The organism is Photobacterium sp. DNB22_13_2 (genome assembly GCF_052873915.1).
Genome location: NZ_JBNNXU010000022.1, coordinates 55,419 through 96,567, shown reverse-complemented (window position 1 = coordinate 96,567; position 41,149 = coordinate 55,419). Strand labels below are relative to the sequence as shown.

The window sequence follows — 41,149 nt, the reverse complement described above, 5'->3', positions numbered from 1 at the left end:
TCCCCCTGCAAGACTTGAACTTGCGACATACGGATTAACAGTCCGCCGTTCTACCAACTGAACTAAGGGGGAATTATATATCGTTGCTTGCACCATGTTCTTCAAAAGAGAAGAGATGGTGCCTCGAGGCGGAATCGAACCACCGACACGAGGATTTTCAATCCTCTGCTCTACCGACTGAGCTATCGAGGCAACGGAGCGCTATTAAACGGTTTTTCGTTCTTTTCGTCAACTATTTTTTTAGAAAATTTTCATTGTCGCGCTCGGTTGCCTGCTTTTCGTCCGGAAACGCCGATTATGGCTATTTCCTTGTCATAGCATCAGATTTTTCCTTGGTTAAATTCTTTTTGGAATGCGGTGACTTTTTCCAAATACCTTCTGGCCTCGGCATTGCGGTGCTTGTTGGTCAGTGCCCAGTAGACTTGATTTGGTTGCAAACTGTTCAAATCGTTCATCGCCCGTTTGCGGTCACTGCCGTGGAAAGTATTGAGCACCCCTCCGGTACCGCCGTTGTAAGCTGAGATCATACTGTAATGGAGCGACAGCGGATCACGGACGTCTTTCAAATACCGGGTACGCAAGATGTAGAAGTAGGCAGTACCGGTATCAATATTTCTTGCAGGATCAAACAGGTACTCAGGTGTCGGTATGCCTGGCTTGTTTTTCACTAGCTTGAAGACATCGGCCCCGGCGGTTTTTGGTACCACCTGCATCAGGCCGTAGGCATTGGCGTGGCTGACCGCATAGGGGTTGAAGCTGCTTTCGGTTTTGATAATGGCATAGATCAGATCTTCGGCAATGCCGTAACGGCGGGAAGCATCACGAACAATACTGGCATACTTGTAACCACGCTGGTTGGCGTGATCGGCCACCATCGGGATTTCAACATAATAGACTTGGTGGAAGCGCTCCGAGCGCTTTTTCATTTTACCGTCGATCAAATAATCGGCGAAACGGTTGGCACGCCATGACCATTCGATGGGCTTACCTTCATTGTCGAGCACTTGACCATAGAGGAACGGCTTGCCGCTCAACTCGATAGCTGAATCGGAATACAGATCGACGCCGCCCGGATTGTCTGGTGTCAGCAAAGTGGTGGTAATGGCTTCCTTGAGGTGCTTGGTCGGTTCGGTTTTTGCGACGGTTTCGACGATAACCATGCCGCGTTCAAAATCAACATGAGCGCGGCTACGGTAACCATCAGTGTACTTAACGTATTGACGCTTGCTGGCGACCAGTGAGTCGTTATCTCCCCAATAGCGTTTTACCTGACCGTTGAAGGAGTTCATTAGCCGATCGAGCGCGGCAGTATCTTGAGTGAACTGACCTGGCAGCGGGGCGAGGTTGTTGGCAAAACGGTTGGTAGTGGAGTAGTCGACATCGTAGAGTTTTTCAATAAACTCTCGGCTACAGCCGCTCAGTAGGAGCAGGGACAAAAACAGCGCGCGTAATCTCATAGTTCCCGGAATAAGAAAAAGGCACCTTACAAAAGATGCCTGAATTAATGACTTATATGTTTCCCTAGAGCTAAACGACCAAGCATGGGGGAAGCATTAGCGGTATTATTCGCTCGGCGGCGTGTAGCCGTCGATAATGACATCTTGGCCTTCAAACAAGAAGTTCACCATTTCGGTTTCCAGCAGCTTGCGGTGCTCCGGATCCATCATGTTCAATTTTTTCTCGTTGATCAGCATAGTCTGCTTGCCTTGCCACTCGGCCCACGCTTCCTTCGAGATGTTGTCGAAAATACGCTTGCCCAGTTCACCCGGATAAAGTTGGAAATCAAGGCCTTCCGCGTCTTTTTTCAGGCGGGCACAAAATACTGTACGGCTCATCGGGGAGCTCCTTCGTTATAACGTTGATTCGTTTACTTGGGTATATTTATACCATGCTTAATATGCTCACGTAACTTTAAGGTGCATGTTACTTGAAGTCACTTGCTATAAAAACTCTATCTATTTAGCTCGTAGCGCAGGCTCTCGAGGATCTGCTGTACCGGTGCCGCCAGCCCTATCTCTGCGGGTTGGTTGAGGTTATACCATTGGCCATTACCGGCTTCGCTGATGCTGTTGGGTTGCGCGGAAAGGCTTAATTTTATCGGCACGATATCTAAATGATAGTGACTAAATGTATGGCGGAATGCGTTCAGCTGCTCTTGATCGCTGATGATCTCTAATTGACCTATTCGCTGCTCGATCACCGGCGTTAGGTCGGCGTGATCCTGTTGCGGGAAGCACCACAGGCCGCCCCAGATCCCTGCGGGTGGGCGCTTTTCCAGCCAGACATATTCGCCATACTGGAAAATGGCAAACCAGGCTTGCTTTTCCGGTAGGATTTTTTTGGGTTTCTTGCCCGGAAAATCGGTTTGTCTACTCTGTGCTTTGGCCTCACAGCGCTCGGCGACGGGGCACAATTCGCATTTAGGCTTGCTGCGGGTACAGATCATCGCCCCCATATCCATCATGGCTTGGTTATAGCGTTCCACACCTTGGTCTGGAGTATTGGCCTCGGCGATTTCCCATAGCTGGTTTTCTACCGGCTTTTTCCCTGGCCACCCTTCAACGGCATAGCATCGGGCTAGCGTGCGTTTTACGTTGCCATCCAAGATAGGGTGATGTTGTTTGAGAGATAGTGACAGCACAGCCCCAGCGGTTGAGCGGCCTATCCCTGGTAGGGCAATCACTTGTTCGATATCGGTTGGGAAAACGCCGTTATGGTGGTCAACGATGTGTTTGGCTGCTTTGTGCAGGTTTCTCGCCCGGGCGTAGTAGCCTAGGCCTGTCCACAGGTGCAACACTTCGTCTTGTTCGGCGGCTGCAAGAGCGGTGACCGTAGGGAAGCGTTCGATGAAACGCTCAAAGTACGGGATCACCGTGGCGACTTGGGTTTGCTGTAGCATGATTTCCGACAGCCAGACCTTGTAGGGGGTCTTTTGCTGTTGCCATGGCAGGGTTTTCCGGCCAAATTTGTCATACCACGCTAAAATGGCATCAGAGAAGGTATTGGTCACAGTTTCAAGCTCACATTACTGACAGCCGTCTTCGTCTGTCTTATTTTTGGCCCTGATTGCACCACAAAGTCCGGGTCGTCGCAATCGATAGACTTGCACTTGCGCTGTAACTTTGGATAATGCCGTTCCGTTTCTTTTTTGTTTGGATAGTAAGCATGAGCGAAGTTTCAAAAAAGTCAGGTGAAGTTACCCTGAACGAATTTACCGAAGACGGCAAACTGGTACGTAAGGTACGTAGCTTTGTTCGTCGCGAAGGTCGCTTGACCAAGGGCCAAGAAGCGGCCATGGACAATAACTGGGCGGCTATGGGTATCGACTTCGCTCAGCAGATGCTGGACTGGAAAGAAGTATTTAATAACGATAACCCAGTTACACTGGAAATCGGCTTTGGTATGGGTGCCTCTCTGGTTGAGATGGCCAAGAATTCCCCAGAGAAAAACTTCATCGGTATTGAAGTTCACAGCCCAGGTGTAGGTGCTTGCTTGATGGGCGCAGAAGAAGCGGGTCTGACTAACTTACGTGTAATGTGTCACGACGGCGTAGAAGTGTTCGAGCACATGATTGCAGATGGTAGCCTTGATTGCGTGCAGCTGTTCTTCCCTGACCCATGGCATAAGGCGCGTCATCACAAACGTCGTATCGTTCAGCCTGAGTTCGCAGAAATGTTGCGTAAAAAGTTGAAAATCGGTGGTATCTTCCACATGGCGACAGACTGGGAAAACTACGCTGAGCATATGGTTGAAGTGATGGACGCTGCGCCGGGTTACCGTAATACGGCAACAGACGGTGCTTACATCCCGCGTCCTGAAGATCGTCCGCTGACAAAATTTGAAGCTCGTGGCCACCGATTGGGTCACGGCGTATGGGACATGAAATACGCGCGCACTGAGTAAGTCTCAAGCGCATTTGGGCAAGGTATTGCCAAGCACCGCAGGGTGCATCAGTTGTTCGAAAAAAGCCAACCTCGTGTTGGCTTTTTTATCCTTGGAGAAAAGTAATGAAACCAACAGAGCAGTTGCTAAACGAGATTTTAGATGAAGTCAGACCGCTGATCGGAAAAGGAAAAGTGGCTGATTATATCCCGGCATTGGCGGAAGTTCCGGCCAGTAAATTGGGGATTGCTGTGTGTTATAACGACGGTGAAGTTATTCAGGCTGGTGATAGCAAGGAAGACTTCTCGATCCAGTCGATCTCCAAGGCGCTGAGCCTGACACTGGCGATGACCTTGTACCAGCCGGAGGAAATCTGGCAGCGGGTCGGCAAGGAGCCATCAGGCCATGCATTCAACTCGATGATCCAGCTCGAACTGGAAAACGGCATACCACGTAACCCGTTTATCAATGCCGGGGCACTGGTAGTCTCTGATCTGCTGCACAGCCGTTTGTCGGCCCCTCAATACCGGATGCTGGAGTTGGTACGCGGCCTGGCCCAAAACCCGCATATTTGCTACGACAAGGTCGTGGCCGCTTCGGAGATGCAGCACAGTGATCGTAATGCCTCGATAGCTTATCTGATGCGTTCATTTGGTAACTTTGAGAATGAGGTGATGCCGGTGCTGACTAATTACTTCAGCTATTGTGCCCTGAAAATGAGCTGCGTTGATTTAGCCAAAACTTTCAGTTACTTGGCAAATAAAGGGCTTCCTTTGGGCGCAAAAAAAACAATTATCACCCAAACTCAGTGTAAGCAAATGAATGCACTGCTGGCGACCTGCGGGTTGTACGACGGTGCCGGAGAATTTGCATATCGGGTAGGTATGCCGGGCAAATCAGGAGTCGGTGGCGGGATCATTGCTATCGTTCCCGGTGAAATGGCCATCGCGGTATGGTCGCCAGAGCTGGATCCTTCGGGTAACTCTCTGGCCGGTACAGCTGCCCTCGAATTGCTGGCTGAGCGGATCGGCCGTTCAATTTTTTAACGGGGTCGTTTAGGGCTGCAGATCCTAACCTACTCCGATTACGGGGAAAGGCTTATGCTGTTGCGTGTTTGTGGGTACAAGTTAGCGGTTGTCGGGTTTGCCTTATCATTGGGCGTTCAAGCCAATGAAGCGCCTGTGTGTCAGTTGGAGTGGCACAACAGCCTGAGTATGCAAGACGGGGCGCTCAATCTCGAATTTGAAGGGGAAAACTTTCAGATAAAACCCAGTGGTCAACTTTACTTCGGGGTCCACAAGGTCAAGCTCAGTGATGATCAGTCGATGTTGCTCGCTGACTATCACCGCCTTATGCTGGATGACTTGCCTTATACTTTGTCCCATTCACAGTTGATCGATCAAAAGCTGTGCGATCAGGTGGCAATGCGCCAAGCGAAGGAAAGCGAAATTCAATCTCAAATTCCTGCCCTTAAACGTTGGCAGAGCGTCACTCTAAATTGATGCCTTTCACCCTTCTTCCAAAGTCGTCGAACAAAAGAGCATAAACGCGTGTAGCTCCGGCCTAGAATACCAGCTAGAGCTACTCGCGGTATTTTTACGTTCTTTTGTACTATCTGCACTGAGCCTTAATCTTGCTCGTCTTCGTCTACAAACGCCGCCAGCAGATCGTTGAGGAACAGTTTACCGTGCTCAGTGATCTGCCACTGCTCGCCTTTGTCTTCCAGGTAGCTTTGCTTAAGTGCCCAGTTGATCGGCTCCTCAATGCTTGATAACGGCAAGCCGGTACGATCGACATAATCTTGTTTCGGGCAGGCTTCTAGCAGGCGGAAGCGGTTCATAAAGAACTCGAACGGACGCTCACTGGCAGCAACCTGGTTTTCCTGATCAAGATATGGCTTGGTCGGGTTGAGGTAGCCTCGAGGGTGTTTGACCTTCACTGTACGGGTGATAGTGCCGTCGGCAAAGCTCAGCTTGCCATGGGCACCGCAACCGATCCCCAGATAGTCGCCGAAGCGCCAGTAGTTGAGGTTATGGCGGCACTGGCGGCCTGCTTTGCTGTAGCCCGAGATTTCGTACTGGACATAGCCAGCATCAGCCAGCAGCTGGTGGCCTTGCTCGAAGATATCCCATAAATCATCGTCATCTGGCAGTACCGGCGGCTTGGAGTAGAATAGGGTATTAGGCTCGATAGTCAGCTGATACCAAGACAAGTGCGGTGGCTGCAAGGCTATCGCCTGTTTCAGATCTGACAGGGCATCATCGATGCTTTGATCCGGCAGGCCGTGCATCAGGTCAATATTGAAGCTGTCGAGTCCGGCCTCTTTGGCCAGTCCTGCGGCAGTAATGGCTTCTTTGCTACCGTGGATCCGGCCTAGGCGTTTGAGTTTTTCATCCTGGAAACTCTGGATGCCAATTGAGATACGGTTGACTCCCACGGCACGGTAGGCGTTGAAGCGTCCGGCCTCGACGGTGCCCGGATTGGCTTCCATGGTAATTTCGATATCCTTGCTAAACGGGATCCGTTGTTTGACGGCCTCAAGCAAGCGGCCGATTTCCGGTGCGGAGATCAGGCTTGGGGTACCACCACCGATGAAAATGGAATGCAGCTCCCGGGCTTGGCGATTGAGACCATATTTGGCCAAGTCGGTATCGAGATCCTCGATAAGGGCATCGATGTAATCAAGCTCAGGAATATCGGCTTTCAGCGCATGGGAGTTGAAGTCGCAATAAGGGCACTTCTGGACACACCATGGGATATGGATATACAGGCTCAGTGGTGGTGGTACTAGCATGGTTTATGCTTCCTTCAGGGCAGCAAATAGCTTGGTGAGGGCTTTGCCGCGGTGTGATAGTTGTTTCTTGCGAGCGGGTTCAAGCTCTGCTGAAGAGCAGTGGTCTTCAGGTACCCAGAAAATGGGATCATAGCCAAAGCCATTCTCACCATGGGCTTCGGTCAGGATTTGGCCTTCCCAGCTGCCGTGGCAGACGAGTGGGGTGGGATCATTCTCGTGACGCATCATGACCAGTACGCAATGGAAACGGGCGGTACGCTGCTCTGGCGCAACCCCTTCCATTTTTGTTAGCAGCTTTTGCAGGTTTTCTTCGTCAGAGGCATCAGCACCGGCAAAGCGGGCAGAATAGATCCCCGGCGCTCCCTTGAGGTAGTCGACTTCAAGGCCTGAGTCATCGGCAATCGCTGGCAAACCGGTTTCCTTGGCTGCATGGCGAGCTTTGATGATAGCGTTTTCGATAAAGGTGGTACCTGTCTCGGCCACAGAAGAGACGTTGTAATCGCTTTGGGCAACCACGTCGAAGCCGAAATCTGCCAACAGGCTAGCCATTTCTTTCACTTTGCCCTGATTACCAGTAGCTAGTACTAATTTGCTCATCACAGTTCCTCACAATAAAGAGGGCGCTATCTTATCTCACTACCCGGAAATTAAAAGGGGAGCGCTAGGCTCCCCGTGTAGATGCCGGTACTGGAGTTGGGTCAGTCGACATAAAAAGTCTGGTCAAACTTGATGTTGCCTCGGGTGCCGTTGTGGGACATGTCGATGGAGAAATTGAAACGCTCTTCATTGGCGTGTTTGATTTCGGCAATGTAATAAATCGCCTCGCCTTCTCTGATCTCCCGGAAAGATAGGTTCTTTACGCTGCCGAGTAAGTTTTTAGCCTGACCATTAAGTACCGCAGTTACTGCTGGTTTCCCCGGCTTGCCTGTATCAAGCACAGTGACATTGATCACCGCGGAATAGCGGCTGCGCTGGATTTTGTAAGTACTGGCAACGTCTGGGGTGAGAAACGTTGATGGGAAACTGGAGTAGTGGACCTCCAAACTACCGACTTGTTCGAATTGCTCGGCATGGGCCGGGAGGCTAGCACCCAGGCTGGTAAGTAACAGGGCAAATAGGCTGAAAAGACGAGTCATTTTATTATCCTTCTATACGCACTGGGTCGGGGATTATCCCTGCACCGATAGTGGGTATTGCTTAATTCCATTATAGTCGGGTGTAACAGTCTGATGAAAAACAGCCCGGCGTCTTGGGGGACGCCGGGCTGGGAGTGGTTACCGATTACAGCAGAGCTTTGATGGGCTCGGGGATAACCTTGGGGACCGTGATACGCACTTGCTTGTGACGTCCTAGCTCCCCTTTTTCTATGTCAATTTGCCCCTTGGCGACCTTGAACTGCTTGGACAGGTACTTAGTCAGATGGGCATTGGCCTTGCCATCAACTGGCGGGGCGGTGATCGCCACTTTGATTTCATCACCATGTAGGCCAACCATTTGGTCACGGCTGGCCTTTGGCTGAATATAGAGCCTTAAGATCAGATCGTCACCATCAAGGTAAACGGCCTGTTGGCTCATAGCTGGAACCAGATCGGACCGACAACGTCACCGATCAGGAAGTTGGCAAACTGCAGACCAAGGAACAGAACCAATACACTCAGGTCTAGGCCACCCATTGCTGGGATAATACGGCGGATAGGGGCTGTCAATGGCTCGGTAAGTTGGTGCATTACATATTCAACAGGGCTGCGACCCTGGCTGACCCAGCTTAGGATAGCGCGTAGCAGCAGTACCCAGAACAGCAGGCCACCAGCGGCTTTCACTAATGATAGGGCGCCAATCCAGAAGTACTCAGGGGTAAAGATAAAGCCACCGCCCAGCACCAACTGTAGGAGGATGAACTTACCCATACTCAGGATGTAGGCAAACAGCAGGGTGGCGACATCCAGTGAGCCAATTGACGGAATAATGCGGCGCAGCGGACCGACGACCGGCTGGGTTGCCTTGATGATAAACTGCGAAAACGGATTGTAAAAATCGGCACGCGCCCACTGGAGCCAGATGCGCAGCAGCACGACCATAATGTAGAGATCAAATAGGGTACTGACAAGAAAACCAATTGAGTTCATATACTAACCTTAAAATAATTTTTCCATTTCTTCAGCGCGGGAAACGGCAGCACGCATTGCTTTTGCTACGGTATCACTAAGTTGGCACTCGTTGAAAGTGCGGATTGCCTCGGCGGTTGTGCCACCTTTCGAGGTCACCTGAGCACGTAAGGTCGCTAGGTCGGTATCCGGGTTAGCGACGACCATTTCTGCCGCGCCAAGCGCCGACTGCTGTACCAACATACGGGCTTGCTCAGGGGTGAAACCTTGCTTGATGGCTTCGTCCTGCATCGCTTCCATAAACAGGAAGAAGTAAGCTGGAGCACTGCCGGCAGCGGCAATAATACCGTTAATTCCCGACTCTTGCTCTACCCAGCATACTTCGCCGACAGCCTGCATTAAGTGTTCGGCAAATTGACGGTCATTGGGGTTGAGACTGCTAGAGGCGAAGAGGCCGCTCATGCCTTTGCCAATCAGTGATGGGGTATTGGGCATTACCCGCACTAGGCTCAGCTTGGTTGCCAGCATCTGGTTGAGGCGCTCAGCACTCACCCCGGCGGCAATTGATATCACTAGCTTGCCGGAAAAATCGAGGATCTGCAGCGGTTGGCACACCTCTTCCATCAGCTGGGGCTTAACGGCCAATACAATGACATCGGCATCGGAAGCGGCGCTGAGGTTATTGTCGGTGGTGTGGATCCCGTAATCACGGGCCAACGGCTCGCGGCGGGCTGAGCTTGGTGCGGTCGCGGTGATTTTGTCCGGCGCGTAGCCGCTGGCAACGAGGCCGGCGATGATAGAACGGGCCATGTTACCGGCACCAATGAAGGCAATCGCGCGTTGTTCCATGTTACATCCTTTGTGTTTTCAAGGCCGGGAGGGACGATGACGTCCTTCCTAGACGTTATAATTGTGTGGCTATTATATACCCAAGTTATTCTCGCTGAACTACGAATAATCACGGGCACCAAAAATAGCTGTGCCAATGCGGACGATGGTACTACCGGCGGCAACGGCGGCATCAAGATCGCCACTCATTCCCATCGACAGGGTGTCAAGCTGCGGGTGTTTGGCCTTGAGCTTGTCCATTGTCTCAGCCAGGCTGGAAAATGCGGCTAGCTGGCTGTCATAATCATCGGCTTTTTGCGGAATCGACATTAGGCCACGTAACACCAGGTTCGGCATGGCGGCGATTTCATCTGCCAGCGCCGCGACGTCATCAAAAGCCAGTCCCGACTTGGAGTCTTCACCGCTGGTGTTGACCTGAAGCAGGATATTGAGTGGCGGCATCTCTGCCGGGCGCTGTTCGCTGAGGCGGCGGGCGATCTTGGCACGGTCAACCGAATGGACCCAGTCGAAGTGCTCGGCAATCGGACGGGTCTTGTTGGACTGGATCGGGCCAATGAAGTGCCAGCTCAATGACGAAGCGAGACCTTGCTGGGCAAAGTACTGGACCTTCTCTACGCCTTCCTGAACATAGTTTTCGCCAAATGTCGCATGGCCAGCGGCAATCGCTTCCTCTATCGCGGCAATAGGTTTGGTTTTGCTAACTGCAAGCAGTTGCACTGATTCGGCATCTCTACCGCATTTTTCTGCTGCCAGGCCGATCTGGGTGATGACCTGTTCAATGTTTTGCTTGATACTATTCATAATTGATTCTGTGGGGAAAATTTATGGATATCACCGAACTACTGGACTTTAGTGTAAAGCATAACGCCTCTGATCTGCACCTTTCTGCTGGTGTTCCGCCGATGATCCGGGTTGACGGCGATGTGCGCAAGCTGAGTTTACCGGCTTTGGAGCATGCGGAAGTACATCGTTTGGTATTCGATATAATGAATGATGCCCAGCGCAGGGAGTTTGAAGAGCGGCTAGAAGTCGATTTCTCGTTTGAATTACCCGATGTTGGTCGCTTCCGTGTTAATGCATTCAAGCAAGCGAGGGGCAGTGCAGCGGTATTTAGAACGATACCGGTCAAGATCCCGACCCTGGAGTCACTGGGTGTGCCTGACGTGTTTTACCAGATCGCCCAACTCCCACGTGGATTGGTGCTGGTGACCGGGGCCACAGGTTCGGGTAAGTCGACCACTATTGCCGCGTTAGTGGATTACATTAACGAGAATTCAAACTGCCATATCCTAACCATTGAAGATCCGGTGGAATTCATCCACACCGGTAAACGTTGCCTGATCAACCAGCGTGAAGTACATCGCGATACCCACAGTTTCCATAATGCCCTGCGCTCCTCGCTACGTGAAGATCCCGATGTGATTGTGGTTGGTGAGCTCCGTGACCGCGAGACTATCAGCTTAGCCCTGACGGCGGCAGAAACCGGGCATTTGGTGCTGGGGACTTTGCATACCAGTTCGGCGGCAAAGACGGTTGATAGGATCATCGATGTATTCCCGGGCAATGATAAGGCAATGGTACGCTCCATGTTGTCGGAGTCGCTACGTGCGGTGGTATCACAGAACCTGCTCAAATGTACCAGTGGCGGGCGTATTGCCGCCCATGAGGTGATGATGGCGACACCGGCGATTCGCAACTTGATCCGGGAAGATAAGGTGGCGCAGATGTTCTCGATGATCCAGACCGGATCGGCTATGGGAATGAAGACTATGGATCAAAGTGTCAAGATGCTGGTTGCCCAGGGGCTGGTGGATGCCGAAGAAGGACGCCGGGTTGTTGATTCTGGCTTTTCGTCGTTTTAGTGGGGATAGATAGAATGACATTACAGCACGCACTTAACGAGATGATCAGCCGCAAGGCCTCGGATCTCTATATTACTGTCGATTCTCCTTGTTTACTCCGCATTGATGGCAATCTCCATCCCCTTGGCGATATGCTCGACCTTAAAGCCATCGAGCAAATGTTTGGCGAGGCGATGGACCGTGAGCAAGAGGCTGAATACCGTGCCAGTAAAGAGGCTAACTTTGCCTTGGTGAGGGGGGAGAATCGCTTCCGGGTTAGCGCTTTCTGGCAGCGGGAATTACCGGGGATGGTGATCCGCCGTATTGAAACGGAAATCCCGGAGTTTCACTCACTCAACCTACCTATGGATATGCAGAAGATGGCGCTGGCCAAGCGTGGCTTGGTATTGGTTGTTGGCGCGACTGGATCGGGCAAGTCAACGTCGATGGCAGCCATGACCGGCTATCGCAACAGCAACCGCAGTGGTCATATCCTGACGGTAGAAGATCCGATTGAATTCGTACACAAGCACAATAAGTGCATCATCACCCAGCGTGAAGTGGGGCTGGATACCGAAAGTTACGAAGTGGCCTTGAAAAACTCCCTGCGCCAGGCGCCGGATATGATCCTGATTGGTGAAATCCGTACTCCCGAAACCATGGAATATGCGATGAACTTTGCCGAGACCGGACATCTGTGTATGGCGACCCTACACGCCAACAATGCCAATCAGGCACTAGAGCGGATCTTGCATTTAGTGCCGAAAGAGCGGCGCGAGCAGTTCCTGTTCGATCTGTCTTTGAATCTTAAATGTATCTTGGCCCAGCAGTTGATCCCCGATGCGCATGGGATCGGTAGACATGGTGCTTTTGAGTTGTTGATCAATACCCCGAGGATCGCAGACTTGATCCGTCGCGGCGAGCTCCATGAGATCAAAGACACCATGGCCAAATCGAATGAATCGGGGATGATGACCTTCGATCAGTCGCTCTATGACCTTTACAGCACTGGCAAGATCACTGAGCAGGATGCCTTGCACCATGCCGATTCAGCCAACGACCTGCGCTTGATGATTAAAGTGGGAAGCAAGAGTCAGCGAAGTACGAATGCATTGTCTGGGGTCACCGTCGATATGGGCTGATCTTATTGATCGTAGCAATTAGTCTGTAGGTAACCAAAAGCATTGGGGGTGTTATGATCCTAATGCTTTTTTTGTTGATCGTATTTTATAAGCTATTGAAGTTAATGTTTTTTCGTTATGGTCAGGATCACGATGTACAGGTATCTGAGCTTTCGGATTCAAATAGCCCAAAAGCTGTACAGCCTGATCATCCCTTGAGCTTTCTGGGGTCAGTCAAATCCATTTTTCAAGATCTTGGTAAGCGATCGCTTTTTGGTGAAAAGAGAAGGGAAAGCTGTACGAATAAGGTGATAGGATCCGAGAACCAAAGACCTAGAATCAATAAAAAAGGGAAGATAATGGGTCTGAAAGGGGGAATGCGGTGAGAAGATAATCCCTAGGTTCTAGACGCTAGAACCCAGGATCTTATGGCTATCCGTACTGCTGCTCGAACCAGCTTTCGAGGATCACAACAGCTGATTGGGAGTCGATATTGCCTTTGCTGAGGTTGCGGTAGCCGCCGCGATCGAATAGATCGGAGCGGGCTTCAGCGGTGCTCAGGCGCTCGTCATGCAATTCAACCTGGCAACCGAATCGACCGTGCAGGCGGTTGGCAAACTTTTTGGCCCTTGGTGTGATGGCTTCCAACTCACCGCCTCGCATATCTAGCGGAAGGCCGACAACAACCAAGTCCGGTTGCCATTCTTTGATGATTTTTTCAATGTCGTCCCAATTAGGGATCCCATCTTTAGCCTTCAGAGCCCCTAGTGGGCTAGCGGTGCCTGTCAGCTCCTGGCCGATGGCGACACCAATGCTTTTCGTACCGTAATCAAAAGCGAGTACGCTGCGAGAATGACTCATGCATGTCCTTGTTCTGTGGATAGGTTAGTGGCATTGATACCCAACTGGGCAATGGCCTTGTTCCAACGTTCATTGATGGGGGTATTGAACACCACATCGGTATTGGCTTCCGTTGTCAGCCAGACATTTTCTATAAGCTCTTTTTCAAGCTGCCCTGAATCCCATCCTGCATAACCCAGAGCAACCAGAAAATTGTCTGGCGACTCACTGGTCCCGAGTAGTGAGAGGATGTCTTTGGAAGTGGTGATGGAAACATCATCGGTGACATCAATGCTTGAACTCAAACGACCAACCCGATTATGCAAAACAAAGCCGCGATCGGAGGATACTGGACCCCCGTTAAATACGGGCTGTTCAAGGCTGGCTGGATCCTTGACTGGCAATTCACGTTCAATCTCTATTTGATCAAGCATGTTGCCCACCGAAATTTCAATCGGCAGGTTGATGACGATACCCATTGCGCCTTCGTCGTTGTGCTCGCAAATGTAGACAACACTTCCTTTGAAATTTGGATCTTGCATGCTTGGCATGGCTAGCAGAAAGTGGTTAGTCAAGTTCATGGAAAGATACCTACTACCGAACGTATTACTTACAGTATGCCGACTAATTAACAGAATTGGTATTAAAGGGAGAGGAATTTAAATTTAATGCAGCCCACTCAATGCAGCCCTTGTCTTAATTGAGTGGGGCTGCGTTGAGTCGCCAATTACGCGTTGATGCGTCGCTCGATGGCATCCATCAGCTTGCCAGTGATAGAGATATCAAAAGCTGCTTCGATTTCACGGATACAAGTTGGGCTGGTGACGTTGATTTCTGTTAGCTTGTCGCCAATCACATCAAGGCCTACGAAGATCAAGCCTTTCTCCTTCAGTACCGGGGCGACGGTTTCAGCGATTTTGCGATCGGTCTCGCTGATAGGGCGCGCTTCACCACGACCGCCTGCGGCCAGATTGCCACGTGTTTCGCCTTTGGCCGGAATGCGAGCCAAACAGTATGGCATCGGTTCGCCATCGACCACCAAGATACGTTTGTCACCGTTGCTGATATCAGGTACGAAGGTCTGAGCCATGCAGTAATTTTGGCCCATATTGGTTAAGGTTTCGATGATCACCGAGACATTCGGATCGCCTTTCATTACGCGGAAGATAGACGAGCCACCCATCCCATCAAGTGGCTTGAGGATCACATCCCCGTGCTCCTGGTGGAAAGCTTTGATTTTGTCGGCACGGCGAGTAACGATGGTGGTTGGCGTCAGCTCAGGGAACCAGGCGGTAAACAGCTTTTCGTTACAGTCACGCAGGCTCTGTGGCTTATTGACGATCAGGGCGCCTTCATCTTCTGCACGCTCCAGAATGTAGGTCGCGTAAATGTATTCGGTGTCGAATGGCGGATCCTTACGCATCAATACCGCGTCAAGATCTGACAGCGCGATTTCTTGTTCACTGTGGAATTCAAACCAGCCGTTTGGATCTTCCTTCAGGCTAACGACACGGGTGCGGGCAATGGCTTTTCCTTGCTCCAGTGACAGGTCGTTCATTTCCATATAGTGGATTTCCCAGCCACGGCGCTGGGCTTCCAACATCATGGCAAAGCTGGAATCTTTTTTAATGTTGATAGACTCGATTGGGTCCATCACGATACCCAGTTTGATCATTGCTGTATTCCTCTTGGTTAGCCCAGATCGCCGAAGCGAACTTGTAATGCGGTGATCGCGGTCATTGCTGTCGTTTCGGTACGCAGCACACGCGGGCCTAACAATACTTCATCAAAGGTGTATTGCTCGGTCATTGAAATTTCGTCTGCGGATAAACCGCCTTCAGGACCGATAAGTAGTTTCACTTTGGTCACTGGCTCTGGCAGGGTGTTAATCGAGTAACTTGCACGAGGGTGCAGGTTCAGCTTCAAGCCGTCGTATTCTTCGGCACACCATTCTTCTAGCTTCATGATCGGGCGGATTTCCGGCACGGTGTTACGACCACATTGCTCGCACGCGCTGATGGCGATTTTTTGCCACTGCTGGAGTTTTTTCTCGAAACGTTCGGCGTTCAGTTTTACTCCGCAACGCTCTGAAATCAGTGGGGTGATGGTATTAACGCCCAGCTCGACGGATTTCTGGATGGTAAATTCCATTTTGTCACCACGAGAAACAACCTGGCCAAGATGAATATCCAGTGGTGATTCGACACTGTTTTCAACGCGCGCCTGGATTTCCACTTCCACACTCTTCTTGCTGGCATTGGTGATCACTGCCGGAAACTCAGCATTGCTGCCGTCAAACAGAAGGACTTCTTGGCCGGCTTGCATACGCATGACACGGCCTACGTGGTTGGCAGCGTCTTCGCTTAGCATAATGGTTCCAGAGCTTGGCAATAACTCCGGGTGGTAAATTCGTGGGATTCTCATGGCTATCTTGTAACCTGTTGGTTGTAGTCTGGCTGCATTATATCAACTCTGCTGCTGATTGCAGGCGCTTGGTCATCGAATGCAGGCTATAGGATAAAGAGATGGACGCGGTAAGGGAGAAAAACAAGGGTAAAAAGGAAATTAAACGAATCCTGGTGGAGTATTTATGTGTCGCACTTTTATGCTTTGGTTGTTGTGAGTTTGGCCTGTTTTTGTACCATATGTGCTTAGTTGCTTTATAAAAACAAGGAATGTTGCAATGGAAAAGAAGTTGATAGCCGTAGTGGTTACCGGCTTGCTGGTGCTTGTTGGGTGTGGCGGCGGAGGTGAAAAAGCGCAGGAGCGTTCTAACGTTAATGGTGATCCTGCCCTCGATAGTTTGCAGGCTTACCAGTCCAATAGCCTTTTCGCGTCAGCAGCTCTTGACTGCGTTCCCTTATACAAACAGCAGCGGTCTTGCCTAGTCAGTGATATTGCACCGCTAGGCTATGGCATTGAGGGTGATGTTACGGTCGATGACATTGCCGCCCGGCTGGTAGTATCGCATGCGTGGATGGGGAGTAACTTCATCGCGGCCCTGCGCGAGATGCCGCAGGATCTACTGAACTTATTCGGCTCTGTTAATGCTGTCGTGTTGAGCTATGAAATTCGCCCCTCTTTCTATCATTCCGGAACGGCCAGCATGTATATCGACCCGCGTTACCTCTGGCAGACAGAAACGCAGTGGCAGGATATCTATCAGCAGGATGACTTTCGTGATGCTTATCAATCACAGTTCAAATTTGTTGCCGCCAACCGTTATCTCGATCCCTATGGCCAATATGTGTTGACCAGCAATACTTATGATAGGGACGTTAATTACTTTCGGGATATAGATAAGATCACCAGAGGGTTATACCGCTTGCTGGCCCATGAATTGGCTCATGCCAATGACTATTTACCGCAGGATACATTGGCAGATTTGGATACCAACTTGACGGTTTGGCAGAATATTCAACGACGGATCCCGGTGAACAGTGATCTTAACCGGGAGCAGCCTCTAAGCTCGATTATGCTGCATGATTTGGCTCAGGCTTCTTTTCGCGGCGAAACTCCTACGCAGGCACAGACTCAGCTTGAAGCCGAAACCTTAGGGGCCGAGTTCGAGTTTGATGGCGCGGCTGATTATTATGCCTACTCCAGTCAGGCTGAAGATGTCGCGATGCTGTTTGAAGCTTATATGATGCACCAGCAATACCAGGCGATTTCGGATGTCGCCTTTCTTGTTGAGCCTGCAATGACAGACCCCTATTGTGATGATTACAAGATAGGCTGGGGGCAGCGTGACCGCTTGGCAGACAGTCATGTAAAATCGAGAGCGAAGCAAATCGCAGAGCGTATCTTGATGCGCGATCTCAGAGCGGAATTTAGCCGTATTGATGAGGCTGCTGAATTGCTGCCTTACGGCACTGGGTGGTGCGAGGCCCAGTCCCGATTTGTGTCGGGCAAGCCGATGGTGAAGAGCACGCAGCAGGCGCTGAGCACTGTCTTCTTCCGTGATGATTTCACCCGTGAGTAATCACCTCTTGTCTATTGAACCTGCTGCTGTAAGGCCAGTGTATGACCGCACTGGCGGCAGCGGTAATGGGCTTGCCCGCGCTGGACTTTATTGTGGCGGCGGACTGTCATTTGGTACTCATTGCACTGGCAGCGGTAACGAAAGGTCTGGCCCTGTACCGAACTGACATCAAAACTGTGGGTGGTGCGAGGGGTAACACCGAACACTTCTTGCATGATGATCTGCCACTCCTTGCCGTGTGGGCGGACCTTGCCAAACAGTTTGAATACCACTAAGTGGGCAACTTCGTGGGGTACGACTTCATTTAAAAAAGCATCTGGGTTTTCTTCGAGCAATACCGGATTGAAGCGAACTTCCCACCCTTGCAGCCGGGCACTACCGGCAATCTTACCGCGTTGGCTAAAGCGTACCTCTGGCATGGTTAAACGCTTGTTGAGGCGCTGGTTGGCTTGGGTGATACATTGCTTTACGCGTTCGGTAACTTGGTTTTGCAGGAGAGTCATGGCAACTTCAGGGCTTGCTGGTGGAAGGGGAGAGTATAAGAGGTCAGCGGGCCAGAGGCTAGAGGCACAAGGCCCTCGGAAAAGCGGGACCAAGGAAAACAATAGGTTTGATATGGCTCGGAGTTAATCCTTCTGAATAGCCAATAGCCAATAGCCAATAGCCAATAGCCAATAGCCAATAGCCAGATGCTAAAAAAGGAAGCCGAAGCTTCCCTTTTACAATCAGACTGTCGCTTACGCCGCTTACTTGATGTTAGCGAAGTCGCGTAGGATGTCTGCTTTGTCAGTTTTTTCCCATGGAAACTCTTCACGACCGAAGTGACCGTATGCCGCTGTTTTTTGATACATAGGCTTAAGTAGGTCAAGCATTTCGATCAGGCCGTATGGGCGCAGGTCGAAGTGCTGGCGTACGGCTTCAACGATGATGTCGTGAGACACTTTCTCGGTGCCGAATGTTTCGATCATGATAGATGTTGGATCTGCAACACCAATAGCGTAAGACAGCTGGATTTCACAACGGTCAGCCATGCCTGCAGCAATGATGTTCTTCGCTACATAACGTGCTGCGTATGCTGCCGAGCGGTCAACTTTCGATGGATCTTTACCAGAGAATGCACCACCACCGTGACGAGCTGCGCCGCCGTAGGTATCTACGATGATCTTACGACCCGTTAGACCACAGTCACCCATAGGGCCACCGATTACGAAACGGCCGGTTGGGTTGATGAAGTACTTGGTGTCTTTGTTTAGCCACTCTGAAGGTAGAACTGGCTTGATGATTTCTTCCATTACTGCTTCTTGCAGTACTGGTAGCTCAATGCTGTCGCAGTGCTGAGTCGAAAGTACGACTGCATCGATACCAACGATTTTTCCTTGGTCGTAGGCAAACGTTACCTGGCTTTTCGCATCAGGGCGAAGCCAAGGTAGGGCACCATTTTTTCGAACTTTTGCTTGGCGCTCTACTAGGCGGTGGGCGTAAGTCACAGGTGCAGGCATCAGTACTTCAGTTTCGTTTGTCGCGTAACCGAACATGATACCTTGGTCACCAGCGCCTAGCTCGCGTGGGTCTTCACGGTCAACACCTTGGTTGATGTCCGGAGACTGCTTACCAATGGCACTTAGGATGGCACAAGAGTTGGCATCGAAACCCATTTCTGAGTTTACATAACCGATTTCACGTACAGTTTCACGAGTGATTTCTTCGATATCAACCCATGCTGAAGTAGTGATTTCACCACCAACCATCACCATACCGGTTTTTACGTAAGTCTCACACGCAACACGTGCTTTCGGATCTTGCTCCAAGATCGCATCCAATACTGCATCTGAAATCTGATCTGCAATTTTGTCTGGATGGCCTTCTGATACTGATTCAGAAGTAAACAGGTGCTTCGCCATGAGCGCTCCCATAAAAATATGTTAATTGAAAAAACTCGAGCTCTATATGCTTATGATATCAATCACGCAGTTGCGTACGGATATACGTTTGTATGTATAGAGCTACCTCCGTCTAGACGGCCATAATACCTTTTGCTGGTTAAAAATCAACTTGCAACGAGTAGGGATATTTTTGTTAAAAGAAAGCAAACGTTTCCCCTGTAACGCTTTTATTACAGTCAGTTGCCTAGAATGCGGATGTGATACGGCTACCATGACCTTGATATAGAACTTATTTTTCTCAGGAAATCGTTTGCAGTCATAGCCCAGTCTTTGCGACAATACCCGCCCGCCGAACTGCGGTTAACCTGAATCATTAATGGTAAGGGTAGCCGAATACTCAACGTCTACGAATTTCTGGAGCAGACATGTCTTCTCGTAAAGATCTTGCTAATGCAATCCGTGCCCTAAGCATGGACGGTGTTCAACAAGCTAACTCTGGCCACCCTGGTGCACCTATGGGTATGGCTGATATCGCTGAAGTACTGTGGCGTGGCCACATGAACCACAACCCACAAAACCCTGAGTGGGCTGATCGCGACCGTTTTATCTTGTCAAACGGCCATGGTTCAATGCTGATTTATTCTCTGCTTCACCTGACTGGTTACGATCTGTCTATCGACGATCTGAAAAATTTCCGCCAGCTGCATTCAAAAACACCGGGTCACCCTGAGTACGGTTATGCTCCGGGTATTGAAACGACCACGGGTCCTCTTGGCCAAGGCATCACCAATGGTGTGGGTATGGCAATGGCAGAAAAAGCCCTTGCTGCTCAGTTCAACCGTGACGGCCACGACATCGTTGACCACAACACTTACGTGTTCATGGGCGACGGTTGTTTGATGGAAGGTATCTCTCACGAAGCGTGTTCTCTTGCTGGCACATTGGGCCTAGGCAAGCTGGTTGCTTTCTGGGATGACAACGGCATCTCAATCGACGGTGAAGTTGAAGGTTGGTTCTCTGACGATACACCTAAGCGTTTCGAAGCATACGGCTGGCATGTGATCCCAGCTGTTGACGGCCACGACGCTGACGCGATCAACGCTGCGATTGAAGCGGCAAAAGCGGACCCACGTCCGACTCTTATCTGTACCAAGACGATTATCGGCTTCGGTTCACCGAACAAAGCGGGTACGCATGACTGTCACGGTGCACCGCTTGGCGCAGAAGAAATTGCCGCGACGAAAGCTGCACTTGGCTGGGAGCATGGTCCATTTGAGATCCCTGCAAACATTGCCGCTGAGTGGGATGCTAAAGAAGCAGGCGCAGCGAAAGAAGCGGCTTGGAACGACAAGTTCGCCGCTTATGAAGCGGCTCACCCTGAGCTTGCTGCAGAGTACAAGCGCCGTGTGAATGGCGATCTACCTGCACAGTGGGAAGAGAAAGCGAACGCAATCATCGCTGATCTGCAAGCTAACCCTGCCAACATCGCATCACGTAAAGCCTCTCAAAACGCGCTTGAAGCGTTTGGTCAGATGCTACCTGAGTTCATGGGCGGCTCTGCTGACCTTGCGCCTTCTAACCTGACTATGTGGTCTGGTTCTAAGTCGCTAGAAGCAAATGACTTCTCTGGTAACTACATTCACTACGGTGTACGTGAATTCGGCATGACCGCAATCATGAACGGTATTGCACTACACGGTGGTTTCGTACCATACGGTGCAACTTTCCTAATGTTCATGGAGTACGCGCGTAACGCAATGCGTATGGCGGCACTGATGAAAGTGCAGAACATTCAGGTTTACACGCACGACTCTATCGGTCTGGGTGAAGATGGTCCGACTCACCAGCCGGTTGAGCAAATTGCCTCTCTACGCCTGACGCCGAACATGAGCACATGGCGTCCATGTGATCAGGTTGAATCTGCAGTAGCTTGGAAACTGGCTATCGAGCGTAAAGACGGTCCAACATCGCTGATCTTCTCGCGTCAGAACCTGGCACAGCAAGAGCGTACAGATGTACAGGTTGCTGACATCGCCAAGGGTGGTTACATCCTGAAAGATTGTGAAGGCAAGCCGGAGCTTATCCTTATCGCAACCGGTTCTGAAGTTGAGCTAGCGGTTGAAGCTGCAGCCCAGCTGACAGCTGAAGGTAAGAACGTACGCGTAGTGTCGATGCCATCTACAGACTTGTTCGACAAGCAAGATGCGGCTTACCGTGAAGCAGTATTGCCATCTGACGTAACGGCACGTGTTGCTGTTGAAGCGGGTATTGCTGACTTCTGGTACAAGTATGTTGGCTTTGGTGGCAAGATCATCGGTATGACGACATTCGGTGAATCTGCACCTGCAGGTGAGCTATTCAAGATGTTCGGCTTCACTACCGAGAACGTGGTTAACACGGCGAAAGAAGTGTTGGCATAAGCTTGATTAGAATTAAGTCGCTGAGTGCTGTTCATGTAGCGATTTATTTTGAAGGCTAAAAAAAAGACCCCGAACAGGGGTCTTTTTTTATATGAAATGAGATCTTTGTCACGCTGAGGGTTATTGGTAATGACCAGCTGAATTGCAAGGTTTTGATACTAAGCTTCTGAAATTAAAGATTATGAATGGTATGGGTGACTCTGCTCACATTTATGGTGATTATCAGAGATGCTTGTTATACACTAACGCGGCTTATTAATTTTGTAGCACGGATATGACACTAAAAGTCGCAATTAATGGATTTGGCCGTATTGGTCGCAGTGTGCTTCGGGCACTGTACGAAAGCGGTAAAGATCATCACATCAAAGTCGTGGCGGTCAACGAACTGGCTGAGCCTGAAGGTATGGCTCATTTGCTCCAGTATGACACTAGCCATGGACGCTTTTTTAAGCCTGTCAGTCATGACCAGGAGCACCTTTTTATTGCTCATGGGAACGGCGAGAAAGACAGTATCCGTATTCTTCACCAAAACGAAATCCACTTGCTGCCCTGGAAGGATCTAGACGTCGACATTGTCTTGGATTGCACCGGTATCTTTGGCAGTCGCGCCGACGGCGAAGCCCATATCAAAGCGGGCGCCAAAAAAGTGTTGTTTTCCCATCCTGCTGCAAATGATATCGACAATACCATTATCTATGGTGTGAACCACGACTCGCTCAAGCCTGAGCACAATATTGTCTCCAATGGCTCTTGCACCACCAACTGTATTGTCCCTGTTATTAAAGTGTTGGATGACGCCTTCGGCATTGAATCCGGTACTATTACTACTATCCACTCGGCGATGAATGACCAGCAGGTCATCGATGCTTACCACAGCGATTTACGCCGTACTCGAGCTGCCAGCCAGTCAATTATTCCTGTTGATACTAAACTTCATCTGGGTATTGGTCGTATCTTTCCGAAATTTTCTGACAAATTTGAAGCGATCTCTGTGCGCGTACCGACAATTAACGTTACCGCAATGGATTTGAGTGTCACTGTAAAAACAAATGTGAAAGTTAATGACGTAAATCAATCACTGGCCGAGGCATCTCGTTGTACATTAGATGGCATAGTGGATTACACCGAAGTGCCGCTTGTCTCGGTAGACTTCAATCACGATCCCCATAGCGCGATTGTCGACGGTACTCAGACCCGAGTAAGTAACCAGCATCTGATTAAACTGTTGGTCTGGTGTGATAATGAATGGGGATTTGCCAATCGGATGCTAGACACCGCCTTGGCAATGAACGCGACCGAAACCACCCAAGTGGTTATTGAGGAAAGTTCAGCGGTTTGCGATAAGCAATAAAGAATTATTAGGGCCTAGCAGTGACGCTGGGCCGACAAAAACTTTGATTTTAAATTAATTAATGTTGAGAGGACAAACCATGTCTGTAATCAAGATGACTGATCTGGAACTTGCGGGTAAACGCGTATTCATCCGTGCTGACCTAAACGTTCCTGTGAAAGACGGTAAAGTAACTTCTGATGCGCGTATCCTTGCATCGCTTCCAACTATCAAGCAGTGCCTAGAAGCTGGCGCTAAAGTAATGGTTACTTCTCACCTGGGTCGTCCAACTGAAGGCGAGTACGCGGAAGAGTTCTCTCTACAGCCTGTTGTTAACTACCTAAACGACGCACTTGACTGCGACGTTAAACTAGCAAAAGACTACCTGAACGGCCTTGAGCTGAACGCAGGTGAGCTAGTTGTTCTTGAAAATGTTCGCTTTAACAAAGGCGAGAAGAAGAACGAAGAAGCACTTTCTAAGCAGTACGCTGCTCTTTGTGACATCTTCGTAATGGACGCATTCGGTACTGCTCACCGTGCGCAAGCATCTACACACGGTGTAGGTACTCACGCGCCAGTAGCATGTGCAGGTCCTCTTCTAGCGGCTGAGCTAGAAGCACTAGGCAAAGCAATGGACAATCCAGAGCGTCCGCTAGTGGCTATCGTTGGTGGTTCTAAAGTTTCTACTAAGCTAACTGTACTTGAGTCGCTATCTAAAATTGCTGACCAACTTGTTGTTGGTGGTGGTATCGCGAACACATTCATCGCAGCTGAAGGCCATAACGTAGGTAAGTCTCTATACGAAGCTGACCTAGTTGAAACTGCTCAGAAACTAATGAAAGAATGTGCTATCCCAGTAGCAACTGACGTTGCATGTGCAAAAGCATTCGACGAAAACGCCGAAGCTGAAATCAAGCACGTTTCTGAAGTTCAAGACGACGACATGATCTTCGACCTTGGCCCAGATTCTACAGCTGCTCTTGCTGAAATCATCGGCAACGCAAAAACTATCCTTTGGAACGGCCCTGTAGGCGTATTCGAATTCAAGAACTTCGAAGCGGGTACAGCTGGTATTTCTAAAGCAATCGCTGAATCTGCAGGTTTCTCTGTAGCCGGTGGTGGTGACACGCTAGCAGCTATCGACAAGTTCGGTATCAAAGCTGACGTTTCTTACATCTCTACAGGTGGCGGTGCATTCCTTGAGTTCGTTGAAGGTAAAGTACTTCCTGCTGTTGCTATGCTAGAAGAGCGTGCAAAAGCTTAAGTAATTTGAGGGCGGGAGTTCCGGCAAAGCACTTCCGCACTAATCGTTTGTGAATAATGTCATGTTTTTGTAGAATATGGGCGCTTCGCAAACGATTGCACAGTTTTTTGTTTATATAAGACAACAAGGCAAATAGGACTATTGTTATGTCTAAGATCTTCGATTTTGTAAAACCTGGTGTTATTTCTGGCGACGACGTACAGAAAGTTTTTGAAATTGCTAAAGAGCACAAGTTCGCACTTCCAGCGGTTAACGTTGTTAACACTGACTCTGTAAACGCTGTTCTAGAAGCTGCTGCAAAAGTTAAAGCACCAGTTGTTGTTCAGTTCTCTAACGGCGGTGCTGCATTCTTCGCTGGTAAAGGCCTGAAGCTAGAAGGTCAAGAAGCACAGATTAAAGGTGCTGTTGCTGGTGCTAAATACGTACACGCTGTAGCTGAAGCTTACGGTGTGCCAGTAATTCTTCACACTGACCATGCTGCTAAGAAACTTCTTCCATGGATCGACGGTCTACTAGACGCGGGTGAAGAATTCTTCGCACAAACTGGTAAGCCTCTATTCTCTTCTCACATGATTGACCTTTCTGAAGAGTCTCTAGAAGAGAACATCGAGATCTCTGGTAAGTACCTAGAGCGTATGGCTAAGATGGGTATGACACTAGAAATCGAACTAGGTTGTACTGGTGGTGAAGAAGACGGCGTTGATAACTCTGATATGGACGCATCTGAGCTGTACACTTCTCCTGAAGACGTAGCTTACGCATACGAGAAACTAGTTGCTATCAGCCCTCGTTTCACTATCGCTGCTTCTTTCGGTAACGTACACGGTGTTTACCAAGCGGGTAACGTTGTTCTTACTCCAACTATCCTACGTGACTCTCAGGCATACTGTGCAGAGAAGTTCGGCATTGCTGGTAACGCACTAAACTTCGTATTCCACGGTGGTTCTGGTTCTTCTGAAGCAGAAATCCAAGAGTCTATCGGTTACGGTGTTATCAAAATGAACATCGATACTGATACTCAGTGGGCTAACTGGGATGGCGTTCGTCAATACGAAGCTGCAAACCGTGACTTCCTACAAGGCCAGATTGGTAACCCAACTGGTGAAGCTGCGCCAAACAAGAAGTACTACGATCCACGCGTATGGCTACGTGCTGGTCAGTCTTCAATGGTTGCTCGCCTAGAGAAAGCATTCTCTGACCTTAACGCTATCGACGTACTTTAATTTTACGTCCTGCGCTAAGTTAAGAAAAAACCCGCTTCGGCGGGTTTTTTTGTGCCTGTCATTCACGCTTGCTTGCCTGCAAATTTTTGTTGGTGTTTTTTTAGTCTCCGGAGTATTATCTTGCCGCGAAAAAAGGCTGTTATTCTGGCCTATTCATAGAAAATCACTGTTATAGTGATGATTGCATAAGTAATTTACATAATTAAGCCTATGATTATTTGTGCTCCCGCTGCTATTTTTTGTGGGAAAGGAAATAATATTTGCAGGAAGAGAAAGGTATGAGTGAGAGTAGTGTTACAGATACCGTAACGGATACCGTCACAGATGTTGCGGATACGGTAGTGGATACCATCAAAGATAATGATCTGACCAATGGCGTACTCAGTGCTGGCACTTGGGTCGCTGACAATCAGGAATTACTGATCCAGTACGGGGTGAATATCCTGTCTGCGTTGTTGATCCTGTTTATTGGTAATATCATCACCAAGAGTATTGCTAATGGCGTGGCAAAAATGCTGCGCAGAAAAGATATGGACGAGGCGGTTGTTGAATTCCTTCAATCGCTCGTACGCTATCTGTTGTTTGTGATTGTACTGATTGCTGCTTTGGGCCGTGTCGGTGTACAGACGGCATCTGTCGTTGCTGTGATCGGTGCCGCTGGTTTAGCCGTTGGCTTGGCCTTGCAGGGCTCGCTGTCAAACTTTGCTGCCGGTGTACTTATCGTAGCTTTCCGTCCGTTTAAGTCGGGGGATTTTGTTGAGATTGGTGGGGTATCTGGGTCGGTTGAATCGATCCAAGTGTTCTCTACCATCTTGAAAACCCCAGACAATAAAATGGTGGTAGTACCGAATGCGGGGGTCATTGGTGGCCCAATCACCAACTATTCACGCCATAACACCCGTCGAATCGACTTGGTGATAGGTGTTTCTTACGATGCTGATCTCAAACATACCAAAGCGGTGCTGACTCGGGTGATAGAAGCCGATGCGCGTATCTTGAAAGATCCTGAGCCAACGGTTGGTGTATTGGCACTGGCTGATTCCTCAGTTAATTTCGCGGTACGCCCTTGGGTGAATACGGCTGATTACTGGGCGGTATACTTCGATTTGATGCAGGCTATCAAAGAAGAACTGGATAAAGAAAACATCGGGATCCCGTATCCGCAGATGGATGTCCACCTCAACAAGGCCCTTGAGCAGTAATATCGATACCAATAAAAAATGGAGCCGTAAGGCTCCATTTTTTATCCGATCTTAGCGGTCGGCAATGGGATCACTGTATTGGGCAGTGCCGCCAGCAGTTTGTCGAGATCGCGGCTGGCAAAAGCAAAGGTTAGCTCCGGTTTACCCGGGGTAAACATCAGTTCATCATGCTGGTAAAGAATCGGATCTATCAAGAGTGAGATCTCTTCTGGCAGGCCGAACGGACAGACTGCGCCGGGTACACAGCCTATCACCTCAGCCATTTCTTCATGACTGCACACTGACACTTTCTTTCCCAGTACCTGCTTGACCAGTTTGCTGTCGAGCCGGCTGTCGCGGTGAGTCAGCAACAAGCTGTGGCCACCGCCCTTGAGGCGCATGAACAGACTCTTGGTCGGAGCGGCTGTCCAGCCAAGCTCGTTAGCAATCTTCTCATCGGTCTCATAATCCAAAATGGCTTCATGCTGCCATTGTTGGTAGCTGACACTGGTTTGCCCAAACAAGGCCAGATTACTCAGGTAAATTTGTTCTAACTTCTCAAACTGCATATTGGCTCCATAATCCCTGTACCAGATGGCTGGCGATGAAGAACATCATAGCGGCAACGGCGAGGTCGATTCCGCGTTTTACTTTGGGTTTTGACAATGTCGGCCCTAATTTAGCGGCACCCAGCGATAGCGTATAGAACCAGGCAAATGATGCCAAGATGGTACCGATGGCAAAGGCTACTCGGTCATTGCCTTCAAATTGGCCGCCGATAGAGCCCAGAATGACCACTGTGTCGAGGTACATGTGTGGGTTAAGCACGGTGACAGCCAGTGCTCCGAGGATCACTGCACGGCGGCCGCGGGCCAACACCGCTTTGCTCTGCTCTTGTTCGGAAGGCTTGCGCAGGGCACTACTTAATGACAGGCAGCCATAAAAGGTCAGGAACAAGATCCCGCCGACAGTAACACTGGCCAGCAAGGTTTCATTGCTGGATAGCAAAGCACCGCCGCCGAAGATACCTAAGCTGATAAACAAGGTATCAAGCACGCTGCAGACGGTGGCCGTAGTGAGATGGTGGTTACGCTTGATCCCTTGGTTGAGGACAAAGGCGTTCTGTGCTCCGATTGGAATAATCATCGATGCGCCGAGTCCAAATCCTTGTAATAACGCCCAAATGCTCATTTTACTGCTTACCTTATTTATTAATATTTCGGTTTCTCCCTGTATCTGGGAGGCCGGGTTGAAAGTGTTGGCGCAAGCATACTCCTGCCGCTATTGTTAAGTACAACTAATAAGATTTATGTAATATTAGACTTTCTAATAAGCGTGCGATGCAGATACAAAGCAGGTGAAAAAAAGATGCGAGGACTGGATTATCGATGGATTGAAGCGCTTGATGCGGTGATATCCCAACGGGGATTTGAGCGGGCAGCAGAGTACTTATGTATTACCCAATCGGCGGTGTCACAGCGGATCAAGCAGTTGGAAAAGTTGATGGCCCAACCCATGCTGGTCAGAGAGCAGCCGCCACGGCCAACGGCGGCTGGACAGAAAATGCTGGGGCTTTATCGCCGGGTGCGCCTGCTCGAGCAAGAGCTGTTACCCGAGCTGACACCGGATGACAGCAGTCAGCCATTGTCGGTGTCTATCGCGACCAACGCCGACAGTCTGGCCACTTGGCTGCTGCCGGCACTGAGCCCTTTGTTACGCTCAAGGCGGATTGAGCTCAACCTGATGATCGAAGACGAATCCCGAACACTGGATAAACTGCGCGGTGGCGAGGTGGTTGGGGCGATCAGTATGGAATCTACCCCGATGCCGGGATGTGTGGCTGATTATCTTGGCAGGGTGGATTTTCTCTGTGTGGCCAGCCCGTCTTTTGCCAATAAGTATTTTGCCCAAGGGGTAAACCGTGACACCTTGCTGGCTGCACCCGGTGTTGCATTCGATTATCACGATGATATGCACGAGCGATTTATCCATCAGCATTTCAATCTGCCTTTTGGCAGCGTTATGAAGCACACGGTACGCTCGTCGGAGGCCTTTGTCAGGATGGCGGTGGAAGGCATTGCCTATTGTCTTATTCCTCGGATCCAAATCCAGCAGGAGCTTGATGTTGGTACATTGGTTAACCTGACTCCGGATATTTTCCTGACCCGCAGAATGTACTGGCATCACTGGGCATTGGAGAGTGGGGTATTGTCTGACTTATCTGAGCAGATGACCCAGTACGCCGCGAAGGTTTTGCCGCAATAAAATATAAAACAATGTACAAAAAGATTCTAAAGAAGGGAATCTTTTGTCTCTGACCGTTGTCATATGGACAACGCATGAAAAAATAGATTAATAAAATAGGAATAGGCCAGATGAAAAAACAACTTGTCACAGTAATGTTAGGGTTGGGTTTGTTGGGTACCAGTGGCATGGCTGCAGCTACGGTGAGTGTTCCGCATTTGCAGACAACCGGTAACGGCGAGGTCACTGCACAGCCTGATATGGCCGTGTTTGCCGTTGCTGTCGAAGAGATCCGTCCAACGGCAAAAGACGCCAAGCAAGCAGTGGATAAAGCCGTTGAAGCATTTGTGGCGCGCTTGCTTGAGCAGGGCCTGGATCGCAATCAAATCCAAAGCGCCAATATCAGCCTGCAACCTCAGTATCGCTATCCGAAAGACAAAGAGCCGGAGCTCAAGGGCTACCGTGCCAGCCGCCATGTGACAGTAACGGTTAATACGTTGGATAACCTCAATACCTATCTTGATAGTGCTCTAGGCGACGGTATCAACCGCATCAATAATATTGAGCTTAAGGTTAGCAACGAAAACGAGTATATGGAGCAAGCGCGCCAGGCGGCAATCAAAGATGCCATTGCCAAGGCGGAATCGCTGGCTAAAGGATTTGGTGAATCCTTGGATGGGGTATGGCAGATCTCTTATCAAGCAAGCCAACCACGCCCGATGATGATGCGTATGGCGATGGACGCTGCACCGGAGAATGCCGTCAGCTACCAGGATACCCAGATCATTATTCGTGACCGGGTCGAAGTGGTGTTTAAGCTGGAAGAGTAAAAGAACCTAGAGTCTGGATCCTAGAATATTACGCCTAGGAACCAGGATCTCGCATCTAGGATTTGATGTAAAAAGGAGAGCGTTGAGCTCTCCTTTTTCGATCTTGGTAACCGTTTGTGATTAGTGCAGGATACGGGCGCGGATAGTGCCGTCGATCAGTTTTAGCTTCGACAGGGCTTCTTCCGATCGTTCGGTCTCGACATCAATAACCACATAGCCGATCTCAGGGCCTGTCTGCAGGTACTGGGCGGCGATGTTGATCCCTTCTTCAGCAAAGATGGTGGTGATCTGGTTGAGGATCCCCGGGCGGTTTTCGTGAATGTGCAGCAAGCGCGAGCATTCTCTGTGCTCAGGCAGGGATACTTCTGGGAAACCAACCGCTGACAGGGTCGAGCCGTTGTCTGAGTACTTGGCCATCTTGCCTGCTACTTCAATACCAATATTCGCTTGTGCTTCCTGGGTTGAGCCACCGATGTGCGGTGTCAGCAATACGTTGTCGAATTTGGCCAATGGGCTTTCGAACGGATCGTTGTTGGTTTTCGGTTCAACCGGGAACACATCGATTGCCGCGCCGGCAATATGGTTGCTTTCCAGCGCGCTGCACAGTGAGTCGATATCGACCACGGTACCACGGGCTGCGTTGATGAAAATAGAACCTGGTTTCATGCGAGCGAATTCCTCGACCCCCATCATGTCTTGGGTTTCTGGGGTTTCCGGCACGTGCAGGCTGATTACATCACATTTGTTGAGCAGTTCGGTCATCGATGGTATTTGGGTCGCATTACCCAGTGACAGCTTGTTTTCGATGTCGTAGAAGTACACCTTCATACCGAGGTTTTCAGCTAAGATCCCAAGTTGGGTACCGATATGGCCATAACCGATAATACCGAGGCGCTTGCCACGGGCTTCGAAAGACTGGTCAGCTGATTTGAACCACTCGCCACGGTGGGCCTTGGCATTTTTTTCAGGAATACCGCGAAGCAGTAACAGGATCTCCCCCAGTACCAGCTCAGCCACGCTCCGGGTGTTAGAGAACGGGGCGTTGAAGACCGGGATCCCGCGTTTGGCGGCGGCACTCAGTTCAACCTGGTTGGTGCCAATACAGAAACAGCCGACGGCAATCAGCTTTTGTGCGGCACTGAAGACTTCTTCTGTCAGCTGGGTACGGGAGCGGATGCCTACGAAATGGGCGTCGGCAATGGCGGCAAGCAGCTCGTCACCGGAAAGGGAGCCTTTGTGGTATTCGATGTTGCTGTAACCAGCCTGCTGTAGTACCTCAATTGCAGAAGGGTGGACGCCTTCTAACAGCAGGATCTTTATTTTGTCTTTTTCCAGTGAAATTTTAGCCATTGATACTCATCCTTAACGCTGGTGGCAGAGGGGCTCATGGGAGCTGGGTAGAGGCAGGAAAAGGAAGGAATAGATTTCCTGTATACGGGCAATCCATGAGCACCACATTCGGTTTGCTTACATGCTGCCAGTTAAGTTATCAAAAATTGACCAGAATGGGTAAGAATATTACAGGATTGATAATAAAAAACGGCATATATTATGCCGTTTTGAAAGTGAGTAACGCTTAAAGCGCCTTTTTTCTTATAGACCAAGCTAAAAAAGCGCTAGATGATTACTTTTCGAATTTTTTCACGCCTTCAGGGCTGCCGACAAGCAGGACATCAGCACCGCGGTGGGCAAATAGACCAACAGTCACGACACCCGGTAGGGCGTTGATTGAGTCTTCCATTGCTTTCGGATCGGTGATGGCCATGTTGTGGACATCTAGGATCATATTGCCGTTGTCGGTGACACAGCCTTCGCGGTACTCGGGATCACCACCAAGTTTAACTAATTCGCGGCCGATGTATGAGCGCGCCATCGGGATCACTTCAACCGGTAGCGGGAATTGACCAAGTACATCAACTTGCTTGGTGTCATCAACAATACAGATAAACTGTTTGGCAATCGCGGCCACGATTTTTTCACGGGTCAGGGCTGCGCCGCCGCCTTTGATCATGTCGTATTCGCCGTTGATTTCGTCAGCACCATCAACATAAATATCTAGGCTAGAGACTTCGTTGGCATCAAATACAGGGATACCGATTTGCTCAAGACGCTCGGTAGACGCGACAGAACTTGATACTGCACCTTTGATTTCTTCTTTGCGGGTAGCCAAAGCATCGATGAAGTGATTAACCGTCGAGCCAGTACCGACACCTACAATGCTGCCTTTCTTTACGTACTCTAGAGCAGCCCAGCCAGCAGCTTTCTTCATTTCATCTTGTGTCATGCTTATCTCCTAGTGATGACAAACGTTGCGCGGAGCGCTGATTATAGCCAAATAGCGGTCTGGCGTCAGTCCTTATCTGGCCGGATAAATGCAACCTAAGTTGGAGGAAAAAGACAATTCTATTAATAACATAAGCTTAAGGTGGGGGGTGTGGCACAGAAAAGACAAACGATTGCGTCTAGGTGGTGGTTTTTTGTCAATATCACCGCTTTTAAGCCTTGTTTATCGGTACTTACCAGTGAAAATGGTACGACGGGGTGATGATCTCGGGGAGCGGGACATCCCAGGCTTCAAACGGCAGGCTGTCGACTTGTTGGCAATCATGGGCCAAACCAACGGGGCGCGGACCACGTCGTTCATTGTGCCACAGGCTCAAGGTTCGGTCGTAATACCCCCCTCCCATCCCTAGGCGCTGGCCGGTATTGTCGAACGCAACCAGAGGAGTGCAGATAGTATCGAGCTCAATGACTGGTTTGACGAGTCGGATATCCAAAACTGGCTCTTGAATGCCATAGCAGTTGCGGTTCATCCTCGTTGTTGGCGTGTAGTGGAGGAACAGCAAATGGCCTTTGCTAAATGGGTGGAGTACCGGTAGGTAGACCTCTTTTCCTTGCTGCCACAACCATTCGATCACAGGAGTGGTATCGAGCTCACCATCGTTGGCGAGATAGAGGGCAATATGCTGAGCTTGTAGTAGGCTGCTGGCCTGCTTGCAGTGTTCGAGTAAATCGCGCGCGGCATCTGTCTGCTGAACGGATGTTAACTGACGTCGATGTTCACGGGTTCGCTTGCGAAGTTGCTGCCGGGTGGCTGATGCAGGTACCGCAGATCTCATAGGTCGTCCAATGACAAAAGGTTCTGAGGAATAGAGGGCGATGGCTGTCAGCAGTACTTGCTGCGTAAGCGCATCTGAAAAGGTATGCCCCAAGGTGCCGTTGCGCATTGTGGCCCTTGAACCAGATGTTCAAGGTGGATCAGCAACATTAACCGCAGGCTTCTCGGTACGGGCCGAGCTTGCTCAATAGCTAATCAAAGCTGATCCTGGGTTTTTGCTTATCGGCTCGGGGACGTTAATCCGCTGACGCACACCCCAGGGTCAATTCATTATCAACGCTTTGGCTGATATTGCAATGCTTTCTCCAATAAATCTTCCATCTCATTGATTCTATTGGATAGTTTTTCAGCATTGCGCTGTTGTTCTTGGCGCTCGCTATGCAACTCGTTACAAATGTTTAGACCGGTAAACATCAGCAGCTGTTCGGCGTTAGTGATTTTGGTTCGCTCGGCAAGATCTTTTAAGCGCTGATCAAAATCGGCGGCTGCTGCACGCAGGGCGTCTTCCTGGCCTGCTGGGCAGTTCACCTTGAAGCTGCGGCCATATACCTGAATTTCTACTGCCTGGTTACTCATAAATGTTTAATCTGCTCCGTGCCAGATCGTCCAATTTGGCATTCCGCTGCGATATGCGCTAGGAGGCCCAATATAGAAAAAGCCCTATCAACATGCAAGTGAGCCCGTCATGCTTTAGACCTAAATCTGTCTAATTAATCAGATATTAACCAGATTGAGGTAAATTAGACGGGAAATGGCGAGTGACTGATCTTTTGTATAAGTGGTAGCATACCATAAAGACGATTTAGCCCCATGACAATAAGGTGAATAGCCCATGAGCGACCCAAAACTTCCTGCCTATGAAACCCTAGAGCCAATGCTGAAAGAGCAAGGCCTAGCCGTTACCCCGTCAGAGCTGCATGGCCTGATCTGCGGGATGATTTGCGGTGGTATGGCTGTTGACGGTGAACAGTGGCTGGCACCAGTTTGCGACTATGCCAATCAGGGCGACGCGATGACCGATGGTGCCAAAACGGTTGTGCGCTCGGTGTTTGACGCGGCAGCTCGCGAGCTGGGCGGCTTGACCCAAACCCTTTTCACCTCGACGGCTGCCGAACTGGCTGACGTTGATTTCACGGTTGAATTGCTGCTTCCTGGCGAAGACGCTGAGCTGATGCTCCGTGCCGAGGCTCTGAGTGAATGGGTGACCAATTTTATTTCTGGCCTCGGTCTGATGGGGATGAATAAGCAGCAGTTGTCTGACGATGTCACCGAGGCGGTGGCTGCGTTGGAAGAAATTGCCCAGCTTGGCGTTGATGAAGACGAAGATATGCAAGAGCAGGCGATGCTATTTGATAACGTGGTGGCTTATGTGCCGGAGTGCGTATTGACGTGCCTGATCGGTCTGAGCCAGCGCGGTGAAGCTGAAGATGAAACGGCTGACCTAGCTGACAAGCCAACTCTTCACTAAGCCAGTTCTTCACTAAGTACAGTACTTTCAGTTAAGGGACAGATGTGAAGCAGTACGATGTCGTGATAGCCGGTGGTGCAATGGCCGGCGCAACCTTGGCAATTGCATTGGATAAACTGGGGGCCGGAAAGCTTCGTATTGCTGTCGTCGAAGCGGTAGAGCCGAAGCTGGATCTGCACCCCGGCTATGACGCGCGAAGCATTGCCATTTCTCTAGGCTCGGTCCAGCAGCTCGACAGTATCGGATGCTGGCAGGCACTTTCTGGTGTGGCAACCGCCATTTCCCAGATCCATGTTTCAGATCGTGGCCACGCCGGTATGGTCCACCTTGATGCCCGTGAGCGGGCGGTGGATGCTTTGGGTTACGTGGTTGAATTGACTGATGCCGGACGGGCCTTCCATCACAAGTTGGCAAAGTTGGATCGTATTGATCTGATTTGTCCAGCCAAGATCGCTGAGATCGAACGACATCAGCATGGTGTTGATTTGATCTTGGACAATGGCGACCAATTGCACTGCCGTTTGGTGGTTGCCGCCGATGGTGCCCAGTCATCTGTTGGCGACATGCTGGGTCTAGGTCGTAGTGAATATGACTTCGAACAGGTGGCGGTGATCGCCAATGTAACTACAGATGAGGCGCATCAGGGCAGAGCGTTTGAACGTTTTACCCCGCATGGGCCGGTTGCTTTGCTGCCAATGTCGGAAGGTCGGAGTTCATTGGTGTGGTGTATTCGCCCTGACGATCAAGCTGAAGTGATGGGTTGGAGTGACGAGACGTTTCTTGCCAAGCTTCAGCAGGCCTTCGGTTGGCGCCTCGGCCGCTTGAGCCACGCCGGTGTACGCCATGCCTATCCATTGTTATTGCGCCAATCTCTTCGCCTAGCCTCTCATCGGGTCGCCGTGGTGGGAAATGCGGCGCAGACGCTGCATCCGATTGCTGGTCAGGGGTTCAACCTTGGCTTGCGTGATGTGATGAGTCTGGCCGAGGAAATCTGCCGTGAGTGGGCTCGCACCGGTGATGCTGGACACTCTCGGGTATTGAGCCATTACCGCCAGCGTCGGGAGCCGGATCGTGAAGCGACGATTGGCATGACCGCGGGCTTGGTCGGTATTTTTGCCAACGATAGCATACCTTTTGTTGCCGGCCGTAACCTTGGTTTGATGGCGATGGAATGTGTCGATGTATTGAAAGCCCCGCTGGTACGGCGGGCGATGGGACAGGTAGATAGATAATCATGATGCAAAGTGTTGATGTCGCTATTATTGGCGGCGGTATGGTCGGCCTTACTTTGGCTGCTGCTTTTGCTGATACCGAACTACGGGTTGCGGTGATTGAAGGTAAGTTACCTGATACGGAGCTTGCTCCGCTACCGGATGTCCGGGTCTCGGCACTGAGTCGGGCCAGTGAACGTATCCTGCGCCGAGTGGGTGCCTGGGAGGGTATTGCTGCCCGCCGAATGGCGCCGTACAGCAAGATGCAGGTATGGGAGCAGGACAGCTTTGCCAATATTGCCTTTGATGCAGCACGACTGGCCCAGCCTGATTTGGGACATATTGTTGAAAACCGGGTCATTCAGTTATCGTTGATGGATTGTGTTAAGCAACTGCCAAATGTCACTCTGCTGGCGCCGGAGCGTTGCCAGAGCATTGCTTTTGGCGAGAGTGAGGCTTGGTTGAGTTTAGAGTCAGGCCGTAACTTGACCGCTAAGCTGGTGGTCGGTGCCGACGGCGCCAATTCCTGGTTGCGCCAGCAGCTAGATATACCATTGACTCACTGGGACTATGGCCACAGTGCTATTGTTGCCAATATTCGATGCAGTGAACCGCACCAAGACACGGCGCGCCAGATCTTTCGCCCTGAAGGGCCATTGGCTTTCTTGCCGTTGGCTGAGCCGGATCTGTGCTCGATTGTTTGGTCATTACCGCCTGAAGAGGCAAACCAGTTGTGTGAAATGCCAGAGCCGGAGTTCAACAAACATCTGACCGCTGCGTTTGATAACCGCCTTGGCTTGTGTTCTGTTGAAGGTGAGCGACAGGCCTTCCCGCTGAAGATGCGCTATGCCCGTGACTTTGTCCGTGAGCGTGTCGCTCTGGTCGGGGATGCTGCCCATACGGTCCACCCGCTTGCCGGTCAGGGAGTCAACCTTGGCTTGTTGGATGCGGCGAGCTTGGCGCAAGAGCTCAAGCAACTGTGGCTGGAAGAGAAAGATATCGGTCGTCAGAGTCACCTGCGCCACTATGAGCGTTGGCGTAAAGCTGAAGCGGCGAAAATGCTCGTGGCGATGCAGGGCTTCAGGGATCTGTTCGACGGCAGTCATCCGGCCAAAAAGCTGGTCCGCGATTTGGGTATGCTGTTTGCCGACAAGGCGCCGGGTGTGAAGGACGAGTTTATGCGCCGGGCCTTGGGACTCAGTGGTGAACTACCAGAGTTAGCCCGCTACTAAGTTAATATCCAACAGCCGAGTCAAGCCAAGAGCCGCCAGTTCAAACGGGCGGCTTTTTTGTATTCATTGGTTCTCTTAAGGAAGTCAGCTCGGAAACAAAGCGTGGTGAAAGGTGGGGATTCACGGAAATGACAAAAAATTGTTATCCAATTTGGTGATTTTCTCCTACATTAAATATCAGGAAAAAAACAGAGCTGGCAGTAACTGGCCCAGGCGTTAGATTTCATCTTGTTAGCCGAACAAATACTGGCTTTTGCTCTCCCTGCGATAACTGATTCTGCTGGCCGCATTGAGAGTGCGATAGGCAGGCTTTCATAAGGAAGTTTCACTATGAGCGATATTCCCTCTGAGTTGAAGTTTACCAATACCCATGAATGGATCCGTCCCGAAGGTGATGGGGTATATACGGTGGGTATTACCGATCATGCCCAATCATTGCTGGGTGATATGGTGTTTGTTGATCTGCCGGAAATTGATGCCGTAACGGAAGCGGGTGAAGATTGTGCGGTCGCAGAGTCGGTGAAGGCGGCGTCTGATATTTATGCGCCGTTATCCGGATTTGTGATTGCCATCAATGAAGACTTGGAAGGTTCACCAGAGCTGGTCAATAGTGACCCTTATGGTGACGGTTGGTTGTTCCAGATAAAGGTCGAAGATGAGGGAGAGTTTGCCGATTTGCTCGATGCTGATAGCTACTCGGACTTGGTTGATGAAGACAGTGACTAAGACCTGATTAGCTTTCTATGCCTTGATAAAAGAAAAGCCCGTAATGGGCTTTTCTTTTTCTGCGAGATTAGCAGTCTTTAAGGCGACGAATTTCCTGATTAATTTCACTTACCGTTTGGTAATGGCGATGTTGGGCCTTCACTGGCACCAACAATTGACCGTTGTTGAACTCATAGCCGCCTCGACCATCAATGTAGATCCTTCCACTGAATAAACGACTTACGTGCTTTGCGATCATTTTCGGCACGTAGCGTTTGAACATCCGCATAGTTAGCCAACCTTTCCTTTTGTATTTGACGGCAGGAATTATAAAACAATGCGCATTATGCTTTTGTGATGTCTTCAGCATAATAGTGATGTTAAATAACTTAATAACTACTATTTCTTTTACCCTTGGCGCGTTGGATGGAGTTTTATACTTTTGTTTTATATCGTGAATTAAGTTATCGCTCTGGCATATTATTCATTGTTTTTTGCATGATTTGCATTTAGTTAAACGATTTTAGTCACTTAGATATTGATTCTGACCTAAAAAGGAAAACCAGTGCGGAGATCCCAATAGCTAAATCGTTCATAAATAAACCAATTGAAAAGTAGCAGGCTGTGCTAAACAGATGAAAATGCTGATTGTCCCGACTGGACGGATCTGCTCGAAAACTGTTTTTGATCAAAGATTATTATTAGCATATGCCAATAATGGTGTTTTTAGCGATTAGATTATTAGTGAACTATGCCTAGACCGAAAATCCAGCGGCGGATCCGTTGTCGCCCAGCTTATAGCTGTTTCAAGCCCAATGGGGTGCCAATGTCTGAACTCGCCTCCCTTTCGCTTGCAGCTGATGAATTAGAGGCTTTAAGACTTGTCGATCTCAATGGGCTCAGCCAGCAGGCTGCTGCGCAGGAGCTTGGGGTATCCCGCCAGACCTTGGGCAATATCGTTGCTGCGGCAAGGCATAAAGTGGCGAGCGCCTTGGTCAAGGGTATGGCACTAGAGCTGGATACTATTGTCCAGCCAAACAATGAAAAGGAGCCATCATGTCAATAGCCATCGCCGTCACACCACATCATGAAGTGGCAGGGCATTTCGGAAAAGCTGCCGGCTTTGTTGTTTACGATGAACAAGGACAATTGATTGCCGAATTGATTAACCAAGGCCGCAAAGAAGTAGGATGCAAGCATAAAAAGCAGCTTCAGGCGCAATTGGCAGAGCATAATGTTAAGACGTTATTGCTTGGCAATGTCGGCCAGCGTTCGCTAGCCCGCTTGCTACGAGCGGGCTTTTCAGTGTTTAGGGTTCCCAACCGTGCGGCGGTGCAAGATGTATTGGATGGCAGCGTTGGCCGTGAACCGTTGCTGACTGCCGAGCAGGGGCGGCCGTGCAAGCGCGAGAAAGGCGGCTGTGGCTGTGGTTGCGGCAGCAAAAAAACAGTGAAGCCCGCTAAAATAGGTATGACAGCCAGTGGTAATGCCAATGTGCAGGGGCTGACCAAGATTGGAGGGTTTAAGCTATGACCTATTTGTTGACGGTATTAATTTTTGTGCTGGTGATTGGGGCGATGGCTATTGGCTGGATCTTTCGCAAAAAAGCCATCCAGGGGAGCTGTGGCGGGCTTGCCAATGTCGGGGTCGACAAGGAGTGTGGCTGTAAGGAGCCCTGTGATGAGCACAAGCTTTATCAAATCAGCGAGCCGGAATCAAAACGCTAACTTGTAGTCGCTGTTGTAAAGAAAAAGCGCAGATACCCATCTGCGCTTTTTTGTATCACTCTTTCGCTGTTGCTCCTCGATATCAATGAGCTTTACGCAGCTCTTCAATCCGTTGGGTGACGGCGTCGCCGACGCATTGGCGCAGCCATTCCAAACGAGGGTGGTTGGTATTGCGGCGTAGCCATAGCATGTTGATATCGAAGTCGGGAATATCGACCGGCGGACGGCATTGGCTCAGCTCATCATTGAATACATCAAGCCTGGCCATCAGGGTCGACACCACGCATAGCAAGTTTCGTCCACTAAGCAGGTGACGGATGGTCAGAAAGCTGCTGGAGCCTACTGCAATATGGCGCTGGAAACCCTGCTGTTGTAACTGGTTGTCGATATTGGTTATCAGTTTGCCATCTGGGGAGACCAAGGCCTGCGGTGTTTGGATATACCTAGCCAGATCAATTGGTGAGGATAAACCGGTCGCTTTAGCATCGAATAGACAGACATGGTCTTCGGTATACAGGTACTGGCTATCGAACTCATGGGGTAAGTTGGTCATCGAGCCGATGATAAGGTCGATTTTCTGGCTTTCGGTTGCTTGCTGGTAATTGTTGCGGTCAACATTGCAGAAGCTGAGTTGGCTGTGCGGCGCCGCCTTGCGGAGAGCATCGAACAACGCTGGGGCGAACAGCAATTCGGCATAGTCGGTCAGGCCGATCCTCAGAGTGCCTTGATAGTCTTCGGCGGAGAACTTATCCGGCTGGAGGATTTCGCTGGTGATCAGCTGGAGGATATGCTCGACCACCGGGGTGAGCTCAATCGCTTTCTCGGTGGCTATCATCTGGTGGCCGCGGCGTTCGAACAGCGGATCATCAAGCAAGGCGCGTAACCGTGACAGGTTATGGCTCATGGCTGATTGGCCGATGGACAGCTTAGCGGCAGCTTTGGTGACACTGCGAGTTTCCATCAGAGCCGAAAAGGCGACCAGCAGGTTGAGGTCAATGCCTCGCCAGTTGATATTGTTCATGCAGCTCCCATTTAACGGCAGATATCGGCAAACATAGGATCACACAGTACCAACAGATCATCGGTTGCTAATTCGACGCCGGCCATTCGGTCGCCACTACTGATATTGACCCAAGTGTGGGCGGTGATCTGGTGATCGAAAATAACCGGAAGAGGACGCTTGAGTCCGATCGGTGCGACTGTTCCTATCACCAGCCCTGTGACTTTTTCGACATCACTGGGATCGGCGCATGTCATGCGACGGCAGCCGAACATCGCTCGGACCTTTTTGGGATCAACTTGGGCCGGGCCGGGCACGCACGCCAGCACATGGAATCCTCCCATATCTCTGAGCAAGATGGATTTTACCATCTGCTCGGGATCAACCCCCCTTTCGCGGGCGGCTTCCTCTATGGTTTTGGCCGGCTGGCTATGATGAAGAAGGCGATATTCCACGCCTTCGTTGTCTAAGTAATGGGTAACCGGGGTATTCATGGCTTAGCTGTTGTCGTCCAGTGAGTACGGAAGCGCTTGCTGATGCCATACACCTTCGGTACCAGCCAGACGGAAAGCCGTACCTTCGTCCAGATCGTTTGGCAATACGACTAATGCGGTTGCTTGGCCATCGCCGAATTGGTAACCGGCGACGATGGTGCCGCCCTTGCGCCAGTTTTCGCCTACGCTGCGCTCTAGACTGTCGCCAGCTTGCGGGCATTGATTTGCTGGGCCGCTGACAATGTACATCGCACGCTTGTTGATACCGCGGTACTTGGCGCGTGCCACGGTTTCCTGACCGGTATAGCAGCCTTTGGTAAAGCTGATCCCACCCAAGGCCTGAAGGTTGACCGCCTGTGGGATGAATTCTAGCTCGGTTGCCGCATTGATGCTCGGGATGGCAGC

46 protein-coding genes, 2 tRNA genes and 1 other RNA gene (1 of these 49 running past the window's edge) are annotated in these 41,149 nt (G+C 50.3%); 20 read left to right on the top strand and 29 right to left on the bottom strand.

The window, feature by feature from the left end:
* The 5 genes from ACVA58_RS23485 to mutY form a co-directional block, all read right to left on the bottom strand.
* Positions 1-72, bottom strand: a tRNA-Asn gene (locus ACVA58_RS23485).
* Positions 73-116: 44 nt separating this feature from the next.
* Positions 117-192: transfer RNA gene (locus ACVA58_RS23480), tRNA-Phe, on the bottom strand.
* Between the two features lie 128 nt (positions 193-320).
* Positions 321-1,457 (bottom strand): membrane-bound lytic murein transglycosylase MltC, encoded by a 1,137-nt coding sequence (gene mltC / locus ACVA58_RS23475; RefSeq protein WP_446512673.1) that lies wholly within the window; start codon positions 1,455-1,457, stop codon positions 321-323.
* A gap of 105 nt (positions 1,458-1,562) precedes the next feature.
* Complete coding sequence (locus tag ACVA58_RS23470) at positions 1,563-1,835, bottom strand: oxidative damage protection protein (protein WP_107300870.1); 273 nt, start codon at positions 1,833-1,835, stop codon at positions 1,563-1,565.
* A 116-nt stretch (positions 1,836-1,951) separates the two neighbouring features.
* On the bottom strand, positions 1,952-3,010 hold the full coding sequence (mutY, locus tag ACVA58_RS23465) for an A/G-specific adenine glycosylase (protein WP_446512674.1): 1,059 nt from the start codon (positions 3,008-3,010) through the stop codon (positions 1,952-1,954).
* Between the two features lie 155 nt (positions 3,011-3,165).
* Here mutY and trmB point away from each other — a divergent pair, with 155 nt between their 5' ends.
* From trmB to ACVA58_RS23450, 3 genes are all read left to right on the top strand, one after another.
* Positions 3,166-3,903, top strand: a complete 738-nt coding sequence (gene trmB / locus ACVA58_RS23460; protein ID WP_446506258.1) for a tRNA (guanosine(46)-N7)-methyltransferase TrmB — start codon at positions 3,166-3,168, stop codon at positions 3,901-3,903.
* Positions 3,904-4,007: 104 nt separating this feature from the next.
* Positions 4,008-4,928 carry a glutaminase B gene (gene glsB / locus ACVA58_RS23455; RefSeq protein ID WP_446512675.1) on the top strand — a complete coding sequence of 307 codons (921 nt, stop codon included), beginning with the start codon at positions 4,008-4,010 and terminating at the stop codon, positions 4,926-4,928.
* Between the two features lie 54 nt (positions 4,929-4,982).
* Entirely contained in the window at positions 4,983-5,384 is a 402-nt protein-coding gene (locus ACVA58_RS23450) for a hypothetical protein (protein WP_446512676.1), read from the top strand.
* Between the two features lie 125 nt (positions 5,385-5,509).
* On the opposite strand, the gene hemW is transcribed toward ACVA58_RS23450, so the two are convergent.
* From hemW to ACVA58_RS23415, 7 genes are all read right to left on the bottom strand, one after another.
* Complete coding sequence (gene hemW / locus ACVA58_RS23445; RefSeq protein WP_446512677.1) at positions 5,510-6,676, bottom strand: radical SAM family heme chaperone HemW; 1,167 nt, start codon at positions 6,674-6,676, stop codon at positions 5,510-5,512.
* Between the two features lie 3 nt (positions 6,677-6,679).
* On the bottom strand, positions 6,680-7,273 hold the full coding sequence (locus ACVA58_RS23440) for an XTP/dITP diphosphatase (protein WP_446512678.1): 594 nt from the start codon (positions 7,271-7,273) through the stop codon (positions 6,680-6,682).
* A gap of 101 nt (positions 7,274-7,374) precedes the next feature.
* The gene (locus tag ACVA58_RS23435) at positions 7,375-7,812 is read right to left on the bottom strand and encodes a DUF4426 domain-containing protein (protein ID WP_446512679.1); all 438 of its coding nucleotides are present in this window, start codon (positions 7,810-7,812) and stop codon (positions 7,375-7,377) included.
* Positions 7,813-7,957: 145 nt separating this feature from the next.
* Complete coding sequence (gene yggU, locus ACVA58_RS23430) at positions 7,958-8,251, bottom strand: DUF167 family protein YggU (protein ID WP_446512680.1); 294 nt, start codon at positions 8,249-8,251, stop codon at positions 7,958-7,960.
* Entirely contained in the window at positions 8,248-8,802 is a 555-nt protein-coding gene (locus ACVA58_RS23425; protein WP_446512681.1) for a YggT family protein, read from the bottom strand. Before ACVA58_RS23425 ends, yggU begins: the two co-directional genes overlap by 4 nt.
* 9 nt (positions 8,803-8,811) lie before the next feature.
* On the bottom strand, positions 8,812-9,630 hold the full coding sequence (gene proC, locus ACVA58_RS23420) for a pyrroline-5-carboxylate reductase (protein WP_446512682.1): 819 nt from the start codon (positions 9,628-9,630) through the stop codon (positions 8,812-8,814).
* A gap of 99 nt (positions 9,631-9,729) precedes the next feature.
* Positions 9,730-10,431: a YggS family pyridoxal phosphate-dependent enzyme gene (locus tag ACVA58_RS23415; RefSeq protein WP_446512683.1), complete on the bottom strand. Its 702-nt coding sequence runs from the start codon at positions 10,429-10,431 to the stop codon at positions 9,730-9,732.
* 23 nt (positions 10,432-10,454) lie between these two features.
* On the opposite strand from ACVA58_RS23415, the gene ACVA58_RS23410 reads away from it, so the two are divergent.
* Together ACVA58_RS23410 and ACVA58_RS23405 are read left to right on the top strand one after the other, a co-directional pair.
* Entirely contained in the window at positions 10,455-11,492 is a 1,038-nt protein-coding gene (locus ACVA58_RS23410) for a type IV pilus twitching motility protein PilT (protein WP_446512684.1), read from the top strand.
* 14 nt (positions 11,493-11,506) lie between these two features.
* Positions 11,507-12,613 carry a PilT/PilU family type 4a pilus ATPase gene (locus tag ACVA58_RS23405; protein ID WP_446512685.1) on the top strand — a complete coding sequence of 369 codons (1,107 nt, stop codon included), beginning with the start codon at positions 11,507-11,509 and terminating at the stop codon, positions 12,611-12,613.
* A gap of 411 nt (positions 12,614-13,024) precedes the next feature.
* Here ACVA58_RS23405 and ruvX read toward each other — a convergent pair whose 3' ends face one another.
* The 4 genes from ruvX to rsmE form a co-directional block, all read right to left on the bottom strand.
* Positions 13,025-13,453: a Holliday junction resolvase RuvX gene (ruvX, locus tag ACVA58_RS23400; protein ID WP_107349959.1), complete on the bottom strand. Its 429-nt coding sequence runs from the start codon at positions 13,451-13,453 to the stop codon at positions 13,025-13,027.
* Positions 13,450-14,013, bottom strand: coding sequence for a YqgE/AlgH family protein (locus ACVA58_RS23395; protein WP_446512686.1), 564 nt, complete (start codon positions 14,011-14,013; stop codon positions 13,450-13,452). The genes ruvX and ACVA58_RS23395 overlap by 4 nt, the downstream gene beginning before the upstream one ends.
* Positions 14,014-14,159: 146 nt before the next feature.
* Complete coding sequence (gene gshB / locus ACVA58_RS23390; protein ID WP_446512687.1) at positions 14,160-15,107, bottom strand: glutathione synthase; 948 nt, start codon at positions 15,105-15,107, stop codon at positions 14,160-14,162.
* A gap of 17 nt (positions 15,108-15,124) precedes the next feature.
* Positions 15,125-15,856: a 16S rRNA (uracil(1498)-N(3))-methyltransferase gene (rsmE, locus tag ACVA58_RS23385; protein ID WP_446512688.1), complete on the bottom strand. Its 732-nt coding sequence runs from the start codon at positions 15,854-15,856 to the stop codon at positions 15,125-15,127.
* A gap of 259 nt (positions 15,857-16,115) precedes the next feature.
* Between rsmE and ACVA58_RS23380 the strand changes: the two genes are divergently transcribed.
* A complete protein-coding gene (locus ACVA58_RS23380; protein ID WP_446512689.1) occupies positions 16,116-17,414 on the top strand; it encodes a hypothetical protein in 1,299 nt (432 codons plus the stop codon).
* Positions 17,415-17,425: 11 nt separating this feature from the next.
* On the opposite strand, the gene ACVA58_RS23375 is transcribed toward ACVA58_RS23380, so the two are convergent.
* Both ACVA58_RS23375 and metK read right to left on the bottom strand, forming a co-directional pair.
* On the bottom strand, positions 17,426-17,917 hold the full coding sequence (locus ACVA58_RS23375) for a SprT family zinc-dependent metalloprotease (protein ID WP_446512690.1): 492 nt from the start codon (positions 17,915-17,917) through the stop codon (positions 17,426-17,428).
* Positions 17,918-18,160: 243 nt separating this feature from the next.
* Positions 18,161-19,315, bottom strand: a complete 1,155-nt coding sequence (gene metK / locus ACVA58_RS23370; RefSeq protein WP_446512691.1) for a methionine adenosyltransferase — start codon at positions 19,313-19,315, stop codon at positions 18,161-18,163.
* Positions 19,316-19,722: 407 nt separating this feature from the next.
* Here metK and tkt point away from each other — a divergent pair, with 407 nt between their 5' ends.
* The 5 genes from tkt (at position 19,723) to mscS (ending at position 26,736) form a co-directional block, all read left to right on the top strand.
* A complete protein-coding gene (tkt, locus tag ACVA58_RS23365) occupies positions 19,723-21,717 on the top strand; it encodes a transketolase (RefSeq protein WP_446512692.1) in 1,995 nt (664 codons plus the stop codon).
* Between the two features lie 274 nt (positions 21,718-21,991).
* Entirely contained in the window at positions 21,992-23,068 is a 1,077-nt protein-coding gene (epd, locus tag ACVA58_RS23360) for an erythrose-4-phosphate dehydrogenase (RefSeq protein ID WP_446512693.1), read from the top strand.
* A 79-nt stretch (positions 23,069-23,147) separates the two neighbouring features.
* A complete protein-coding gene (locus ACVA58_RS23355) occupies positions 23,148-24,311 on the top strand; it encodes a phosphoglycerate kinase (RefSeq protein WP_446512694.1) in 1,164 nt (387 codons plus the stop codon).
* A gap of 146 nt (positions 24,312-24,457) precedes the next feature.
* A complete protein-coding gene (gene fbaA / locus ACVA58_RS23350) occupies positions 24,458-25,534 on the top strand; it encodes a class II fructose-bisphosphate aldolase (protein WP_446512695.1) in 1,077 nt (358 codons plus the stop codon).
* A gap of 278 nt (positions 25,535-25,812) precedes the next feature.
* Positions 25,813-26,736 carry a small-conductance mechanosensitive channel MscS gene (gene mscS, locus ACVA58_RS23345; RefSeq protein ID WP_446512696.1) on the top strand — a complete coding sequence of 308 codons (924 nt, stop codon included), beginning with the start codon at positions 25,813-25,815 and terminating at the stop codon, positions 26,734-26,736.
* A gap of 41 nt (positions 26,737-26,777) precedes the next feature.
* On the opposite strand, the gene ACVA58_RS23340 is transcribed toward mscS, so the two are convergent.
* Together ACVA58_RS23340 and ACVA58_RS23335 are read right to left on the bottom strand one after the other, a co-directional pair.
* Positions 26,778-27,284, bottom strand: coding sequence for a YbaK/EbsC family protein (locus ACVA58_RS23340; RefSeq protein ID WP_446512697.1), 507 nt, complete (start codon positions 27,282-27,284; stop codon positions 26,778-26,780).
* Positions 27,274-27,906: a LysE/ArgO family amino acid transporter gene (locus ACVA58_RS23335; protein ID WP_446512698.1), complete on the bottom strand. Its 633-nt coding sequence runs from the start codon at positions 27,904-27,906 to the stop codon at positions 27,274-27,276. Before ACVA58_RS23335 ends, ACVA58_RS23340 begins: the two co-directional genes overlap by 11 nt.
* Before the next feature lie 177 nt (positions 27,907-28,083).
* On the opposite strand from ACVA58_RS23335, the gene ACVA58_RS23330 reads away from it, so the two are divergent.
* Together ACVA58_RS23330 and ACVA58_RS23325 are read left to right on the top strand one after the other, a co-directional pair.
* Positions 28,084-28,980: a LysR family transcriptional regulator ArgP gene (locus tag ACVA58_RS23330; protein ID WP_446512699.1), complete on the top strand. Its 897-nt coding sequence runs from the start codon at positions 28,084-28,086 to the stop codon at positions 28,978-28,980.
* A 110-nt stretch (positions 28,981-29,090) separates the two neighbouring features.
* Positions 29,091-29,789 carry an oxidative stress defense protein gene (locus tag ACVA58_RS23325; protein WP_446512700.1) on the top strand — a complete coding sequence of 233 codons (699 nt, stop codon included), beginning with the start codon at positions 29,091-29,093 and terminating at the stop codon, positions 29,787-29,789.
* 120 nt (positions 29,790-29,909) lie between these two features.
* On the opposite strand, the gene serA is transcribed toward ACVA58_RS23325, so the two are convergent.
* From serA to zapA, 5 genes are all read right to left on the bottom strand, one after another.
* On the bottom strand, positions 29,910-31,139 hold the full coding sequence (serA, locus tag ACVA58_RS23320) for a phosphoglycerate dehydrogenase (RefSeq protein ID WP_446512701.1): 1,230 nt from the start codon (positions 31,137-31,139) through the stop codon (positions 29,910-29,912).
* 274 nt (positions 31,140-31,413) lie between these two features.
* The gene (gene rpiA, locus ACVA58_RS23315) at positions 31,414-32,073 is read right to left on the bottom strand and encodes a ribose-5-phosphate isomerase RpiA (protein ID WP_446512702.1); all 660 of its coding nucleotides are present in this window, start codon (positions 32,071-32,073) and stop codon (positions 31,414-31,416) included.
* Positions 32,074-32,305: 232 nt separating this feature from the next.
* Positions 32,306-32,908, bottom strand: a complete 603-nt coding sequence (locus ACVA58_RS23310; RefSeq protein ID WP_446512703.1) for a 5-formyltetrahydrofolate cyclo-ligase — start codon at positions 32,906-32,908, stop codon at positions 32,306-32,308.
* 82 nt (positions 32,909-32,990) lie between these two features.
* Positions 32,991-33,173: non-coding RNA, 6S RNA (ssrS, locus tag ACVA58_RS23305), on the bottom strand.
* A gap of 7 nt (positions 33,174-33,180) precedes the next feature.
* Positions 33,181-33,483, bottom strand: a complete 303-nt coding sequence (gene zapA, locus ACVA58_RS23300) for a cell division protein ZapA (protein ID WP_446512704.1) — start codon at positions 33,481-33,483, stop codon at positions 33,181-33,183.
* Positions 33,484-33,739: 256 nt separating this feature from the next.
* Here zapA and ACVA58_RS23295 point away from each other — a divergent pair, with 256 nt between their 5' ends.
* The 4 genes from ACVA58_RS23295 (at position 33,740) to gcvH (ending at position 37,544) form a co-directional block, all read left to right on the top strand.
* A complete protein-coding gene (locus ACVA58_RS23295) occupies positions 33,740-34,375 on the top strand; it encodes a UPF0149 family protein (protein ID WP_446512705.1) in 636 nt (211 codons plus the stop codon).
* Positions 34,376-34,419: 44 nt separating this feature from the next.
* Complete coding sequence (gene ubiH / locus ACVA58_RS23290) at positions 34,420-35,607, top strand: 2-octaprenyl-6-methoxyphenyl hydroxylase (protein ID WP_446512706.1); 1,188 nt, start codon at positions 34,420-34,422, stop codon at positions 35,605-35,607.
* A gap of 2 nt (positions 35,608-35,609) precedes the next feature.
* Positions 35,610-36,818, top strand: coding sequence for an FAD-dependent 2-octaprenylphenol hydroxylase (locus ACVA58_RS23285; RefSeq protein WP_446512707.1), 1,209 nt, complete (start codon positions 35,610-35,612; stop codon positions 36,816-36,818).
* A gap of 339 nt (positions 36,819-37,157) precedes the next feature.
* Positions 37,158-37,544, top strand: a complete 387-nt coding sequence (gene gcvH, locus ACVA58_RS23280) for a glycine cleavage system protein GcvH (protein WP_446512719.1) — start codon at positions 37,158-37,160, stop codon at positions 37,542-37,544.
* Positions 37,545-37,611: 67 nt separating this feature from the next.
* Here the strand turns inward: gcvH and ACVA58_RS23275 are convergent, their stop codons facing one another.
* Positions 37,612-37,812: a DUF1107 domain-containing protein gene (locus ACVA58_RS23275; protein WP_107350108.1), complete on the bottom strand. Its 201-nt coding sequence runs from the start codon at positions 37,810-37,812 to the stop codon at positions 37,612-37,614.
* 462 nt (positions 37,813-38,274) lie between these two features.
* Between ACVA58_RS23275 and ACVA58_RS23270 the strand changes: the two genes are divergently transcribed.
* The 3 genes from ACVA58_RS23270 to nqrM are packed head-to-tail and all read left to right on the top strand — an operon-like array spanning position 38,275 to position 39,250.
* Positions 38,275-38,589, top strand: a complete 315-nt coding sequence (locus ACVA58_RS23270) for a DUF134 domain-containing protein (RefSeq protein WP_446512708.1) — start codon at positions 38,275-38,277, stop codon at positions 38,587-38,589.
* On the top strand, positions 38,580-39,056 hold the full coding sequence (locus tag ACVA58_RS23265) for a NifB/NifX family molybdenum-iron cluster-binding protein (RefSeq protein WP_446512709.1): 477 nt from the start codon (positions 38,580-38,582) through the stop codon (positions 39,054-39,056). Before ACVA58_RS23270 ends, ACVA58_RS23265 begins: the two co-directional genes overlap by 10 nt.
* Entirely contained in the window at positions 39,053-39,250 is a 198-nt protein-coding gene (nqrM, locus tag ACVA58_RS23260) for a (Na+)-NQR maturation NqrM (RefSeq protein WP_446512710.1), read from the top strand. The genes ACVA58_RS23265 and nqrM overlap by 4 nt, the downstream gene beginning before the upstream one ends.
* Before the next feature lie 82 nt (positions 39,251-39,332).
* Here nqrM and ACVA58_RS23255 read toward each other — a convergent pair whose 3' ends face one another.
* The 3 genes in view from ACVA58_RS23255 to ygfZ are tightly spaced (at most 11 nt apart) and all read right to left on the bottom strand, a layout consistent with a single transcriptional unit that may run on beyond the window.
* On the bottom strand, positions 39,333-40,271 hold the full coding sequence (locus ACVA58_RS23255; protein WP_446512711.1) for a LysR family transcriptional regulator: 939 nt from the start codon (positions 40,269-40,271) through the stop codon (positions 39,333-39,335).
* An 11-nt stretch (positions 40,272-40,282) separates the two neighbouring features.
* Positions 40,283-40,744: an aminoacyl-tRNA deacylase gene (locus ACVA58_RS23250; protein ID WP_446512712.1), complete on the bottom strand. Its 462-nt coding sequence runs from the start codon at positions 40,742-40,744 to the stop codon at positions 40,283-40,285.
* A gap of 3 nt (positions 40,745-40,747) precedes the next feature.
* Positions 40,748-41,149 carry the 3' end of a tRNA-modifying protein YgfZ gene (ygfZ, locus tag ACVA58_RS23245; protein ID WP_446512713.1) on the bottom strand. It continues 579 nt past the right edge of the window, so only the last 402 of its 981 coding nucleotides appear in the window; its start codon lies off the right edge, out of view — the gene reads right to left on this strand; it ends in the stop codon at positions 40,748-40,750.

What these genes read in the sequence shown, in the direction of transcription:
- mltC (WP_446512673.1), bottom strand. Translation starts at nt 1,457, where the DNA reads ATGAGATTACGCGCGCTGTTTTTGTCCCTGCTCCTACTGAGCGGCTGT.
- ACVA58_RS23470 (WP_107300870.1), bottom strand. Translation starts at nt 1,835, where the DNA reads ATGAGCCGTACAGTATTTTGTGCCCGCCTGAAAAAAGACGCGGAAGGC.
- trmB (WP_446506258.1), top strand. Translation starts at nt 3,166, where the DNA reads ATGAGCGAAGTTTCAAAAAAGTCAGGTGAAGTTACCCTGAACGAATTT.
- glsB (WP_446512675.1), top strand. Translation starts at nt 4,008, where the DNA reads ATGAAACCAACAGAGCAGTTGCTAAACGAGATTTTAGATGAAGTCAGA.
- ACVA58_RS23450 (WP_446512676.1), top strand. Translation starts at nt 4,983, where the DNA reads ATGCTGTTGCGTGTTTGTGGGTACAAGTTAGCGGTTGTCGGGTTTGCC.
- hemW (WP_446512677.1), bottom strand. Translation starts at nt 6,676, where the DNA reads ATGCTAGTACCACCACCACTGAGCCTGTATATCCATATCCCATGGTGT.
- ACVA58_RS23440 (WP_446512678.1), bottom strand. Translation starts at nt 7,273, where the DNA reads ATGAGCAAATTAGTACTAGCTACTGGTAATCAGGGCAAAGTGAAAGAA.
- ACVA58_RS23435 (WP_446512679.1), bottom strand. Translation starts at nt 7,812, where the DNA reads ATGACTCGTCTTTTCAGCCTATTTGCCCTGTTACTTACCAGCCTGGGT.
- yggU (WP_446512680.1), bottom strand. Translation starts at nt 8,251, where the DNA reads ATGAGCCAACAGGCCGTTTACCTTGATGGTGACGATCTGATCTTAAGG.
- ACVA58_RS23425 (WP_446512681.1), bottom strand. Translation starts at nt 8,802, where the DNA reads ATGAACTCAATTGGTTTTCTTGTCAGTACCCTATTTGATCTCTACATT.
- proC (WP_446512682.1), bottom strand. Translation starts at nt 9,630, where the DNA reads ATGGAACAACGCGCGATTGCCTTCATTGGTGCCGGTAACATGGCCCGT.
- ACVA58_RS23415 (WP_446512683.1), bottom strand. Translation starts at nt 10,431, where the DNA reads ATGAATAGTATCAAGCAAAACATTGAACAGGTCATCACCCAGATCGGC.
- ACVA58_RS23410 (WP_446512684.1), top strand. Translation starts at nt 10,455, where the DNA reads ATGGATATCACCGAACTACTGGACTTTAGTGTAAAGCATAACGCCTCT.
- ACVA58_RS23405 (WP_446512685.1), top strand. Translation starts at nt 11,507, where the DNA reads ATGACATTACAGCACGCACTTAACGAGATGATCAGCCGCAAGGCCTCG.
- ruvX (WP_107349959.1), bottom strand. Translation starts at nt 13,453, where the DNA reads ATGAGTCATTCTCGCAGCGTACTCGCTTTTGATTACGGTACGAAAAGC.
- ACVA58_RS23395 (WP_446512686.1), bottom strand. Translation starts at nt 14,013, where the DNA reads ATGAACTTGACTAACCACTTTCTGCTAGCCATGCCAAGCATGCAAGAT.
- gshB (WP_446512687.1), bottom strand. Translation starts at nt 15,107, where the DNA reads ATGATCAAACTGGGTATCGTGATGGACCCAATCGAGTCTATCAACATT.
- rsmE (WP_446512688.1), bottom strand. Translation starts at nt 15,856, where the DNA reads ATGAGAATCCCACGAATTTACCACCCGGAGTTATTGCCAAGCTCTGGA.
- ACVA58_RS23380 (WP_446512689.1), top strand. Translation starts at nt 16,116, where the DNA reads ATGGAAAAGAAGTTGATAGCCGTAGTGGTTACCGGCTTGCTGGTGCTT.
- ACVA58_RS23375 (WP_446512690.1), bottom strand. Translation starts at nt 17,917, where the DNA reads ATGACTCTCCTGCAAAACCAAGTTACCGAACGCGTAAAGCAATGTATC.
- metK (WP_446512691.1), bottom strand. Translation starts at nt 19,315, where the DNA reads ATGGCGAAGCACCTGTTTACTTCTGAATCAGTATCAGAAGGCCATCCA.
- tkt (WP_446512692.1), top strand. Translation starts at nt 19,723, where the DNA reads ATGTCTTCTCGTAAAGATCTTGCTAATGCAATCCGTGCCCTAAGCATG.
- epd (WP_446512693.1), top strand. Translation starts at nt 21,992, where the DNA reads ATGACACTAAAAGTCGCAATTAATGGATTTGGCCGTATTGGTCGCAGT.
- ACVA58_RS23355 (WP_446512694.1), top strand. Translation starts at nt 23,148, where the DNA reads ATGTCTGTAATCAAGATGACTGATCTGGAACTTGCGGGTAAACGCGTA.
- fbaA (WP_446512695.1), top strand. Translation starts at nt 24,458, where the DNA reads ATGTCTAAGATCTTCGATTTTGTAAAACCTGGTGTTATTTCTGGCGAC.
- mscS (WP_446512696.1), top strand. Translation starts at nt 25,813, where the DNA reads ATGAGTGAGAGTAGTGTTACAGATACCGTAACGGATACCGTCACAGAT.
- ACVA58_RS23340 (WP_446512697.1), bottom strand. Translation starts at nt 27,284, where the DNA reads ATGCAGTTTGAGAAGTTAGAACAAATTTACCTGAGTAATCTGGCCTTG.
- ACVA58_RS23335 (WP_446512698.1), bottom strand. Translation starts at nt 27,906, where the DNA reads ATGAGCATTTGGGCGTTATTACAAGGATTTGGACTCGGCGCATCGATG.
- ACVA58_RS23330 (WP_446512699.1), top strand. Translation starts at nt 28,084, where the DNA reads ATGCGAGGACTGGATTATCGATGGATTGAAGCGCTTGATGCGGTGATA.
- ACVA58_RS23325 (WP_446512700.1), top strand. Translation starts at nt 29,091, where the DNA reads ATGAAAAAACAACTTGTCACAGTAATGTTAGGGTTGGGTTTGTTGGGT.
- serA (WP_446512701.1), bottom strand. Translation starts at nt 31,139, where the DNA reads ATGGCTAAAATTTCACTGGAAAAAGACAAAATAAAGATCCTGCTGTTA.
- rpiA (WP_446512702.1), bottom strand. Translation starts at nt 32,073, where the DNA reads ATGACACAAGATGAAATGAAGAAAGCTGCTGGCTGGGCTGCTCTAGAG.
- ACVA58_RS23310 (WP_446512703.1), bottom strand. Translation starts at nt 32,908, where the DNA reads ATGAGATCTGCGGTACCTGCATCAGCCACCCGGCAGCAACTTCGCAAG.
- zapA (WP_446512704.1), bottom strand. Translation starts at nt 33,483, where the DNA reads ATGAGTAACCAGGCAGTAGAAATTCAGGTATATGGCCGCAGCTTCAAG.
- ACVA58_RS23295 (WP_446512705.1), top strand. Translation starts at nt 33,740, where the DNA reads ATGAGCGACCCAAAACTTCCTGCCTATGAAACCCTAGAGCCAATGCTG.
- ACVA58_RS23285 (WP_446512707.1), top strand. Translation starts at nt 35,610, where the DNA reads ATGATGCAAAGTGTTGATGTCGCTATTATTGGCGGCGGTATGGTCGGC.
- ACVA58_RS23275 (WP_107350108.1), bottom strand. Translation starts at nt 37,812, where the DNA reads ATGCGGATGTTCAAACGCTACGTGCCGAAAATGATCGCAAAGCACGTA.
- ACVA58_RS23270 (WP_446512708.1), top strand. Translation starts at nt 38,275, where the DNA reads ATGCCTAGACCGAAAATCCAGCGGCGGATCCGTTGTCGCCCAGCTTAT.
- ACVA58_RS23265 (WP_446512709.1), top strand. Translation starts at nt 38,580, where the DNA reads ATGTCAATAGCCATCGCCGTCACACCACATCATGAAGTGGCAGGGCAT.
- nqrM (WP_446512710.1), top strand. Translation starts at nt 39,053, where the DNA reads ATGACCTATTTGTTGACGGTATTAATTTTTGTGCTGGTGATTGGGGCG.
- ACVA58_RS23255 (WP_446512711.1), bottom strand. Translation starts at nt 40,271, where the DNA reads ATGAACAATATCAACTGGCGAGGCATTGACCTCAACCTGCTGGTCGCC.
- ACVA58_RS23250 (WP_446512712.1), bottom strand. Translation starts at nt 40,744, where the DNA reads ATGAATACCCCGGTTACCCATTACTTAGACAACGAAGGCGTGGAATAT.